The following is a 57671-nucleotide window of genomic DNA, read 5'->3' as shown; positions in this document are numbered from 1 at the left end:
ACGGTGTAGAACTCTTGCGCATAGCGACCTTGCTCACGCGAACCATAGGATGAGCCCTTACGGCCACCGAATGGAACGTGATAATCCACACCGGCGGTCGGCAGGTTGACCATCACCATCCCGGCCTGGGAGTGACGCTTGAAGTGGTTGGCGTATTTCAGCGACGTGGTGGCAATGCCCGCCGACAATCCGAACTCGGTGTCATTGGCCATGGCCAGTGCCGCTTCGTAGTCCGCCACGCGCACCACGTTGGCCACCGGGCCGAAGATCTCTTCGCGGCTGATGCGCATGGCGGCTTCGCTGTCGGCGAACAGCGTTGGCGCCAAGTAGTAACCTTCGGTGTCGCAGGTCACCAGGCCACCACCGCTCACCAGCCGCGCGCCTTCGCTTTGGCCAATGTCGATGTACTTCAAGTCCTGATCCAACTGGGCCTGGGAAACCACCGGGCCGATGTCGGTGCCGCTGTGCAACGCATGGCCGACCTTGATCGACTTCATGCGCTCAGCCATCGCCGCGACGAACTGGTCGTGAATCCCGGCGGTGACAATCAGGCGGCTGGAGGCGGTGCAACGCTGGCCGGTGGAGTAGAACGCGCTCTGCACCGACAGCTCGACGGCCTGCTTGAGGTCGGCGTCGTCGAGAATGATCTGCGGGTTCTTGCCGCCCATTTCCAACTGCACCTTGGCCTGGCGCGACACACAGCTGACGGCGATCTGACGGCCCACACCGACGGAACCGGTGAAGCTGATGCCATCGACTTTCGCGCTGTTGACCAGCACATCGCCGACCACGCGGCCGCTGCCCATCACCAGGTTGAACACGCCAGCCGGGAAGCCGGCGCGGGAGATAATCTCCGCCAGGGCCCAGGCGCAGCCCGGCACCAGTTCGGCCGGCTTGATCACCACGCAGTTGCCGTAGGCCAGGGCCGGGGCGATTTTCCACGCGGGGATGGCAATCGGGAAGTTCCACGGGGTGATCAGGCCGACCACGCCGAGGGCTTCGCGGGTCACTTCAACGTTGACGCCCGGGCGCACCGATGGCACGTAGTCGCCGGACAAGCGCAGGCATTCACCGGCGAAGAACTTGAAGATGTTGCCGGCACGGGTCACTTCGCCGATGGCTTCGGGCAGGGTCTTGCCCTCTTCCCGGGCCAGCAAGGTGCCGAGCTCTTCGCGGCGGGCGAGGATTTCGCTGCCGACTTTATCCAGGGCATCGTGGCGCGCCTGAATCCCGGAGGTGGACCAGGCCGGGAACGCGGCGCGTGCAGCCTCAATGGCAGAGTTGACTTGGCCGACATCGGCCTTGGCGTATTCGCCAATCACATCGGACAAGTCCGACGGGTTGAGGTTGACGCAATAGTCGGCACCGGCCACCCATTGGCCGTTGATGTAGTTTTCAAAACGCTGGGCTTGGGACACGAATCTTCTCCTGACGCAAAAGGCCGCTGATCTCTCAGCGGCCTTGTAGATAAGTTATTGCGCGCCTTGCTTGTCGATCAGCGCGGCCAGGGCTTCGTATTCTTCCGGCAACAGGTCGGTCAGCGGGGTGCGCACCGGGCCTGCGTCGTAGCCGACGATTTTGGCACCCGCCTTGACGATGCTCACGGCATAGCCAGCCTTGCGGTTGCGGATGTCCAAGTACGGCAGGAAGAAGTCGTCGATGATCTTGTCGACGGTGGCGTGATCTTCGCGGGCAATGGCGTGGTAGAAATCCATCGCGGTTTTCGGGATGAAGTTGAATACCGCCGAGGAGTACACCGGCACGCCCAGGGCCTTGTAGGCAGCGGCGTAAACCTCTGCAGTCGGCAGGCCGCCGAGGTAGCTGAAACGATCACCAAGGCGACGGCGGATCGAGACCATCAATTCAATGTCGCCCAGGCCGTCTTTGTAGCCGATCAGGTTCGGGCAACGCTCGGCCAAGCGTTCCAGCAGTGGCGCGGTGAGGCGGCAGACGTTGCGGTTGTATACCACCACACCAATCTTCACCGATTTGCACACCGCTTCAACGTGGGCGGCAACCCCGTCCTGGCTGGCTTCGGTGAGGTAGTGCGGCAGCAGCAACAAGCCTTTGGCACCCAGGCGCTCGGCCTCTTGGGCGTACTCGATGGCCTGGCGGGTCGAACCGCCGACACCGGCGAGGATTGGCACGCTGGTGGCGCAGGTATCAACGGCGGTTTTCACTACTTGGGAATATTCGCTGGCAGCGAGGGAGAAAAACTCACCGGTGCCGCCGGCAGCGAAAAGGGCCGTGGCGCCGTAGGGAGCCAGCCATTCCAGACGCTTGATGTAACCCGCCTGGTGGAAGTCACCCTGCGCATTGAAATCGGTCACCGGGAAAGACAGCAGACCGTGGGAGAGGATGGACTTCAGTTCTTGTGGATTCATTATTCGAACACCCTGGGCGAAGACTTTCTGTCGAAAGGTTGTTGTTGGTTTTGGTGATGTCGTACGTCATCGTACAACTATAAAAAGATTCGTCAACTGCAATTCGTCGAGGTCTGTCCAGGGCTCGATGTATGGCCTGCCTTCTTGACGTAGGAAATTATTCCTCTATGCTGGCAATAACTGTATATGCATACAGTTATTAAGGAAGATTCCTACGACATAGCAAGGAGCTAACATGTCAGGTCTTGAACTCGCAGCACCCGCAAAAAACCAACCGATCCTGCGCTTCGAAGGCGGCGAACACACCGCCATCGGCGACGACACCCTGTTGCATTTCGCCAAGGACGCTCCGGCAATCCCCGCCCGACAAGTCGAGCTGCACCTGCCCAATGGGCTGGCGCTGACCTACGGTCAGGTGATTGCCCTGGGCGGTGACTTCTACGGCATTCCCGGTCAGCCCATCAGCGATGGCGCCTCCCCTGCCGACCGCGTGCAACGCTTTACCGCCGCGTTCAACTCGCTGGCGGTTTTGCCGGCGTCGCGGGAAGAAGCCCGCAAGATCCTCGCGGTGATGCAAAAGGAGATTAACGCGGTCAACCAGGCGATCAGGGACGGCAAGCAAGCCCATGAAGCCTACGATGCGCTGGGTGATACGTTGTCCGAGGAGTGGAATCGCATCACGGGTGGCGGCAGTGCGGTTTCGGCGCTCGTTCCGCTGGGGCGTTATCTGAAACTGGCGGCAGACAATGCCGACCACTTTGGTGAATGGGCGTTGTCGGCGTACCTGGCCGGGCATATGGCGGCGCTGCAACAGGCCGTGGTGGCGCATCAAACCGGTACCGATCAGGCGCTGGAACTGGCCTATGCCATGAACAGTTTTGCTGATCACTTTTTGACCGACCTGTTTTCCGCCGGGCACTTGCGAGTGCCACGCAAGCAATTGGCAGCAGTGGTCACGCCGGGTGAACTGGGTTCGTTGATCAGCCGCTTCATGCACGATGAAGACAGCAAGTTCGGGCTCAAGGTGCGCAACGCCCTCGGGGAGCAATGGCATGCCTATGGCGACAAACGCTACTTCGATTCCATCGATGGGGACAATCGGGTGCAGGTCAAACGTGCGGTGCAGGCTTCGGCGGATGAAATCTTCGAAACCTTTATCAGCGGCGTGGCGCCCTCCCCGGCCGACTTCAAGGCGCCGTTGTATGTGCCGGACTTGAAGGCCGCGCAGAACCCGGCGAACAACTTTTCGCCGCTGTTCAAGATGGAAGGAGACAAGGTGCTGCGGCGCAAGGAAGTGAATGACTTGAACGACAAGCGCTGGACGGATGATTGGTGGGGGTGGAGTACGTATCTGCTGCTCAAGGACTACAAGCCCAACCAACCTGCCGCTTAAACGCAGATCAAATGTGGGAGCTGGCTTGCCTGCGATGGCGGTGTATCAGCCAAGCGCCCACCGACTGACCCAGCGCAATCGCGGGCAAGCCCGCTCCCACACTAGATAGGCATCAACCTCAGTTGCGCTGCGATTCTGCCTCTTCATGGGCATGGCGCAGCCGCTCACGGCTGTTGGTCAGGTGCAGGCGCATGGCCGCCCGCGCCGCATCCGAATCCTTACGGGCAATCGCCTCGTAGATCTCTTCATGCTCACGGCTCAAACGCCCCATGTAGTGTTGCTGGTCATCGTGGGCCAGACGCGCGGAATTCAAGCGCGTACGCGGAATGATGCTGGTGCCCAGGTGGGTCATGATGTCGGTGAAGTAGCGGTTGCCGGTGGACAGGGCGATTTCCAGGTGGAAGGCAAAGTCGGACGCCACCGCATCGCCGGCGTGTGCTGCGCTTTCATTCAGGGCATCGAGGGCGGCGCGCATGGTCGCCAGTTGTTCGTCGGTGCGGCGCAATGCAGCCAACCCTGCGGACTCGACTTCCAGGCTGATACGCAGCTCCAGGATCGCCAGCACATCACGCAACGTGACCACCGTGGCCGGGTCGATACGGAAGCCGCTCGGGCTTGGCGTATCCAGCACAAAGGTGCCGATGCCGTGACGGGTCTCCACCTGGCCTGCTGCCTGCAAGCGCGAGATGGCCTCACGCACCACGGTGCGGCTGACGCCATGGGCTTCCATGATCGCCGACTCGGTGGGCAGCTTGTCACCGCGCTTGAGTTCACCATCGCGGATCTGCTCGGACAACACCGTGACCAATTCCTGGGCAAGGCTGCGGCGCTTGCGGGGAAGACGAGGGGCGGTGTTGGTGTTTTCCATGATGAATCATCTTTCTCGGCGAACTTGAGCAGGCATCATAGCCCATGGCGGTTGTACGATCACCGTCCGGGCACGACTTTCATCCACATCAAGCACGCAAAAAAATGCCCCGGCACAGGCCGAGGCATTTTTCAGGCGTGCCCGAAGGCAACCACCGTTTACTTCACCACTTTCAGGCTCGGCCGGCCGCTTGGGCGCGGTGGCTCGGCATCCGGTGGCAGATCACCGTCGTCATCGCCTTCGATCGATTCATCACCGTCGAACGGCGACTCCAGATCAAACACCATGCCTTGGCCGTTCTCCCGGGCGTAGATCCCGAGAATGGCGCCAATCGGCACGAACAGCGTATGCGGCACACCGCCGAAACGCCCTTCGAAGCTCACCGCTTCGTTGTCCATGTGCAGGTGGCGCACGGCACTGGGCGATACGTTCAACACAATCTGCCCGTCACTGGCAAAACCTTGCGGTACCTGAACCGCAGGAAATTCGGAATTGACCAGCATGTGCGGGGTGCAATCGTTGTCCACAATCCACTCATAGAGCGCGCGGACCAGGTAAGGTCGACTGGAGTTCATCAGCGGCTCCTTAAGCCTTAGCGCATATCGCGTTCGACACCAGACAGACTCGCCTGGAAAGCCTCACGCGCAAACTGGCGCTCCATGTAATCAAGCAGCGGCTTGGCTGGCCGCGGCAGTTCAATGCCCAGGATCGGCAAGCGCCAGAGTATGGGTAATAGGCAGCAATCCACCAAGCTTTGTTCCTCACTGAGGAAAAAAGGCTTGTCGGCGAACAGCGGCGAAACGCCGGTCAGGCTCTCGCGCAATTCCTTGCGCGCCACAACACGGGCCGCCTCTTTGCTGCGCGAATCCAGAATCACGTCCACCAGCCCGCACCAGTCACGCTGGATCCGATGGATCAGCAGGCGGCTGTTGGCACGCGCCACCGGATACACCGGCAGCAAAGGTGGATGCGGGTAACGCTCATCCAGGTATTCCATCACCACGGTCGACTCCCACAACGCCAGGTCACGATCGACCAGGGTGGGCAAGCTGCCGTAGGGGTTCACTTCGATCAGTTTTGGCGGCTGACGGCCCGCCTCCACACTGATGATCTCGGCGCTGACACCCTTCTCTGCGAGCACGATACGTACTCGGTGGGAATAGTGGTCGGCGGGGTCGGAGTAACAGGCCAACCGATTGGTCACGCCCATGGCGGTCCTCCTCGCTTGTTGAAATTATCGAAAGCTCAAAAACGAGCGCGCCCAGGGAGCATCTCTGTAACGACCGGTTCAACCAGGTCGCTACGTATTCAGAGATGCCGCTGGGCGCGCAAGATTAACAGCAATTGCTTACGGTTGGATCAATGCACATCCTTCCAGTATTCGCGTTTGAGCAGATAGGCGAACACAAAGAAGAAAGCCAGGTACAGCAAGACGTAGGTACCGATGCGCTGGTGTTGCAGTTTGACCGGGTTGGCCGAGTAGGCCAGGAAGGTCACGAGATTTTTTACTTTCTCGTCGAACTGCTCTTCGTTCAGCGCGCCGGTCTTGGGCACGATGGTCAGTTGATCGCACGCTTCGTGAGTCAAAGGCGTACCGGTCAACGGGTCATATTGCTTCTTGCCGTCTTCAACGACCTGAACCTGCTTGCATCCTACCACTTGGCGACCCTGCAGGCCGACCAGAACGTTAGGCATACCGACGTTCGGGAAGACTTTGTTGTTCACGCCATACGGGCGCGAAGGGTCTTCGTAGAAGGATTTCAGGTAGTTGTAGAGCCAGTCGGTGCCACGTACGCGTGCCACCAGGGTCAGGTCGGGCGGTGCTGCACCGAACCAGGCCTTGGCGTCGGCGGGCTTCATGCCGATGTTCATGTGGTCGCCGATCTTGGCGCCGGTGAACACCAGTTTGTCCAGCATCACTTCGTGAGGGATACCGAGGTCATCGGCAACCCGCTCATAACGCTGGAACTTGGCGCTGTGGCAGCCCATGCAGTAGTTGGCGAATGTCCGCGCGCCGTCTTGCAGGGCGGCTTTGTCCGACACGTCGATATCGACTTTTTCCAGCTCCGGGCCGCCGTGCTCGGCAGCGAAGGACAGCAGCGGCAGGGCCGCAAGCATCAATGCAACGAATAATTTTTTCATCAGCCAGTCACCCTTTCCGGTACCGGTTTGGTCTTCTCGAGCCGGGTGTAGAACGGCATCAGAATGAAGTAGGCGAAATACAGGAAGGTGCAGACCTGCGACAGCAACGTACGCTCAGGGGTTGGCGCCAATACGCCCAACACACCCAGGATCACGAAGGCAATGCAGAACACCCACAGCCAGATTTTGCTCAGCCAGCCTTTGTAGCGCATGGACTTGACCGGGCTACGGTCGAGCCACGGCAACACGAACAGCACGGCGATGGCCGCACCCATGGCGATCACGCCCATGAGTTTGTCGGGGATCGCGCGCAAGATCGCGTAGAACGGCGTGAAGTACCAGACCGGGGCAATGTGCTCAGGGGTCTTGAAGGCGTTGGCCTGTTCGAAGTTAGGTTTCTCCAGGAAATACCCACCCATCTCCGGGAAAAAGAACACGATCGAGCAGAACACGAACAGGAACACGACCACGCCGACAATGTCCTTGACGGTGTAGTACGGGTGGAACGGAATGCCATCCAGCGGGATGCCGTTCTCGTCCTTGTGCTTCTTGATGTCCACGCCATCCGGGTTGTTCGAACCCACTTCGTGCAGCGCCAGGATGTGCAGCACCACCAGGCCGAGGATCACGATGGGCAAGGCCACCACGTGCAACGCAAAGAAGCGGTTCAGGGTGATACCGGAGATCAGGTAGTCACCACGAATCCACTGGGTCAGGTCGTTGCCGATCACTGGGATAGCACCGAACAGCGAGATGATCACCTGGGCGCCCCAGTACGACATCTGGCCCCACGGCAGCAGGTAACCCATGAAGGCTTCGGCCATCAGCGCCAGGTAGATCAGCATGCCGAACACCCACACCAGCTCACGAGGCTTCTGGTACGAGCCGTAGAGCAGGCCACGGAACATGTGCATGTAGACGACGATAAAGAACGCCGAGGCGCCGGTGGAGTGCAGCAGGCGCAGGATCGAGCCGTACTCGACGTCACGCATGATGTATTCGACGGAGGCGAACGCTTCTTCTGCCGACGGCGTGTAGCTCATGGTCAGCCAGACGCCGGTGACGATCTGGTTGACCAGCACCAGCAGTGCCAGCGAGCCGAAGAAGTAGAAGAAGTTGAAGTTTTTTGGTGCGTAATATTTGCTGAGATGGTCTTCCCACATTTTTGTGGCGGGGAAGCGCGCATCCACCCAATCCATGAACTTGCTCATCACGCGTTCTCCTTATCGAGGCCAATGACAATGAGGTCGTCAGTTTCGTAGGTATGCGGAGGCACGGGCAGGTTCAGGGGAGCAGGTTGGGACTTGTAGACGCGACCAGCGAGGTCGTAGTGCGAGCCGTGGCAAGGGCAGAAATAACCACCGACCCAATCCTTGCCCAGATCGACCGGAGCAACTTCCGGGCGGAAGGTAGGCGAGCAACCCAGGTGAGTACAAAGACCGACCAGCAGCAGAATTTCTGGCTTGATCGAACGCGCTTCGTTTTTGGCGTAGGCGGGTTGGTCGGACTTCTCGGATGTCGGGTCAGACAACTGGCCTTCGATCTTCTTGAGATTCCCCAGGATTTCCTCGGTACGACGAACAATGAAGACCGGCTGGCCGCGCCACTCAGCAATCATCTGCTGGCCTGGCTCGATCTTGCTGATATTCACCTTCACCGGTGCACCTGCGGCTTTCGCCTTGGCACTGGGAAACCATGACCCCACGAACGGGACCGCAGCCCCCACCGCTCCTGCAGCACCCACCACGGATGTGGCTGCTACCAAGAAGCGACGCCGGCCTGCATTCACGCCGTCATTGCTCATTCAGTCCTCTCCCATCAGCTTTTTGGCCTGTTAAATCAGGCGTCTACTAAGTGTTGAATCTTTACTTATAAAAATTTTGCCGAATGGTAATGAAAAGCCCCACGGTTGACAAGGTAATTGCCCAGGGCTCAGCCTCCAGGCCTTGTAGTATAGGGGGTCTACGGATGTGGCAAGTTGTCACGCACAAATTTGTGCATAAATCGCAGGCAATAAAAAACGCCCAGCTCCGTGAGGAGACTGGGCGTTTTTGTGGAACGTAAAGCGAATTAACGCTTCGAGTACTGCGGACGCTTACGCGCTTTACGCAGACCGACTTTCTTACGTTCAACTTCACGGGCATCGCGAGTCACGAAGCCAGCTTTGCGCAGAGCGCCACGCAGGGTTTCGTCGTACTGCATCAGAGCGCGAGTGATACCGTGGCGGATTGCGCCAGCTTGACCACTTACACCGCCACCGATAACGGTGACGTAGATGTCGAACTTCTCAACGGTCTCGGTCAGTTCCAGCGGCTGACGAACTACCATGCGGGCAGTTTCGCGGCCGAAGAAGTTTTCCAGAGTGCGGTTGTTGATCGAGATGTTACCAGTGCCCGGACGCAGGAAAACGCGTGCGGTTGCGGTTTTGCGACGGCCAGTGCCGTAATTTTGAGTCGCCGACATAATGAACTATTCCGTTAAAACTTCAGTTCTTGGGGCTGCTGAGCAGCATGAGGGTGTACAGCGCCCGCATAGACTTTCAGCTTGCGAAACATATCGCGACCCAGTGGGCCCTTAGGCAGCATACCTTTGACCGCGATTTCGATCGGGGCTTCAGGCTTCTTGGAGATCAGGCCTTCGAAGTTCGAAGACTTGATACCGCCTGGGAAACCGGAGTGACGGTAGTACATTTTGTCTTGCGCTTTGTTGCCGGTAACACGTACCTGCTCAGCGTTGATGATCACGATGTAGTCACCGGTGTCAACGTGAGGGGTGTACTCAGGCTTGTGCTTGCCACGCAGACGGCTGGCGACTTCAGTGGCCAGACGACCCAGGGTCTGACCAGCGGCGTCGACGACAAACCAGTCGCGCTGAACTGTTTCCGGTTTTGCAGTAAAAGTTGTCATTCTTTAATAGCCTCAGGGGCCGCCCTGTAAATTAGACGGCGGATCTTACTGAATAGTGCGTACTTTGACAAGTCAAAGGCAGCCGGATACAGACGCTATCGGGGGCTCGGGTCGGCGCGTCCGTTCAACGGCAAGATTCTTCGGCAGGCGGCGCATCACTTCCACTGCAGAAAGAGGTGGGCAATTATGCAGATTGCGAAAAAAAATTCAACCTGCTTTTATGATTGTTTTCCCTGAAGGAGTACCCGATGGATTATCGACAGCTGGGCCGTACGGATCTGAACGTGAGCGCGATAGCCTTGGGCACCATGACCTGGGGTGAGCAGAACAGCGAGGCAGAGGCCTTCGCCCAGATCGAACGGGCCAAGGCCGCGGGGATCAACTTCCTCGACACGGCGGAAATGTACCCGGTGCCGCCCAAGGCCGACACCTATGCCACCACCGAGCGTTATATCGGTAATTACTTCAAAAGCCGTGGCGATCGCGCCGACTGGGTCCTCGCCAGCAAGATCGCCGGCCCCGGCAACACCATCGACTACATCCGCGACGGCCACCTGCGCCACAACCGCAAGCACATCGTCGAAGCCCTGGATGCCAGCCTCAAGCGCCTGCAAACCGACTGGATCGACCTCTACCAGCTGCACTGGCCGGAGCGCAGCACCAACTTCTTCGGCCAACTGAGCTACAAGCACAAGGACGAAGACAACCTCACCCCGCTGGAGGAAACCCTCGAAGCCCTGGACGAGCAAGTGAAGGCCGGCAAGATCCGCCACATCGGCCTGTCCAACGAAACCCCGTGGGGCACCATGAAGTTCCTCGCCCTGGCCGAAGCCCGTGGCTGGCCTCGCGCGGTGTCGATCCAGAACCCCTACAACCTGCTCAACCGCAGCTTTGAAGTGGGCCTGGCGGAAATCGCCATTCGCGAGCAATGCGGCCTGCTGGCCTACTCGCCCCTGGCGTTCGGCATGCTCAGCGGCAAGTACGAAGGTGGCGCACGCCCGGCCAAGGCGCGCCTGACGGAGTACAGCCGGTTCAGCCGCTACTTCAACCCGCAGTCGGAAGCGGCGTGCAGCCGTTATGTGGCGCTGGCGCGCGAGCATGGCTTGGACCCGGCGCAGATGGCGTTGGCGTTTGTGACGCAGCAGCCGTTTGTGACCAGCAATATCATTGGCGCCACGTCGCTGGAGCAGTTGGACAGCAACATTGCCAGCGCTGACTTGAAGCTGTCGAAAGAGGTGTTGGAGGGGATTGAGGCGATTCAGAAGGATCATCCGAACCCTGCGCCTTGATTGATCGGTAGACCGCTATCGCAGGCAAGCCAGCTCCCACATTTTGATGTGTGAACACCGTCAAATGTGGGAGCTGGCTTGCCTGCGATGGGGCCCTCAACAACACCACAAGATCAAAGCGCCCGCGCAATAATCTCCTTCATGATCTCATTGGTCCCCGCATAAATCCGCTGCACCCGCGCATCCGCCCACGCCCGCGCAATTGGGTATTCCCACATGAAGCCGTAGCCGCCGTGCAGCTGCACGCACTCGTCGAGCACCTTGCATTGCAGGTCCGTGGCCCAGTACTTGGCCATCGCCGCCGTAGGCACATCCAGCTTGCCCTCCAGATGCAACGCCATGCACTTGTCGACAAATACGCGGCCGATCTGAATCTCGGTAGCCATCTCCGCCAGCTTGAACCGAGTGTTCTGGAAATCCGCAATCGCCTTGCCAAACGCCTTGCGCTCGCGGGTGTATTCCAGGGTCAATTCCAGTGCCGCCTCGGCCGATGACACCGCACCGATGGCCACGGTCAAACGCTCCTGCGGCAGCTCCTGCATCAAATACGCAAAGCCCGCACCGGCCTGGCCCAACAGGTTTTCCTTGGGCACACGCACGTCCTGGAAGAACAGTTCGGAAGTGTCCTGCGCCTTCATGCCGACCTTCTCCAGGCGCTTGCCCTTGGCGAAGCCCGGCGTGTCGGCTTCCACCAGAAACAGGCTGGTGCCCTTGGCGCCGGCCTTGGGATCGGTCTTGGCGACGACGATCACCAGCTCGGCCAAATAGCCGTTGGTGATAAAGGTCTTGGAGCCGTTGATCACGTACTCATCACCGTCCAGCACAGCAGTAGTCTTGACCCCTTGCAGGTCGGAACCGGCGCCCGGCTCGGTCATCGCAATGGCCGTGACCATCTCGCCGGAGATCAACTTGGGCAGGTACTTGTGCTTCAGCGCCTCACTGCCGTAATGCAGGATGTACGGCGCAACGATGTCCGAATGCAGGGAAAAGCCGATGCCGGTCAAGCCCAGGCGGCTGACCTCTTCGATCACCACCGCGCTGTAGAGAAAGTCCGCACCCAGGCCGCCGTACTCCTCCGGCAGATGGGAGCACAACATCCCCGCCTCCCCCGCCTTGCTCCACAAATCGCGATCGATATAGCCCTGTTTCTCCCATTGCCCATGGAACGGCGCGGCGTGTTTTTCGAGGAAGGTGCGCACGCTCTCGCGAAAGAGTTCGTGTTCCGGGCTGTACAAGGTTCTGGGGATCATGGCTCACCTGCGGGGATTGTCGGACAAAAACAAGCCCACAGAGACTATGCCGCGAAGGCATCACAGGACACTGGACACATGCGACAAAAAATAAGACGATCCAGCCGTCTGGTGACCACTTTCCCCTATAAGAATAAATGAAATTATGTCTAACCAAATCTCCACGCCCTTGCGGCGCGTCAGCATTTTGGCCATTGATCGGGTATTTGCTTCCACCCTCATGCAAGCCAAGGATTTCTTCCACCTCGCGAGCCTGCGGTACGGCAAGCAACAAGGCCTGGGCCTGACCCCGGCGTTCGAAACCCGCCTGGTCAGCCCCGACGGGCAATCGGTGCGCAGCTTCAGTGATGTGATCATGCCGGTGGACGGCGGCCTGGAAGACGCCGATATCATCGTGCTACCGGCCTTCTGGGACGACTTCGACGCCCTCTGCACCCGCTACCCGCAAGTGCTGCCGTGGCTGCGCGCACAACACGCACGCGGCGCCGTGCTCTGCGGCGAAGCCACCGGCGTGTTCTGGCTGGCCGAAGCCGGCTTGCTCGATGGCAAGGAGGCGACCACCTACTGGCGCTTCTTCAACGCCTTCAGCGATCGTTTCCCGCGGGTCCAGCTCAACCAGGACAAGCACCTCACCGACGCCGACAACCTGTACTGCGCCGGCGGCACCACCTCGGCGTGCGACCTCTACATCTACCTGATCGAACGCTTCTGCGGCGCCAACATCGCCCAGGCCGTAGCCCGCGACATCCTCTACGAAGTGCAGCGCAGCTACGCGCCAGGACGCATCGGTTTTGGTGGGCAGAAGCTGCACCAGGACGTAATCATCCTGCAGATCCAGCACTGGCTCGAAGAGCACTTCGCCGACAAATTCCGCTTCGAAGACGTCGCCCGCGAACATGGCATGAGCATCCGCAATTTCATGCGGCGCTTCCAGACGGCGACCGGCGACAAGCCGCTGCACTACCTGCAACGCCTGCGTATCGAGACAGCCAAGGGCCTGCTCTCGGGCAGCCGCAAGAGCATCAAGACCATCAGCTATGAGGTGGGGTATGACGATGCGAGTTTCTTTGCGCGGTTGTTCAGGCAGCACACCGAGCTGTCGCCGAACCAATACCGGCAGCAGTTCCAGCAGGCCGCCTGACCCGAGACACACACAAACCTAATGTGGGAGCTGGCTTGCCTGCGATAGCGGTCTGTCAGCCAACTTATCTGTTGGCTGGGACACCGCTATCGCAGGCAAGCCAGCTCCCACATTTTTGATCTCCATTGTGTCTGGAGATTGGTTTATGGCTTGTGCCCGCGTGCCAGGAACTCGTGGGACTGCATTTCCAGCAAGCGGCTCAAAGTACGCTGGAACTCGAAGGTCAATCGACCCCCGGTGTACAGATCCTTCAGCTCAACTTCCGCCGAGATGATCAGCTTCACGTTGCGGTCGTAAAACTCATCGACCATGTTGATAAACCGCCGCGCGATGTCGTCGGTGGTCACGCTCATCTGCTCTACGCCGCTCAAGATCACCGCATGGAAGATCTTGCCCAACTCGATGTAGTCGTTCTGGCTACGCGGGCCGTCGCACAGGGCGCGGAAGTCGAACCACGCCACGTCATCGCACGTACGCAGCGCGATGATTTCGCGGTTCTCGATCATCAGCTTGTCGTTTTCCACCGCCTGGGTGCATTCCGGCGTGAGGGCGCGGAAGCTCTTGCGCAGGCTTTCGTGCGCCGCTTCGTTGAGCGGGAAGTGGAACAGCTCCGCTTGCTCCAGGTGACGCAGGCGGTAGTCGACGCCGCTGTCGACGTTGACGATCTCGGTGTTCTGCTTGATCAGCGCGATGGCCGGCAGGAAGCGCGCGCGTTGCAGGCCGTCCTTGTACAGGCCGTCGGGCACGATGTTCGAGGTGGCGACCAGGGTCACGCCGTTCTTGAACAGCTCTTCCATCAAGGTGCCGAGGATCATGGCGTCGGTGATGTCGGAAACGAAGAATTCATCGAAGCAGATCACCCGCGCTTCGTCGGAGAAGCGCTTGGCGATGATGGTCAGCGGGTTTTTCTCGCCCGGCAGGGTCTTCATCTCTTCGTGCACGCGCTTCATGAAGCGGTGGAAGTGAGTGCGGACCTTTTCCTTGAAGGGCAGCGCTTCAAAGAAGGTGTCCACCAGGTAAGTCTTGCCCCGGCCGACGCCGCCCCAGAAGTACAGGCCTTTGACCGGCGTGTGGTCTTTCTTGCCAAACAGCTTGCTGAACATCCCCGGCTTGCTTTGCGAGGCGGCGACGAGGTCGTCGTACAGGCGCTGCAAGTGACGCACCGCGGTTTCCTGCGCAGCGTCATGGAAGAATTCAGGGCGTTTCAGATCAGCTTGATATCGTTCTAGGGGCGTCATAATTTCGTTAGCAAGGCAACAAAAACGGGCCGTCACTGTAACGACGGCCCTGATTAATGGCAATCAACCCTTGGTCGGGTCAATCTTCGATGGGGGTCAACGCAATGCGCAGGGCGGCGATGGCGGCGTCGCGAGAGGCCGAGTCGGCGAACTCGGCGCTGTCGGCCACAGCATTGCCGTCCAGCCAGACGCTGAAGCTCAGGGCGTCGCTGCGTACGTCCAGCGCGTCACCGTTCTGCAATTGCTTGGTCACAGCGCCAGCAGCTTTACCGTCAGCGAAGTTGCGCGACAGCAGCAGTTGCTCGCCATCGGCGGCCAGCAGACGGAAGCGGAAGCTGCCGTCGTCTTCGCGGAAGCTCACAAAACGTGCGGCTTTCGCGGCTTTCTTCTTGGCAGCCACCGGCGCAGCGGCTTGCTCGACGAACGAACGCAGGCCAACCGCCTCACGCAGCTCGGCGAGGAACGGTGCAGCCACGGCGCGGGCTTTCTTGGCGCCGATCAGCAGCAGGTCTTCCATGTCCGACGGGCGCGACATCAGTTGATGGTAACGCTCGCGGGCTTCGCCCAATTGACCGTCCAACAGTTGGAACAGACGGTTCTTCGCCTCGCCCCAGCCCAGGCCTTGCAGCAGTTCGGCGCGGAACTCTTCTTCCTGGGCCTTGCTGGCGAATGCCTGGAACAAGGTGAACAGGTGGGAGTTGTCCGGGTCCTTGGCTTCGCCCGGCGCGCGCGAATCCGTGACGATGCGCGAGATCGCGTCCTTCATGTCCTTGGCGCTGGTGAACAACGGGATGGTGTTGTCGTAGCTCTTGGACATCTTGCGGCCATCCAGGCCCGGCAAGGTGGCGACGCTTTCTTCGATCAACGCCTCGGGCATGGTGAAGAACTCTTTACCGTTGCCGAACAGATGGTTGAAACGCTGGCCGATGTCGCGGGCCATTTCCACATGCTGGATCTGGTCGCGGCCCACCGGCACCTTGTGCGCGTTGAACATCAGGATGTCCGCTGCCATCAGCACCGGGTAGCTGTACAGGCCCATGGTGATGCCCGCATCCGGGTCTTCGCCGGTTTCCACGTTCTTGTCCACCGAGGCCTTGTACGCATGGGCGCGGTTGAGCAGGCCCTTGGCGGCAACGCAGGTGAGCAGCCAGGTCAGCTCGGGGATTTCCGGGATGTCGGACTGGCGGTAGAAGGTCACCCGGTTCACATCCAGGCCACCGGCCAGCCAGGTCGCGGCGATTTCCATGCGCGAGCGCTGGATGCGCTGCGGGTCATCGCATTTGATCAGGGCGTGGTAGTCGGCCAGGAAGTAGAAGGAGTCGGCATTGGCGTCCTGGCTTGCGAGGATCGCCGGGCGGATCGCACCGGCGTAGTTGCCCAGGTGCGGCGTGCCGGTGGTGGTGATGCCGGTGAGGATACGGGTACGAGTCGTCATGGGTAATCGCTTATCAGACTGCTATCAATTCGAGAGGCGCGGCAGCACCAGATCCTTGAGATCGGTGAGCTTGCCATGAAAAAAGTGCCCGCATTCTGCCACTTTCAGCAGCTCATGGGGGCGATTCAGGGCGGCGGACCAGTCGTAGACGGTCTGCGGGTCGACCACTTCGTCGGTTTCCGGCTGGATCAGGGTCAGCGGGCAGCCTTGTGGTAACACATCGCTATCGCGCAGGCGCATCACCGCAGCGGCCACCATGAACAGGTGCGCGAGCTTCTCACCCTTGGCTTCCAGGCGGCCGCCGAGGCTGGCGGCCACGTAGCCACCAAAGGAAAAACCCAGCAGGGTCATCGGCAAATCGGGGTGTTTTTCCCGCAGCCAGGTGGCGGCCGCTTCGGCATCGTCCACTTCCCCGGTGCTCATGTCGTGGGTGCCGGCACTCGCGCCGACGCCACGGTAATTGAAACGCAACGTAATCAAACCAGCATCGCGGGCGGTGCGTTGCAGGGTCGATACGACTTTATTGAGCATGGTCCCACCCTGCACCGGGTTGGGGTGGCAGATCAGCGCCAGGCCCCGTGGTTCGGGGTGATCCAGGTACAGGGCTTCCAATTGGCCGACTGGGCCATCGATCAAAACGGGGGTTTCACGCATGAGCAAGAGATGAACTCCGTGACCTCTCAATGGGTCGACTCGTCTAGCTAAAAGTCTGTGCTTGGCATCATTGCGAGCTTAATCGCGGTATACAGCGCAGGTTTGAGCCGTTAACGTAAAGCAAAGCCGTTTATAGAGGAAGGACTCGTGGAACACTCGCTCTTAGTTTGGTTGTTGCCGACTCTTGCCCTGGTTGCCGGTGTCGCCATTGGATTCCTGGTTGCTCGCCTGCTGCCGAATGCCGCGCCTAACCGCACGCAGCGTCAGCTGGATGACATTCAGGAACGTTTTGACAGTTATCAGAACGAGGTTGTTACCCACTTCAACAGCACCGCGACCCTGGTCAAGAAGCTCACCCAGAGCTACCAGGAAGTACAAGACCACCTCGCCGATGGCGCCAACCGCCTGGCCCTCGACGACATTACCCGTCAGCGCCTGCTGGCCGCGCTGCATTCCGATGCACCGCAAGCACCACGTGAGCGCCTGACCCCACCCCGGGAAAACCAGGAGCCGCCACGGGACTACGCGCCAAAAACGCCGAACGCCCCAGGCATGCTGGATGAGCATTACGGTTTGAAGAAGTAAGTTTTCTTCAAGCACTAAAAAGCCCGGCTGATCGATGATCAGCCGGGCTTTTTGTTGGGTGCTCATTCTTCAGAACACTGGAGAACCCATGTGGGAGCTGGCTTGCCTGCGATGGCATCGCTGCGGTTTAACTGACAGACCGAGGCGCCTGCATCGCAGGCAAGCCAGCTCCCACATTGATTGAGTACAGCCTTAGGCGGGGTGTTGTTCCTGTAACAACCCACCCTCAATCCGCACATGCCGCCCATGGAACCGCTTGAGGCTGCTGCGATGCCCCACGCTGACGATACTCAGCCCCGGCAATTCATCAATCAACGCCTGGTACAACGTCGCCTCATCCTCTTCATCCATGGCCGACGTCGCTTCGTCCATGTACAGCCATTGCGGCGCAAACAACAACGCACGGGCGAACGCCAGGCGCTGCTGCTCACCCGGCGAGAGCATGCGTTGCCAGTGGTTCGCTTCATCCAGACGACCGACCAGGTGCGGCAAACGGCACGTCTCCAGCACCTGTGCATAACGTTCGGCCGGGTAGACGCTGTCGTCCTGTGGGTAACTCAACACCGCCTTCAACGTACCAATCGGCAGGTAAGGCTTCTGCGGCAGGAACAGATAACGCGCGGCCGGCAAGCGAATGCTGCCGTGCCCCGCCGGCCACAGATGGCCCATCGCACGAAGCAACGTACTTTTGCCGCTGCCGGAACGCCCGCTGAGCATCACGCGCTGGCCGGGCTCCACGATCATGTCCGCATCGGTGAGCAAGTGGCGACCATCGGCCAGGTCCATGCCCAGGTTTTTCACCACAAGGCGCTCGCCTTCAGGGCGTACATCAATCGCTGGAGGACGTTGCTCGTTATCAGTCATGGCCTGCTGAAAACTCAGCAGACGATCACTGGTGGCACGCCACGACGCCAGGTCCGAATACGCGCTGATAAACCAGCTGAAGTTCTCCTGCACGTTGCCGAACGCCGAGTTGATTTGCATCAGCTCGCCTAACTCGATCTTGCCGGTGAAGTAGCGCGGCGCCGCGACGATAAACGGGAAGATGATCGCGATCTGGCTGTAACCGGCGGTAAAGAAGGTCAGGCGCTTGGACACTTTCATGATGTCCCAGAAATTGTGCCAGACCTTGCCGAAGCGCGTGCTCAAGCGCTGTTGTTCATTCGGCTCGCCGTTGTACAGCGCGATGCTCTCGGCGTTCTCACGCACACGCACCATGGAAAAACGCAGGTCCGCTTCGAAGCGCTGTTGTTGGTTGCTCAGGCCGATCAAGCGACGGCCGATCAGGTGCGTCAGCCAACTACCCACGGCGGCATACAGCAGTGCGCACCAGAACATGTAGCCGGGAATGGTGATGCCAAACACTTCGATACTGCCCGACACACCCCACAGGATGATCGAGAACGACACCAGGCTGACCACATTGCGCAGCAAGCCAAGGCCGAGGCTCAAGGTGTTGGCGGTAAAGTTGTTGAGGTCTTCGGAAATCCGCTGGTCCGGGTTATCGGTGTAGCCGCCCTGTTCCAGCTGGTAGTAGTTCTTGTCGGCGAGCCAGCGGGCGAAGTGTTTCTCGGTGAGCCAGGCACGCCAGCGGATGGTCAGCATCTGGGTCAGGTACAGGCGGTACACCGCGCCGAGGATCGCCACGGCGGCGATCCCGCCGAAGTAGCCGATCAGTTGCCAGAACGCTGCCGTGTCCTTGTGTTCGAGGGCGTTGTAGAAGTCCTTGTACCAGTGGTTGATCCACACCGAGATCGCCACGCTGAACAGCGACAGGCCAATCACCGCCGCCAGCAACAACCAGGCCTTGCCCTTCTCTTCACTGCGCCAATACGGTGTGATCATCGCCCAGGTTCGGCGGAAGAATTGCCCACGCACCGCGTCGTTGACCGCGGAATACTCAGCGTTCTGATTCATCGTTCAGGCTCGGTAGGGAAAAGATCACAGGCGTTTGAACCGATCATAGACGATCGGTTCAGGGCGCCGTGCAGCCTGAAGCAGGTTGTTCAGACTTCGTTCAGCGGCGTACCGGACGCTTTTGCAGTTTGCGCTGCAAGGTGCGGCGGTGCATGCCCAGGGCGCGGGCGGTGGCGGAGATGTTGCCTTCGTGTTCGGTGAGCACGCGCTGGATGTGCTCCCATTGCAGGCGGTCCACCGACATCGGGTTTTCCGGCACCAGGGTGTCGAGGTCGGCGTGCTCGGACAGCAGCGCAGCCAGCACGTCATCCGCATCGGCCGGCTTGCACAGGTAGTTGCAGGCGCCGCGCTTGATCGCCTCGACGGCGGTGGCAATGCTGGAGTAACCGGTAAGGATCACCACGCGCATTTCCGGGTCGAGTTCCAGCAGCTTGGGCAGCAGCACCAGGCCGGAGTCGCCGTCCATTTTCAGGTCGAGCGCGGCGTAGTCCGGCAGGTCGGCCTGGGCGATGGTCAGGCCTTCTTCGGCGGAACCGGCGGTGCTTACGCGGAAACCGCGACGGCTCATGGCACGCGCCATCACGCGGGTAAAGGTAGCGTCGTCATCTACCAGCAACAGGTGCGGCAGTTCTTCGCCTTCGACTTGGATCTCGTCACTCATCGATATCTCCTCGTGCGACACGGGGCAGGCGCAGCTCGGTGAGCGTGCCACCTTCCTCATGACTATAGAGCTTCACTGAGCCGCCCGCGCGGGTCACGCTGGCCTTGCTCAAAAACAGGCCGAGGCCGAAGCCTTTGCCCTTGGTGGTAAAGAACGGTTTGCCGATCTGCTCGGCAATGGCCAGCGGCACGCCCGCGCCGTGGTCACGAATGCTGATGGTCACGTCTTCCGCATCCCAGTCCAACTGCACGCCCAGGCCTTCGGGGCAGGCGTCGGCGGCGTTGTTCAGCAGGTTGAGCAAGGCCTGGGTCAGGTCGGGCGGCGGTGCCATGCGCGGGACCGCGCCCTGGCCGAGCAGGTGGAAGCGGTAACTGGCTTCGGGGCGCATCAGGTGCCAGCGGTTCAGGGCTTCGTCGAGCCACTGGGTCACGTCCTGCATCTCGACCGCCAGGCGGCGATTGGCTTCGGCGGCGCGCACCAGTTGCTGCAAGGTCTGCTTGCACTGCTTGACCTGTTCCTGCAACACACTGAGGTCTTCCTGCAGGGCCGGGTCGTGGTGGTCCTGGATGATTTCCTTGAGCAGTACGCTCATGGTGGCCAGCGGCGTTCCCAACTCATGGGCGGCGCCGGCAGCCTGGGTGGCGACGGCCAATAGTTGCTGGTCGCGCAGGCCTTCTTCACGACGGATGGCGCGCAGCTCTTCCTGGCGGCGAAGTTCTTCGGCCATGCGTGCAGCGAAAAAGGTGATGACGGCGGCGGACAGCGCAAAGCTCAGCCACATCCCGTAGATCTGCAGGTTCTCCCGGGCGATGGGGAAGGTTTGCAGCGGATAGAAGCGCGCCAGCAACAAGGTGTAGAGGGTCAGGGCGATGCCCGACAACACCACCGAGTAGCGCCACGGCAAGGTCACGGCCGCAATGGTCAGTGGCACCAGGTAGTACGAAACGAACGGGTTGGTAGAACCACCGGAGAAGTACAACAGCACACTGTGGATAAACAGATCGCAGGCCAGTTGCAGTGCGTATTCCAACTCGGTGACCGGCCAGGTGGTGCGCAAGCGGATCGCAGTAAACACGCACAGCACGGTGGAGAAGCCCAGGGTCACGCCCAATTGCAGCCACGGCAACGGCAGCAGGTCGAACCAATAGGCGAGCCCGACGGAGCCGGCCTGTGCGGCCAGGACCAGGGTGCGAATGAACGTCAGGCGCCAGAGGTTCTGGCGGGTGGCGGAAGTCAGTTTTACGGCGGCGAGCATGAGCTCTCCCGTTGAGCGCTGCAGGCGGATCGGCAGGAGTATAAACGAAGCCGACCGGCTGGCACGGCGTGTGTGGCTCTTTGCCGCAGGCGCGACAAATGACCGTTCGTCGGCGCCCACCTAACTTGTAGCGAATGTGTAAACCCGAAGAACCCAACACCACCGTCTACAGTCATACCGAACACGACTATCTCAAGGAGCTCTCATGTCCCGTTTCACTCGCAGCGCAGCCGTTATCACCCTCGGTGTTGCCACCCTCGCCAGCTTCCCTGCCCTGGCCGCCGAAGGCCTGAACTACAACCAGATTTCCCTGCGCGCCGAAGCCAGCCAGGAGGTTGCCCGCGACAAGATGATCGTGACCCTCTACACCGAATCCCAGAACAGCGACCCGGCCAAGCTCGCCGCTGAAATCACCACCGCCGTGAACAAAGCCCTGGGCCAGGCCCGCGAAGTCAAGGGCGTGACCTTGCGCCAAGGCAGCCGCAACAGCTACCCGATCTACGACAACAAGAACCAGAAAATCACCGGCTGGCGCGAACGCGCTGAACTGCGCCTGGAAAGCGCAGACTTCCCGGCACTGTCCAAGCTCACCGGCGAGCTGCTCAACACCCTGAAAATGGACAGCATGGACTTCGCCATCGCCGACGCCACCCGCAAGGCCAGCGAAGATGCGTTACTCAAGGACGCGGTTGCCGCGTTCAAGGCACGTGCGCAATTGGCTACCGATGCCCTGGGCGGCAAGGGCTATAAGATCGTCAACCTGAACTTCAACACCAACGGTTATCCACAGCCGTATGCCCGTGGTGGAATGATGATGAAAGCGGCAGCGATGGATTCAGCGCCGACGCCAGAAGTGGAAGCCGGCACCAGCCAAGTCACCATGAGCGCCGACGGCGTGATTGAAGTACTGCAATAAGTACCCGCAGCGGGTCTCAAAACGGCGCAGCCTCAGGGCTTGCGCCGTTTTTTTTGCCTGAGCGACCTTAGCGTTAACACCTGGCGACACACTTACCGAAACCAAATGTGCGGTTCTCACGACACAAGGATGACTCCGGCCCACTGGGAACGTTTTGCCGGATGCATTCCCTATGAGAACCTCAGAATGACACTATCTGTGCGCAGCCAGTATTCCGCCCTCCCCCTTCAGGGCAGCCAAAACCTCTCCAGCCATGTCGAAACACCCACGACACAAACAGCCGTAAACCCATCCTCGACCGAGCCCTCTCCAACCTCCGCCGGGGATAAAAAACTGGTCGGCGCTTACATTGCGGCGGTGCAAAAAAAGATCCTGCACCAAGACGCCGGCCTGATCAAAGTCCCGGCCGACAGCCAATTGGGACAATGGCTTGAACTGTATCGCTCGCACTTGCAAAACCCGGTCGTCGTGAAGTGGATGCGCGACCAAGGCGTTCAGATAGACGTTGCGTCGATCATCCCTTCCACAGGCGTCCTGACATTCGGCGAGGGTGAGAGCAAAAAAACCTTCACTCTGACCGACAACTCAGGCTGGGGCCAGATTGCTGGGCCGATTCTGGACGCGGCCAAAATCATCTCCCCCGTGCAGGGCCAACGCCTGCGGGTAGACATAAACGGTGATGAAGTTGTCGTGTATCCAAAACTGGTTGCGGACTTTTACGGCGAAACGCTTCCGACCTCGAAATCCAAGGCCAGCACCCAAATCAGGCAACTGGAGAAAAATGGCAACGCGTTCCAACCCATCCCTGCCAGCCATCGCTCGTCAGAAGCGCTGCAAACACAGAAGTTGAATGCGGCGCGATTTTACCAGTCGGCGCCGCAGGCACTGGCTTACAAGCAGCTAGCGGTCGATGTGGCCAACAACCTGCCCAACACTAGGGCAGAAGCCAAGAAGTGGGCAGAGGCGCTGATCCTTGAATTGACCGGCAAACAGGTCGATGCCGATACGATTTACCTCAATCGCTTCAAGGGCGGAGGGCATACACCCTACAGCACAGAGACATCGACCATTACCGGCTGGGAATACACCAATCAGGAGCCATACTCCTCACTTCGGCTCCCGGACGCGTTGCTGAAAAACTTTTCTGAAAACGACTGGGACCCAGGCGTCCTTGATTCAATGTCAGGTTTATATACCGACGGCCCAGGCCAAAGCCAAAAAAAGGGTTATGGCGCCCACAACCAATTCCCCCTTTTGCCATCCGCCGTCATGCACGAAAGCTGGAAGACCGACTTCCAGGGAGAAATGACCAAAAAATTCGACAGCTTCTGGGGCACCCACACCGATGAATACCGAACCGCCATCAAAGGCGAGTTCACCTACCGGGCCCGTAAACAGCTAAAAGCCGTGCAGGCCATGCCGCCCGCCGAACGAGCGCTACAAGCCCCGGAGCACCGGTTCACCCGAGAGGATTACCGCCTGGTGATGGGCGCGGTCCCCAACCTTCCACTGGATGAAAATACGCCGCTGAACGTCGAGCAACTCAAGGCTCAGGCCAGGCTGGAAGGCGAGGTGCATGCACTGAATATCGCAGGCATTGCGTCCACCGACATTCTGCGTTTCAGCGCCGCTGACGATGGTCGCCAGGTGCTCTACATCCCCGGCGCTGAGCCGGCGTTTCTGAGGTTCGATTCCCTTGAGAAACTGGAGCGGTGGGTTGTCGACCAAACCAAGGATGATAAAAAATGTGCAGCACTGGCATCCCACTTCCCGCTGATCCTGCGCCAGAACCACGAGGCGGGGACCCTGGGCAAAATCGGCAAAGTGCTCATGCCAATATTGTGGTTCACGGACCTGGGCACACATAAAGACGGCCTGGACACAACGCTAAAAAAGCTGGCCTCGGGCGAGCTCCACCCTGCCATCCATGCCAATCACCCCCCCATAGAGGGCGATGTATTCTCAGCCATGAGCACCGCAACCCAGCACCGCATGACGAGTGACGCGGATGTGGTGATCAAGTCCAACAGTGAAGTCACCCGCGACACCTGGCTCAACGACATTACTGTCGCAGCTGGCCTGCTGGCGAAACTGGCGCCTATCGCTGCGCCCGTGGCAGGGGCAGCCGCAATAGCAGGATTGACCGAACTGGTACTGGGGACGGAAAAGCAAGCCTCCGGCGATACCGAAGCGGAACGCCAAGACGGTGCATCAAAGGCCTTCGATGGCTTACTGAACACGTTGTTCTCGATCGGGGCCAGCGCAGTCCCCGAAGACCCCTTTGCCATTCCTCCCGAGAAAGAGATACCCGTCGTAGAGCCACGTCCTCAACCAGAAGTCACTGTAAATGAAGAACCCCAGCCTGGACCGTCCACAGGCCCGGCGCCTACCAAGCCGCCCGTGCCAGCACCCTTGCCACGCGCCCCATCCCTGCTTCCCATCGCGCAATATACCGTCCGCGACGCAGAAGAATTGATCAAGAGCGCCACCCGGGATGCAATGGGGGTTTATCGAATGACCGACAGCACGGGAGCCTACCGTCAGTTCGTGCGCATTACCGATGAGACAAACACGAGCAGGGTGTTTGAAATACATTTCCAGCACAGATCGGGTAGCGAATTTGCCGGGGTCATTAATCCAAAAACCGGCAGGGTGATATCGGTGGTAACACCGGGAAACAACGGCGAGTGGGCCCGAGTAGCGGGCGATGGTGGTCTCAAGTGGCCTTGGCAACGTGGGTCTTCGCCAGCGCCCTCTGACAGTCTCAACTCTCAATTTTCAGACTTGTTCGCTGATGTCGATGAGCAGGCCGTCACACAGGCGAAAAAGTTCGACGAGTACTTGAACGTTGATGAGACAACCCCCTACTCGGTATCCACACGTGGATTCGAGGACAATGGCGTTCTTAAAAGAAAGCTCAACCTTTCATGGCAGGGTACTGCCGATGAGAGAGTTGAGATTTATGCTTCGGAAAAGGCCGGCCCTACGGAACTCAGCACCAGCAATTATTCACCCAACTTCCTGCTTGACCTTAACCGCAATGACTATACGGTCATCAAGGCATCAAGAGACGGGGACCTTGTGCTACCACTGAGTGCTAAAGGCGGCTCTGCCGAAGCGATCAGACAGAACAGGCTCAAACAGTTCGAGGACGCGATTCCCGACGCAGACCTGCGCGCCCGCATTTCGGAGGTCGCTCATCAAGGGTCGGTCTACCCTGCCAATGCTGAACTGCTGAAGACGTTGAAAGAAGGCTACGGCGCCAAAGTAAGTGACACGTCCTACTTTGTAGACTACGACCCACTCGAAAATGAAACCAAAGTCAGAATTGTCGCCAAGTGGTATATCAATGACCTGACGGGCGACAACCCCAGGGTTATCCCGGACATCGAAGCAACGACTACCCGAACCTTCACAATCCGCAAGAGCAATGAAGTATCGGGTGACCCCTACCTCATCGACGATGTCGCCCCCACTCATCTGGAGGTATCGGTGCCAGCCGACCTTCCCGCGTAATTCAAACACTGTCATTCCAGTGTTTGTCTCTACCTGAGCAACCAAAACGGCGGTAACCTCGGTGACCGCCGTTTTCGTTTGGGCAGGCCATATATGCCTGCCACCTCAGGGGACTCCATGGAAAGAATCACCGTCAAACCGCTGCTCCTCGCTATCGGCCTGCTGGCTTTTATGCCAATGGCACAGGCCGCCACGACTCTGGTCTACTGCTCCGAAGCGAGCCCCGCCGGTTTCGACCCCAGCCAGTACACCAGCGGCACCGATTTCGATGCCTCGGCCGAAACCGTGTTCAACCGCCTGACCCAGTTCAAACGCGGCGGTACCGAAGTAGAGCCCGGTCTGGCGACACGCTGGGAGGTGTCCAAGGACGGCCTGGCGTATACCTTCCATCTGCGGGATGGCGTCAAGTTCCACACCACCGACTTCTTCACCCCGACCCGCGACTTCAACGCGGACGATGTGCTGTTCACCTTCAACCGCCTATTGGATGCCGACAGCCCGTTTCGCAAGGCCTACCCTTCCGAGTCGCCGTACTTCACCGACATGGGCCTGAACACCACGATCAAGAGCGTCGACAAACTCGACGACCACACCGTGCGCTTCAACCTCAATAACGTCGATGCGTCATTTGTGCAGAACCTGGCCATGAGCTTTGCCTCGGTGCAGTCCGCCGAGTACGCCGCACAACTGTTGAAACAGGGTAAGGCCGAAGAGATCAACCAGAAACCGGTCGGCACCGGACCGTTCGTGTTCAAGCGCTACCAGAAGGATTCGCAGATTCGCTACGTGGCCAATAAACAGTATTGGAAACCCGAGGACGTGAAGCTCGACAACCTGGTGTTCGCCATCACCCCGGACGCCGCCTCGCGCCTGCAAAAACTCAAGGCCGGCGAATGCCAGGTCAGCGGCTACCCGCGCCCGTCCGACATCGAGGTGATGAAACAGGACCCCAACCTGCGGGTGCTGCAACAGGCCGGATTCAACCTGGGCTTTCTGGCCTACAACGTGACCCATCCGCCGCTGGATCAGCTCAAGGTGCGCCAGGCGCTGGACATGGCCATCGACAAGCCGGCGATCATCAAGGCCGTGTACCAGAGCGCCGGGCAATTGGCGCAGAACGCGTTGCCGCCGGCGCAGTGGTCTTATGACCCGAACATCAAGGACGCGCCCTACGATCCCACCAGGGCCAAGGCGCTACTAAAAGAAGCAGGCGTCGCCCCTGGCACCACCATCAACCTGTGGGCAATGACGGTCCAGCGTGCATCCAATCCCAATGCGCGAATGTCGGCACAAATGATCCAGCAGGATTGGGAAAAAGTCGGCATCAAGGCCAACATCGTCAGCTATGAGTGGGGCGAATACATCAAGCGCGCCAAAAATGGCGAGCACGACGCAATGATTTACGGCTGGACTGGCGACAATGGCGACCCGGATAACTGGCTCGGCGTGCTCTACAGTTGTGCTGCGGTGAAGGGCAGCAACTACGCCAAATGGTGTAACCCCGAGTACGACAAACTGGTGCAGCAAGCCAAGCTCAGCAGCGACCGCGAGCAACGTATCAAGTGGTATCAACAGGCACAAAAAATCCTTAAGGAACAAGTACCTATAACGCCTATTGCGAACTCGACGGTTTTCCAGCCACTGCGCAAAGAAGTGCACGACTTCAAAATCAGCCCGTTCGGGCTCACACCGTTCTACGGCGTCAGTCTAGATAAGTAACAGCCACGCCCCAACCGAGTGCGCTAGACGCCTCGGACGGGCGTTTTTGGTGCGCCTTATGCACCGAAAAAACCCTCAAAATGTACGCAATTATGTATAAACTTTCATAATTGCGACATTCCTGTACGTTCGTACCACTCTTTCCGCCTCCTAACGGTTCTGCATCTTGCAATGGGTATGGCCCCTGCATAAGTATCCGCAGGCCGGCTCACGAGGTCGCCCTCACCACCAAAAATGACAACAAATCATGAGGCCAACATGCTTAAACACGCAGTCATTCCGTTAATTGTTAGCGCTGGCCTTATGGCCGCAGCCCCTTTCGCCCAAGCGGCGACTAACCTGGTGTTCTGCTCCGAAGGGAGCCCGGCCGGTTTCGACCCAGGCCAGTACACCACCGGAACAGACTTCGATGCCTCGGCCGAAACCATGTTCAACCGTCTGACCCAGTTCGAGCGCGGCGGCACCGCTGTGATTCCTGGGCTGGCCACCAAATGGGACGTCTCCGCAGACGGCCTGACGTACACCTTCAACCTGCGCGACGGCGTCAAGTTCCACACCACGCCGTACTTCAAACCGACCCGTACCTTCAATGCCGATGACGTGCTGTTCACGTTCAACCGCATGATCAACAAGGACGATCCGTTCCGCAAAGCCTACCCCACCGAGTTCCCGTACTTCACGGACATGGGGATGGACACCAACATCAAGAACATCGAGAAAGTCGATGACCACACCGTCAAGTTCACCCTTGGCACCGTGGACGCGGCTTTCATCCAGAACCTGGCCATGAGCTTCGCCTCGATCCAGTCGGCCGAATACGCTGCCCAACTGTTGAAGGAAGGCAAGGCCCAGGACATCAACCAGAAGCCGGTCGGCACTGGCCCGTTCGTGTTCAAGAGCTACCAGAAAGACTCGAACATTCGCTACACCGGCAACAAGGACTACTGGAAACCGGAAGACGTGAAGATCGACAACCTGATCTTCGCCATCACCACCGACCCGTCGGTGCGTATCCAGAAGCTGAAGAAAAACGAATGCCAGGTGACCCTGTTCCCACGTCCGGCCGACCTCAAGGCGCTGGGTGAAGACAAGGACCTGAAACTGCCGCACCAGGCTGGTTTCAACCTGGGCTACATCGCCTACAACGTGATGCCAGTGCTCAAGGGCCAGACCGCGCCGAACCCGCTGGCAGACCTGCGTGTACGTGAAGCACTGGACATCTCGGTGAACAAACAGCAGATCATCGATTCCGTGTATCAAGGCGCCGGTCAACTGGCGGTCAACGCCATGCCGCCGACCCAGTGGTCCTACGACACCACCATCAAGGATGCCCCGCATGACGTGACCAAAGCCAAGGCTTTGCTCAAGGAAGCAGGCATCAAGGACGGCACCGAGATCACCCTGTGGGCGATGCCGGTCCAGCGTCCGTACAACCCCAACGCCAAGCTGATGGCCGAGATGCTGCAGAACGACTGGAAACAGATCGGCCTGAAGGTCAACATCGTCAGCTACGAGTGGGGCGAGTACATCAAGCGTTCCAAAGGCGGCGAGAACCAAGCCATGATCATTGGCTGGAGCGGCGACAATGGTGACCCGGACAACTGGCTGAACGTGCTGTTCGGCTGCGACTCGCTGGCCGGCAACAACTTCTCCAAATGGTGTGACAAGAAATTCGACGACACGGTGAAAGAAGCCAAGGCTACTTCGGATGTCGCCAAACGCACCGAGCTGTACAAGCAGGCGCAACATATCCTCAAAGATGCTGTCCCGATGACACCTATCGCGCACTCGACGGTGTATCAACCCATGCGCAACACCGTGCAGGACTTCAAGATCAGCCCGTTTGGCTTGAACTCCTTCTACGGCGTGAGCGTCAGCGGCAAGTAAGGGTCATTGGCGGCGACGTGTCATAACGTCGCCGTTATTGCATCCACCCAAGACGTAGGAAACAGACCACAGCCGAACCCGTTGCCGTCCTACAGCAACAAACTTCGACCTGCGTCTCCGTTACCTACAACAACAGTCAGATTTTGTGCATTTACTGCGAAGTCCCCGACCCATAACGTCGTAGGGCCGCAGAAGCTTCAATCTGATAGGGCACTTGCCGTGTGGGGTCAGCGATGCATCCCGGTCCTCAAGGGCCGGGTGATTGCTCGCTGACGACAACTACAAACAAGGATCGGGATCGTCATGCGCCATACCACCGTTCTATCCGCACTGTTTGCCACCAGCCTGCTGGCTGTGGCCACGATGGGCCAAGCCGCCGACAAGAAGAGCCTGGTGTTCTGCTCTGAAGGCAGCCCGGCTGGTTTTGACACCGCGCAATACACCACCGCCACCGACAACGATGCAGCCGAGCCGCTGTACAACCGCCTGGTCGAGTTTGAAAAAGGCGAGACCAACGTAATACCTGCTCTGGCGACCAAGTGGGATATTTCGCCAGACGGTCTGACTTACACCTTTCACCTGCGTGAAGGGGTTAAGTTCCACAGCAACAAGGAATTCAAGCCGACGCGCGACTTCAACGCCGACGATGTGCTGTTCACCTTCAACCGCATGCTTGACCCTGATCACCCGTTCCGCAAGGCCTACCCCACCGAGTTTCCGTACTTCAACGGGATGAGCCTGAACAAGAACATTGCCAAGGTCGAGAAAACCGACCCGCACACCGTGGTGATGACCTTGAACACGGTGGACGCCGCATTCGTGCAAAACATCGCCATGAGCTTCGCCGCGATCCTGTCGGCCGAGTACGCCGAGCAATTGCTCAAGAGCGGCAAGCCCAGCGACATCAACCAGAAGCCGATCGGCACTGGCCCGTTCGTGTTCCAGCGTTACCAGAAAGACTCGCAGATCCGCTACGCACCCAATAAACAGTATTGGGACCCGAGCAAAGTCCAGCTGGACCAGTTGATCTTCGCCATCAACACCGACGCTTCGGTGCGCGTGCAAAAGCTCAAGGCCGGCGAATGCCAAGTGACCCTGCACCCACGCCCTGCCGACGTTGACGCCCTCAAGGCTGACCCGAACCTGCAACTGCTGACCAAGCCGGGCTTCAACCTCGGTTACATCGCCTATAACGTGCGCCACAAGCCCTTCGACCAGCTCGAAGTACGCCAGGCGCTGGACATGGCGGTGAACAAGCAAAGCATCCTGAACGCGGTGTACCAGGGTGCCGGGCAACTGGCGGTCAACGCCATGCCGCCGACGCAGTGGTCCTACGACGACACCATCAAGGACGCCGCCTACAACCCGGAAAAAGCCAAGGAACTGCTCAAGGCTGCCGGCGTGAAAGAAGGCACCGAGATCACCCTGTGGGCGATGCCCGTGCAGCGCCCCTACAACCCCAACGCCAAGCTGATGGCAGAAATGCTGCAAAGCGATTGGGCCAAGATTGGCCTGAAAGTGAAGATCGTCAGCTACGAGTGGGGCGAATACATCAAGCGCACCAAGAACGGTGAGCACGATGTGAGCTTGATCGGCTGGACCGGCGACAACGGTGACCCGGACAACTGGCTGGGCACCCTCTATAGCTGCGACGCCATCGGCGGGAACAACTACTCCATGTGGTGTGACCCGGCGTACGACAAGCTGATCAAGCAAGCCAAGGTCGTCACCGACCGCGAACAACGGACTGTTCTGTACAAACAGGCGCAGCAACTGCTCAAGCAGCAGGTGCCGATCACGCCGGTCGCCCACTCGACGGTCAACCAGCCGTTAAGCGCCAAAGTCGAAGGTTTCAAAGTGAGTCCCTTCGGCCGCAACGTGTTCTCGGGCGTCAGTATCACCCCATAAAAAAAGATAACCGGATGGCGCAGAGCGAAGTTGGCTCTGCGGCAAACGTGCAGCCTTATTTCGGGAACTCCCTTAAGGCAAACGTTTGCAAAGGCTTGAACGAGTTACAAACCCAATAGCCGGATCACCTCATAAGACCGGCATAAAAAAGAGAACCAAAGGAGCTTCACCCATGAAACTGAGCAGCAAAGCGCTTCTGGCCCTGGCCATCAGCACCATCACGGCAACCGCCTACGCTGAAACCCAAAGCCAGGACTTCGTTCCTACCACCCTGGCCGGCACCAGCGCCCAAAGCGAGGCCAAAGGCTTTATCGACGGTCAAAGCCTGGGCGGCAGCACGCGTAACTGGTACTCCAACGAAATGAAATTTCGCGGTCAGAAATTCGAGTACTACAAAAACGCGGCCGACAAGGCCAATAAAGTAAAAACCGGTGTTTCCCGTCGCTACAACTGGGCACAGGGCACCATCGTCAACTACAGCTCCGGGTTTACCCAAGGCACCGTTGGCGTCGCGACTGAAGTGGCGGCTTACAACGCTATCGCGCTGATCCGTGACCAAAAGGACATCGCCGGCGGCTCCAACCGCACCCTGGCCCACACCTATGGCGACGCCGTAGACCAGTGGAGCAAACTGGGCCTGGCCAACGTCAAGTTCCGTGTTTCGAACACCACCTTGACCGCCGGTCGCCAGAACTTCAGCAGCGGCATCATGGACACCATCGGCAACCGTGCCCTGCCGTCGAGCTTCGAAGGTGTGAGCTTCAACAGCGAAGAGTTCAGCAACCTGTCGTTCCAGGGTGGCGTGTTTGACCGCGTTTCGCCACGTACCGAACAGAGCCTGTCGAAATTCCGTAGCGAATACAGCAGCAGCGGCGTAGAAACCGACAAGGTCTACACACTGGGTGCGAACTACCAGCCGTTCAAGAGCCTGAAAACCAGCTTCTTCGGCGCTAACGTCAAGGACTTCTGGAACCAGTACTACTTCGGCGCTACCCATGAACTGGGCGACAGCCAAGTACTGAGCCTGACCACCGGCCTGAACTACTACAAGACCGTCGACGAAGGCAAAAAGTTGATGGGCGAGATCGACAACGATACCTACTCGCTGTCGCTGGGCCTGACCCACCAGGCTCACAGCCTGACCTTCTCGTACCAGGAAGTGAACGGTAACGAGTACTTCGACTACCTGCACGAAACCAACGGTATCTACCTGGCCAACTCCCTGACTTCGGACTTCAACGGCCCGAACGAGAAGTCCTTCCAGGTTGCCTACGGCATCAACATGGCCGAATACGGCGTGCCGGGTCTGAAGTTCAACATCTACTCGGCTCGCGGCTGGGGCATCGACGGTACTCACTACCGTGGCGACGGCGGCAAAGAAGACTTCGCTTACAACGGTATCCAGAAGCAGAACGGCGAGCACCACCAGGAATACGGCATCGGTTCTTCCTACGCCATCCAGAGTGGTCCTCTGAAAGCCACCACCGTGCGTGCCACCTACGTAACGCACCGTGCCAGCGAAAACCAGTCTGACGGCAACCTGCGCGAGTTCCGTCTGGTGACCACCATCCCGTTCAACATTCTTTAATCAGCGCCAGGTAGACGGCGGGCTCAGGACGAGCCCGCCGTCTACGCTTGTCTGGCCCCATCGATTGTTCGAGGTCTGCGAATGAAAATGCTCCCGCTACAAGCCGCCATTGCCGCTGCGCTGTTGAGCGTGGCCGTCGGCATTTCGGCCAAACCGCTGGTGGTCTGCACCGAAGCCAGCCCGGAAGGCTTCGATCCGGTCCTGTACACCACGGCCGTCACCGCTGACGCCGCTGCGGAAACCCTGTTCAACCGCCTGGTGGATTTCAAGCCCGGCACCACCGAAGTGGTTCCGGCACTGGCCAAGGCCCTGCCTGAAATCAGCGAAGATGGCCTGACCTACACCTTCCACCTGCGTGATGACATCAAGTTCCACACCACCGACTACTTCAAACCCACGCGCAACCTGAATGCCGACGACGTGCTTTGGAGCTTCCAGCGCCAGCTGGACCCGAACCATCCGTGGCATAAAAAGTCCCTCGTGGGCTACCCGTATTTCGAAAGCATGGGCTTCAAGGAACTGCTCAAGAGCGTAGAGAAGACCGACGATCACACCGTCGTCTTTACCCTGACCCGTCCTGAGGCACCGTTTTTGGCCGACCTGGGCATGGCGTTTTCCTCGATCCACTCCGCCGAATACGCCGACCAGTTGCTCAAGTCCGGCAAGACCGATGACCTGAACGCCAAGCCGATCGGCACCGGGCCGTTTGTGTTCACGCGCTACGCCAAGGACGCCCAGGTGCGTTACAAGGCCAACCCGGAATACTTCCGTGGCAAGCCGCCGGCCGATCCGCTGATCCTGGCGATTACCACCGACAACAACGTGCGCCTGCAAAAGCTCAAGGCCAACGAGTGCCAGATCGCGCTGTATCCAAAACCGGATGACGTGGCGAGCATGCAAGCCGACCCGAACCTGAAGGTCGACGGGTTGGCGGCAATGACCACCAGCTACATCGCCATGAATACCACCCACAAGTACATGAGCGACGCGCGGGTACGCCACGCCATCAACATCGCGTTCGACAAAGCCGGTTATACCGAAGCGCTGTTCGGCAAAGGCAACGCAGTGGTGGGCACCGGCCCGTATCCACCGACCTTGCTGGGCTTCAACGACAAGTTGAAAAACCCGCCACGGGACCTGGACAAAGCCCGCGCCCTGCTCAAGGAAGCCGGCGTACCGGAAGGAACCGAATTCACCCTGTTCACCCGCAACGGTGGCGGCCCGACCAACCCCAACCCAATGTTGGGCGCCCAGCGCATGCAGGCCGACTTGGCGCAGGTTGGCCTGAAGATCAATATCAAAGTCATGGAATGGGGCGAAATGCTCAAGCGCGCCAAAGGTGGCGAGCACGACATGGTATCGGCCGGCTGGGTGGGCGATAACGGCGACCCGGATAACTTCCTCACGCCGAACCTGAGTTGCGATGCAGCGAAAAACGGCGAAAACTACGCGCGCTGGTGTAACAAGGAGTTTCAGGACTTGATCGACAAGGCCCGTGCCGCCAAGGAACCCGCAACACGCGCGGCGCTCTATGAACAAGCACAGGACGTTTTCGAAAAAGACCAACCATGGCTTCCCATGGCGTACCCGAAACTGTTCACCGCCATGCGCAAAAACGTAGAGGGCTACACCCTTAGCCCTCTCGGCACCAATAACTTCGCCACTACCCAGGCGAAGTAAATAAGAAAAACGCTCGGCACCGCCCACCTGGGTGGTGCCGGACCTGCCTAACCGGCTGATTGAGGTACACCACACGATGTTTAGTTTTATTGCCCGCCGACTGGGGTTATTGATCCCCACGTTCTTCGGCATCACGTTGCTCACGTTTGCGTTGATTCGCATGATCCCTGGCGACCCCGTCGAAGTGATGATGGGTGAAAGGCGCGTCGACCCCGAGATGCACGCACAGGCAATGGAACGCCTTGGCCTTAACAAGCCGTTGTATGCGCAATACCTGGACTACGTCGGCAAGCTCGCCCAGGGTGACCTTGGCGAATCCCTGCGCACCCGCACCAGCGTGTGGACCGAGTTCACCGCCCTCTTCCCTGCGACCCTGGAACTGTCCATGGCCGCCCTGTTGTTCGCCGGTATCCTGGGCCTGCTGGCCGGGGTGATCGCGGCCTTGAAGCGAGGATCGCTGTTCGACCACGGGGTGATGGGCATCTCCCTCGCGGGTTATTCGATGCCGATCTTCTGGTGGGGCCTGATCCTGATCATGTTCTTCTCCGTGAGCCTGGGCTGGACGCCGGTGTCCGGGCGGATCGACCTGCTCTACGACATCGAGCCGCGCACCGGCTTCATGCTGATCGACACCCTGCTGGCTGACGAGCCAGACGCCTTCTTCGACGCCCTGCACCACCTGATCCTGCCGGCCATCGTGCTCGGCACCATTCCGCTGGCGGTGATCGCGCGGATGACCCGTTCGTCGATGCTCGAAGTGCTGCGCGAAGACTACATCCGTACCGCCAAGGCCAAGGGCCTGTCGCCGGCGCGCGTGGTATTCGTCCACGGCCTGCGCAACGCGCTGATCCCGGTACTCACCGTGGTCGGCCTGCAAGTCGGCACGTTGCTGGCCGGTGCGGTCCTGACCGAAACCATCTTCTCGTGGCCCGGCATCGGCAAATGGCTGATCGAAGCCATTGGCGCACGGGACTACCCGGTGGTGCAAAACGGCATCCTGTTGATCGCCTGCCTGGTGATCCTGGTGAACTTCGTGGTGGATATCCTCTACGGCTTCGCCAACCCACGCATCCGTCACCAGCGCTGAGATCATGACCATGACCACACCTACTCCCGTGTCAGCAGTCGATCAAAGCCTGCTGTATCCGTCCCCGTACAAAGAATTCTGGCAAGCCTTCTCCAAGAACAAAGGCGCGGTGGCCGGCCTGGCCTTCATGCTGCTGATCGTGTTCTGCGCGCTGTTCGCCCCTTGGGTGGCGCCGCATAACCCGAGCGAGCAATACCGCGACTTCCTGCTCACCCCGCCAGCCTGGCTGGAAGGTGGGCAGATCCAGTTCCTGCTGGGCACCGACGAACTGGGCCGTGACCTGCTCTCGCGCCTGATCCAGGGCTCGCGCCTGTCGTTGCTGATCGGTTTGTCATCGGTGGTGATGTCGCTGATCCCGGGCATCCTGCTGGGCCTGTTCGCCGGGTTCTTCCCGCGTTTGCTCGGCCCGACCATCATGCGCCTGATGGACATCATGCTGGCCCTGCCGTCGCTGCTGCTGGCCGTCGCCATTGTCGCGATCCTCGGCCCTGGCCTGATCAACACCGTGATCGCCATCGCCATCGTGTCGCTGCCGTCCTATGTGCGCCTGACCCGCGCCGCCGTGATGGGCGAACTGAACCGTGACTACGTGACCGCCGCCCGCCTCGCCGGCGCCGGCCTGCCACGCCTGATGTTCATCACCGTGCTGCCCAACTGCATGGCACCGCTGATCGTGCAGGCCACCCTGAGCTTCTCGTCGGCGATCCTCGACGCGGCGGCCCTGGGTTTCCTCGGCCTGGGCGTACAACCGCCGACGCCTGAGTGGGGCACCATGCTGGCTTCGGCCCGTGACTACATCGAACGCGCCTGGTGGGTGGTGAGCTTGCCTGGTTTGACCATTTTGCTCAGCGTGCTGGCAATCAACTTGATGGGTGACGGCCTGCGCGATGCGCTGGACCCGAAACTCAAGAACGCCGCCTGAGGAGATTCCCATGTCACTGTTAGAAATCAAGAATCTCAACGTACGCTTCGGCGACAAGACCGCCGTACCGGTGGTCGATGGCCTCGACATCAGCGTCGACAAAGGCGAAGTACTGGCGATCGTTGGCGAGTCGGGCTCGGGTAAATCCGTGACCATGATGGCGCTGATGGGCCTGATCGAGCACCCCGGCATCGTCACCGCCGACGCCCTGAACTTCGACGGCAAGGACATGCTCAAGCTGAGCAACCGCCAGCGCCGCCAGATCGTCGGCAAAGACCTGGCGATGGTGTTCCAGGACCCGATGACCGCGCTGAACCCCAGCTACACCGTGGGTTTCCAGATTGAAGAAGTGCTGCGCCTGCACCTGAAAATGTCCGGCAAGCAAGCGCGCAAGCGTGCTATCGAACTGTTGGAAAAAGTGGAAATCCCCGGAGCTGCCAGCCGCATGGATGCCTACCCGCACCAACTGTCCGGCGGTATGAGCCAGCGTGTGGCCATCGCCATGGCGATTGCCGGCGAGCCGAAACTGCTGATCGCCGATGAACCGACCACGGCACTGGACGTAACGATTCAGGCGCAGATCATGGAGCTGCTGCTGGCCCTGCAGAAAGAACAGAACATGGGCCTGGTGCTGATCACCCACGACCTCGCAGTCGTAGCTGAAACCGCCCAGCGCGTGTGCGTGATGTACGCCGGCCAAGCCGTTGAAGTCGGCCAGGTGCCGCAACTGTTCGACATCCCGGCGCATCCGTACAGCGAAGCGCTGCTCAAGGCGATCCCCGAGCACAGCCTGGGCGCCACGCGCCTGGCCACGCTGCCGGGTATCGTTCCGGGCCGTTATGACCGCCCGCAAGGTTGCCTGCTGTCGCCGCGCTGCCCGTACGTGCAGGAATCCTGCCGTGCCCAACGCCCGGGCCTTGATCCAAAAACCAACAGCCTCGCGCGCTGCTTCTACCCCTTGAACCAGGAGGTGGCGTAATGGCCGTCGTTCTTACCGCCCGCGACCTGACCCGTCACTACGAAGTGTCCCGTGGCCTGTTCAAGGGCCATGCGTTGGTACGCGCACTCAATGGCGTGTCCTTCGAGCTGGAAGCCGGCAAGACCCTCGCCGTTGTAGGCGAGTCGGGCTGCGGCAAATCCACCCTGGCCCGCGCACTCACGCTGATTGAAGAGCCGTCTTCGGGTTCGCTGAAAATCGCCGGCCAGGAAGTCGCCGGCGCCGACAAGGCCCAGCGCAAGCAATTGCGCAAAGACGTGCAGATGGTGTTCCAGAGCCCGTACGCGTCGTTGAACCCACGGCAGAAAGTTGGTGATCAACTCGGCGAGCCGCTGTTGATCAACACCAACCTGTCCGCCGCCGAACGCCGCGAGAAAGTGCAGGCGATGATGAAGCAAGTGGGCCTGCGCCCCGAGCATTATCAGCGCTACCCGCACATGTTCTCCGGTGGCCAGCGCCAGCGTATCGCCCTGGCCCGCGCCATGATGTTGCAACCGAAAGTGCTGGTGGCGGATGAACCGACCTCGGCACTCGACGTATCGATCCAGGCCCAGGTGCTCAACCTGTTCATGGATTTGCAGCAGGAATTCAACACGGCCTACGTGTTCATCTCCCACAACCTCGCGGTGGTGCAACACGTTGCCGACGACGTGATGGTGATGTACCTCGGCCGCCCGGTGGAAGTCGGTCCCAAGGAAGACATCTACGCGCGCCCGCTGCACCCGTATACCCAGGCGCTGCTGTCGGCCACCCCGACCATTCACCCGGACCCGAACAAGCCGAAGATCAAGATCGTCGGCGAGCTGCCCAACCCGCTGAACCCGCCGCCTGGCTGCGCGTTCCACAAGCGCTGCCCGTATGCGACGGCGCGGTGCAGCAGCGAGGAGCCGCAGTTGCGCGCCCTGGATAACCGTCAGGTGGCTTGCCATTACGCGGAGCAATTCGTGGCGTAATCGCGCAACAAAAATGCCCTGGGCGATCAAGCCCAGGGCATTACAGGAGTTCTACCGCCCCACCCGTCGGATTGCGCATCAGTCCGGCAGGTGGGGCTTTTTTTCGTCTCGACTCAGGTATCGCTGTCGCCTTCGCTGTCATCGTCTTCTGGTGGCGTTTGTTGGTCGTCGTCATCCTCGGAGCCACCTTGGCCTTTGTCACCGGCTTCCGATTCGCTCTTGGCCAGTTGCAGGTTTTTCGCCGCCACAAACCCAGGCGCCTGGCTTTGCACGGCGCTATTGGCCCATGCGGTGGTGGTCCCCAGCGTTAACAGCACCAGCACCTTCAGCAACAGCACTAAACGTTGAAAGATAGTCATGGTCGGTTTCCGTCCAGTCAGTGAACTACGCGCCCCGGCGTTCGACCGGAGCTCACAATCAAGCTAGTTCCGATCCGGGGTTTGCGCCACTCGGCCGTCAGGTATCGCCGTCATCATAGGTTTCACTGTCTTCCCCTTCGTTGTAGGGGTTTTCCGCATCTTCCTTGGGCGCGGGTTGGGCCTGGGGCTGCCAGCTGCCGGAGTTGACCTCCTGCTGCTTGCGCTTGGTGACGGGGCCGGTGTCTTTCCACTGCGGTGTGCCGGCGCCGGCCAGGGCGGGGGCGGCGGGTAGCGCCAGGCCGGCGAGTAGAACCAGATGGATAACGCGTTGAATACTAAACACAGCGGTCTCCTTTACGGTCAGTGGGTAAAAACTAGACCCGATATACGGTTCTCGCCAATGCCTCGCCGTGTGGAGATCAAAAAGTGTGGGAGCTGGCTTGCCTGCGATGGCGGTGGGTCAGCTTGCATATTGGCGACTGATATACCGCTATCGCAGGCAAGCCAGCTCCCACAGTTTTGATTTGTGTTGGGCATGAAAAAGGGTGAAGCCATCACAGCTTCACCCTTTTTTTTACCGCTCAGCCCTTAATGGTGTTCGCGGGTCGCGCGGAATTTCACGTCCGGCCAGCGCTCTTCCATCAGCGCCAGGTTAACCCTGGTCGGCGCCAGGTAGGTCAGGTGACCACCGCCGTCCACCGCGAGGTTTTCCACGGCCTTGTTGGAGAACTCTTCCAACTTCTTCTTATCGCTGCAATCGATCCAGCGCGCGGAGTACACGGTGATGGGCTCGTAGGAGCACTCGACCTTGTATTCCTCTTTCAAGCGGCTGGCCACCACATCGAACTGCAGCACACCGACGGCGCCGAGGATGATGTCGTTGCTGCGCTCGGGGAAGAACACCTGGGTGGCGCCCTCTTCCGCGAGTTGCTGCAGGCCCTGGCGCAGTTGCTTGGATTTCAGCGGGTCACGCAGGCGTACGCGGCGGAACAGTTCCGGGGCGAAGTGCGGGATACCGGTGAAGCCCAGCGCTTCACCTTCGGTGAAGGTGTCACCGATCTGGATGGTGCCATGGTTGTGCAGGCCGATGATGTCGCCAGCGTAGGCCTCTTCCAGCTGTTCACGCTCGGAGGAGAAGAACGTCAGGGCGTCGCCGATGCGCACGTCCTTGCCGGTGCGCACGTGGCGCATCTTCATGCCTTTTTCGTATTTGCCGGAGCAGATGCGCATAAAGGCGATGCGGTCGCGATGTTTCGGGTCCATGTTCGCCTGGATCTTGAACACGAAACCGGTGAATTTCTCTTCCACAGGCTCCACGGTGCGCTCGTTGGCCACCCGGGCCAACGGCTTCGGCGCCCAATCCACAACGGCATCGAGTACGTGATCGACACCGAAGTTGCCCAACGCCGTACCGAAGAACACCGGAGTCAGCTGGCCGTCGAGGAATTCCTGCTGGTTGAACTCATGGCAGGCGCCCTGCACCAGCTCCAGCTGATCGACAAAGCGGTCGTACTCGTCGCCCAGGTGGGCGCGGGCTTCGTCCGAGTCGAGCTTCTCGATGATCTTGGTTTCGGTGCGCTCGTGACCATGACCGGCGGTGTAGACAATGATGTAGTCGTCGGCCAGGTGGTACACGCCCTTGAAGTCGCGGTAGCAACCAATCGGCCAGGTGATCGGCGCGGCCTTGATCTTCAGGACGGCTTCGATTTCATCCAACAGCTCGATCGGGTCGCGGATGTCGCGGTCGAGTTTGTTGATGAAGCTGACGATCGGCGTGTCACGCAGACGGCACACGTCCATCAGCGCGATGGTGCGTGGCTCGACGCCTTTACCGCCGTCGAGGACCATCAGCGCCGAGTCCACCGCGGTCAGGGTGCGGTAGGTATCTTCGGAGAAGTCTTCGTGGCCCGGGGTGTCGAGCAGGTTGACCATGTGGTCGCGATACGGGAACTGCATGACCGACGTGGTAATGGAAATACCCCGTTGTTTTTCCATTTCCATCCAGTCGGAGGTGGCATGGCGGTCGGATTTGCGGGATTTCACCGTGCCGGCCACAGCGATTGCCTTGCCCATCAGCAAGAGTTTCTCGGTGATGGTGGTTTTACCGGCATCGGGGTGGGAAATAATGGCGAAAGTGCGGCGTTTCGCGACTTCGGCGGCCTGGTGGGTCATGGGAAATCGCCTGGCAGGTGAGTCAAAAAAGGGCGGCGAGTATAGCGCAAACCCCGGGCGCCGGACCACCGTTCACCCGATTGGGGGTGGCTAAATGCTGCCAAGTATGGAACCTTTTAAAAGGTCGAGACGTCCACTCCCCTGCTACCGCACTCGGAACAGGGGCTGATAAATCAGCAAGTTAGCCTGACGAGGCTGCGCTCATGGCTCGGATTGATACCGCGTTGCCGGTATGGACGAGCTGCTTTTCGCGACCACATTCGCCGACAGCCAGGAATGGCATGCCACGAAGGAATGTGCTCGCCGACAGAAGAAAAAAGGAGTCCGCCTGTGGCTATTCGCTATGGCAAAGGGCTGATAGGAGGAGCGGTTGTCGTCGCCCTCCTGGCCCTGCTGGTCCACTGGATCGGCATCAACACGATCGAACTGTACCGCGACGATTTGTTGTTTTACCTGCAAGCACACCTGATCCTCGTTCTAGTCTCCATGCTGGCCGCCCTTGTTGTGGGCATCCCCGCCGGTATCCTGCTCAGCCGACCGCACATGGTCGGGCGCGCAGAACGCTTCATGCAGATATTCAACATCGGCAACACCGTCCCTCCCCTGGCCGTACTGGCCATCGCCCTCGGCGTCCTCGGTATCGGCAGCGGCCCGGCGATCTTCGCGCTGTTCCTCGCCTCCCTCCTGCCCATCGTGCGCAACACCTACGAAGGCCTGAAAAACGTCCAGGGTTCCCTGAAAGAAGCCGCCACCGGCATCGGCATGACGCCGCGCCAGGTCCTGCTGCGCGTGGAGTTGCCCAACGCCGTGCCAATCATCATCGGTGGCGTGCGCGTGGCCCTGGCGATCAACGTCGGCACCGCGCCACTGGCGTTCCTGATTGGCGCCAACAGCCTGGGCAGCCTGATCTTCCCCGGCATCGCCCTGAACAACCAGCCGCAATTGCTGCTCGGCGCCGCGTGCACCGCGTTGCTGGCCTTGCTGCTCGACGGCCTGGTGACCCTGGCCAGCCGCCTCTGGCTGGAACGCGGGTTGCGTGCGTCTTAAGGAACCGACATGAAAAAGCTGACATTGATATTGAGCTGCGTCCTGCTGTGTGCAGGTTTTGCGCAAGCCGCTGAAAAACCGGTCATCCGCATCGGCGCCCGAGTGTTCACCGAACAGACCCTGCTGGCCGAAATCACCTCCCAATACCTGCGCACCAAGGGCTATGACACCCGCGTGACCGGCGGCCTGGGCAGCAACCTGGCGCGCAGTGCCCAGGAAAGCGGGCAACTGGATCTGATCTGGGAATACACCGGCGTGTCGCTGGTGGCCTACAACCATGTGGACGAGAAACTCGACAGCGAACAGTCCTACGCCCGAGTCAAAGAACTCGACGCGAAAAAAGGCCTGGTCTGGCTCGCCCCATCGCGCTTCAGCAACACCTACGCCCTGGCGTTGCCGGAAAAAGTGGCTGCCGAGCATCCCGAGATCAACAGCATCAGCGACCTGACCCAAGCCGTGGCGGACGATGCCCAAGCCCATCGCCTGGTGGCCCTGGACACCGAGTTCGCCAACCGCTCCGACGGCCTGGCCGGTATGGTCAAGCTGTACGACATGAACCTGACCCGCAAGAACACCCGGCAGATGGACGCTGGCCTGGTCTACACCGCGCTGCGTAACGGCCAGGTGTTTGCCGGCTTGGTCTACACCACCGACGGTCGCCTCAACGCCTTCAAGTTGAAGCTGCTGGAAGACGACAAGCACTACTTCCCGGACTACACCGCCGCGCCCGTGGTGCGTCAGGTTTATCTCGACGCTCACCCGCAATTGGCCGCCGAGCTCAAGCCGCTGGCCGCGCTGTTCGACGATGAAACCATGCGCCAGCTGAATGCGCGGGTCGATGTCGATCACGAAAGCCCTTCCGCTGTTGCCGCCGATTTCCTGCGCCAACATCCGATCAATCAATAAGAGGAGAAGACATGGAATTCCTGAACGCCTTTTCCCATCTTGATTGGGCCCAAGTCCTGCACCTGACCTGGCAGCACATCACCCTGGTGGGTATCGCCGTGATCCTCGCGATCTTCATCGGCGTGCCCCTGGGCATCCTGATGACGCGCTTCCCGAGCCTGGCCGGCCCGCTGCAAGCCAGCGCCACGGTGCTGCTGACCGTGCCGTCCATCGCCCTGTTCGGCCTGCTGCTGCCGTTCTACTCCAAATTCGGCCAGGGCCTGGGGCCGATGCCGGCGATCACCGCCGTGTTCCTCTACTCCCTGCTGCCGATCATGCGTAACACCTACCTGGCCCTGACCGGCGTGGAGCCGGGCATCCGCGAGGCCGCGCGCGGCATCGGCATGACCTTCGGCCAGCGCCTGCGCATGGTCGAGTTGCCCATCGCCGTGCCGGTGATCCTCGCCGGTGTGCGCACCGCCGTGGTGATGAATATCGGTGTGATGACCATTGCCGCCACCATCGGCGCCGGTGGCCTGGGTGTACTTATTCTGGCTTCCATCAGCCGCAGCGACATGTCGATGCTGATCGTTGGCGCCGTGCTGGTCAGTCTCCTGGCCATCTTCGCCGACCTGCTTCTGCAATGGCTGCAACGCTCGCTGACTCCAAAAGGATTGCTCAAATGATCGAACTTCAAAACCTGTCCAAGACCTTCCAAAGCAACGGCAAGACTGTCACCGCCGTGAACGATGTAAGCCTGACCGTCAATGAAGGCGAAATTTGCGTGTTCCTCGGCCCCTCGGGCTGCGGCAAAAGCACCACGCTGAAGATGATCAACCGCCTGATCAAACCGACCTCGGGCAAGATTTTGATCAATGGCGAAGACACCACAGACCTCGACGCCGTGACCCTGCGCCGCAATATCGGGTATGTGATCCAGCAGATCGGCCTGTTCCCCAACATGACCATCGAGGAAAACATCGTCGTCGTGCCCAAGCTGCTGGGCTGGGACAAGCAGAAATGCCACGACCGCGCCCGCGAATTGATGAGCATGATCAAGCTGGAACCCAAGCAATATCTGCATCGCTACCCGCGTGAATTGTCCGGCGGCCAGCAACAGCGGATCGGCGTGATCCGCGCACTGGCGGCCGATGCGCCGCTGCTGCTAATGGACGAGCCGTTCGGCGCGGTCGACCCGATCAACCGCGAGATGATCCAGAACGAGTTCTTCGAGATGCAACGCGCGCTGAACAAGACCGTGATCATGGTCAGCCACGACATCGACGAAGCGATCAAGCTGGGTGACAAGATCGCCATCTTCCGCGCCGGCAAGCTGTTGCAGATCGACCACCCGGACACGCTGCTGGCGCATCCGGCCGACGAGTTCGTCAGCAACTTCGTGGGCCAGGACAGCACCCTCAAGCGCCTGCTGCTGGTGAAGGCCGAGGACGCGGCGGACAACGCGCCATCCGTCAGCCCGGAAACCCCGGTGGCCGACGCGCTGGAACTGATGGACGAACATGACCGCCGCTATGTGGTGGTGACCTGTGCCGAGAACAAGGCGCTGGGTTATGTACGACGTCGCGACCTGCACCGTCAGACCGGTACCTGCGGCCAGTACCTGCGCGAGTTCAACGCCACGGCGGCGTACGACGAGCATTTGCGCATCCTGTTGTCGCGCATGTACGAGTTCAACCGATCGTGGTTGCCGGTGATGGATGCGGAGCGGGTGTTCCTTGGGGAAGTGACCCAGGAGTCGATTGCCGAGTACCTGAGTTCCGGTAAGTCCCGGGGTGGCAAGACCAGTATTGTTTCGCCTGCCGAAACTGCGTTGGCCTGATCCACCGCTATCGCAGGCAAGCCAGCTCCCACATTTGGACTGCATTCATCTTTAGGAATGCAATCACCTGTGGGAGCTGGCTTGCCTGCGATGAAGGCACCACAAATCCCCCTGATTTGCCCCATCCGGGGAACATCATTCCGTCACACCGGTCGGTTACATAAGTAGCTGCACGGGTCCTCGCGACGAACGCGTGCAAAAACGCGACATTTTTAGTTGATCTCAAGCCCCTCACGCCCTAAAGTTCGCGCCGAACGTCCATGCTGGAAACGATCCATCCGGCTCAAGTACTGACGACGAGACAGCAAGGCCAAGGGAAGCGTTTATTCCCATGGCCTTTTTGCTTTCGGCGACATGCCTTGGGAAGTAGGCGAACCAAAGTGGGGATACGGAGGACGTTCATTTGCACCCATTGACTAAACCAGTTTGCCCTTAGGAGTTCCCAGCATGTCGATCAACGTCGAAGACTATTTCGCGCGCGCCACTTTTGACAAAATGAAGGCGTTCGCCGACAAGCAAGAAACCCCGTTCGTGGTGATCGACACCGCGATGATCAGCCAGGCCTACGACGACCTGCGCGCCGGTTTCGAATTCGCCAAGGTGTACTACGCCGTCAAGGCCAACCCGGCCGTCGAGATCATCGACCTGCTCAAAGAGAAAGGTTCGAGCTTCGACATCGCCTCGATCTACGAGCTGGACAAGGTCATGGACCGCGGCGTCAGCGCCGACCGTATCAGCTACGGCAACACCATCAAGAAATCCAAGGACATCCGCTACTTCTACGAGAAGGGCGTGCGCCTGTTCTCCACCGACTCCGAAGCCGACCTGCGCAACATCGCCAAGGCCGCACCGGGCTCGAAAGTGTATGTGCGTATCCTCACCGAAGGCTCGACCACGGCTGACTGGCCTTTGTCGCGCAAATTTGGCTGCCAGACCGACATGGCCATGGACCTGCTGATCCTCGCCCGTGACCTGGGCCTGGTGCCTTACGGCATCTCGTTCCACGTCGGCTCGCAACAGCGCGACATCAGCGTGTGGGACGCGGCCATCGCCAAGGTCAAAGTGATCTTCGAACGCCTGAAAGAAGAAGACGGCATCCACCTCAAGCTGATCAACATGGGCGGCGGCTTCCCGGCCAACTACATCACCCGCACCAACAGCCTGGAAACCTACGCGGAAGAAATCATCCGTTTCCTCAAGGAAGACTTCGGCGACGACCTGCCGGAAATCATCCTGGAGCCGGGCCGTTCGCTGATCGCCAACGCCGGTATCCTGGTCAGCGAAGTGGTATTGGTTGCACGTAAATCCCGCACCGCCGTCGAGCGTTGGGTGTACACGGATGTGGGCAAATTCTCCGGCCTGATCGAAACCATGGACGAAGCCATCAAGTTCCCGATCTGGACCGAGAAGAAAGGCGAGATGGAAGAAGTGGTCATCGCCGGTCCTACCTGCGACAGCGCCGATATCATGTACGAAAACTACAAGTATGGCCTGCCGCTGAACCTGGCGATTGGTGATCGTTTGTACTGGTTGTCGACGGGTGCGTACACCACCAGCTATAGCGCGGTTGAGTTCAATGGCTTTCCGCCACTGAAATCCTTCTACGTTTAAGAGCAGCGGTTAGTTTTTAGCCACAAGCTGCAAGAAAAAGCCCATGACCTGTCATGGGCTTTTTTGTTTCTGCTAAGCCGATAACTCACGCAATGCCGCCGTCGCCAAAAAGCCTGACCGCGAGGCGTAGCGATGGTCCTTTTGCACGCGCTCATCGATGCGCTGTAGCAGGTGTTCCGGTAACGACGCGTTGAAACGCACGGACTTGCCCAAGTAGGGCGTGAGATCAAAATCGACTATCGCCCAAACCCCACCAGCAAAGTCCGGGTTATCCAAATGGGCATCTACCTCCTGCGCCTGGGGCAACGGTTCCTCATCTGCGACCAGCCCTTCAAGATGCAACGCCAGTGCCTCACGGACATTGTCGAGCGCTTCGGAAAAGGTCCCGCCGGCCGAGAAACACCCCGGCACATCAGGGACGGTCACGCTGTAATCCGAGTCGGCATCTTTATGTACCACCACTGGAAACTTCATTGTTCCTCCTTTGGACGAGCCCCTGGGACTCCATCCAACTCATCAAACGAGGCCATCACTGGCGTGATCGTTCTACGTCTGACCCGGTAGAAACCGGCTCCCTCGCCACAGCCGGTGTTTACAAATCCAGCTGTGTCGCACGCGCCTGGTACGCCTCAGCCATCGCGCGGATCTGCGGATCATTCGCCGCTGCCAACGCCTTTTGCGCCGTTCTCAAGAACTTCAAATTGCCCCCCGCCAACGCCTTGCGCAGCCAATCCAACGCCGCATCGTCCTGGCCTCTGTCCGCCAGCACCGCCGCATAGCTGAACTGCCCGCGAAAATCGCCACCTTCTGCCGAGCGACGATAACAGTCCACCGCAGCCTCCAGATCCTGTGGGCAAAACCGGCCGTCTTCCAGATAACGCCCCAGCAGGTTCATCGACTTGGCGTGGCCCTGCTCGGCTGCCTGGCGATACAGGCTCAGCGCTTGTTGCTGGTCTTCAGCAACACCACGCCCGGTCGCCAGCAGATTCGCGTAGTTGTACTGCGCCCAATCCAAACCCGCTTCAGCCGCCAAACGGTATGCCTTCGCCGCCGCAGCTTCATCCGCCGCACACCCCCAACCATGCTCCAGACACCGCCCGGCCATATTGCGCGCCATCAGGTGCCCGCCCTGGGCCGCGATCTGGAACCAGCGCAACGCCAGCGCTTCATCCCGCGCAATGCCACGGCCTTCCAGGAGGATTTGCCCGAGCAGCGCCTGGGCATCCACCACGCCTTCTTTCGCCGCCATCAGGATCGCCTGGGCGGCGCGCACCGGGGAGTCGTCGAGCATGGCTTGCAGTTGCTCGACGTTGAGCACTTCTTCGCGGCGCAACAGGAAGCCCATGTCAGACCTCGACCCAGCGGCGCAACAGGTTGTGGTAGGTGCCGGTGAGCTGGATCAGGGCCGGATGGTCGGGCACATCGGCGGTCAGTTGCTGGATCGCACCGTCCATTTCGAACAGCAGGGTGCGCTGACTGTCTTCGCGCACCAGGCTTTGGGTCCAGAAGAACGAGGCGTAGCGCGCGCCACGGGTCACGGCGTTGACTTTGTGCAGGCTGGAGCCGGGGTACAGCACCATGTCGCCAGCCGGCAGTTTTACCCGTTGCAGGCCGAAGGTGTCCTGGATCTCCAACTCGCCGCCGTCGTATTCCTCCGGGTCGCTGAAGAACAAGGTCGACGACAAGTCCGTGCGCACCCGCTCAATGCTGCCCCGGGCCTGGCGCACGGCGTTGTCGATATGGAAGTCGAAACTGCCGCCACTGGTGTAGCAGTTGAACAGCGGCGGGAAGACCTTGTGCGGTAACGCCGCAGACATAAACAGCGGATTTTTCCACAGCCGCTCCAGCATCGCCGCGCCGATTTCCTTGGCCAGCGGGTGGCCTTCGGGCAGTTGCAGGTTGTGCTTGGCTTTGGCGGACTGGTGCCCGGCTGTGATTTTGCCGTCGGCCCAATCGGTGCTTTCCAGGGCTTGGCGGATGCGCTGCACTTCCTCACGAGAGAACAGGCCGGGAATGTGCAGCAACATGGGCGATACCTGAATGCAGAGAGGCGCCAATGGTATTGATTCTTATCAAGCCTGTAAAACGCCGTGGACGGATGACATCGTAAAAACCGTAAGCAAAAAGTGTAAAGAATGTAAATTCGCTGCAATTAGCAATGTATCGCAATTGATAGAAAGTCGTGTTCGCCCTATATTCCGCCGCCTCACATCCTTGGGGAAAGGACACGTCATGTCGCGCACTTCAATAAAAACACCTGCCAGTTCACCTCGTCTGTTGGCTTCGGCCATCGGCGTCGCCCTGACCGCCAGCTCTGCTGCCCATATGGCGCAAGCGGCCGAAGAAACTGAACAAAAAGGCGAGCGCAACAGCATCTCCCTGGGCGCCACCAGCATCACCGGCCAGGAACAGGACCAAACCTCCTACCAGGTAGAAAAAGCCTCCTCGCAGAAGTACACCGCACCGCTGGTGGACACCCCGCGTTCGGTCACCGTGGTGCCGCAACAAGTCCTCAAGGACACCGCCGCCACCTCGCTGCAAGATGCCTTGCGCACCGTGCCGGGGATCACCTTCGGCGCCGGCGAAGGCGGCAACCCACAGGGCGACCGCCCGTTCATCCGCGGTTTTGACGCCCAGGGCGACACCTACCTCGATGGCGTGCGCGACACCGGTGGCCAGAGCCGCGAGATCTTCGACATCGAATCCATCGAAGTCAGCAAAGGCCCGAACTCGTCCTTCGGCGGTCGCGGCTCGGCCGGTGGCAGCCTCAACCTGGTGAGCAAAACCCCACAAGCGCGGGACTTCACCAACGGCGGCTTCACCTACGGTTCCGACCAGACACGCCGCTACGTGCTCGACGTGAACCGCCAGTTCCTCGACGACAGCGCCGCGTTCCGCCTGAACCTGATGAGCCACGAACAAAACGTCGCCGGCCGTGACGCGGTGAATTACGACCGTTGGGGCGTGGCCCCGTCGCTGACCTTTGGCCTGGGCACCCCGACCCGCGTCAACCTCAGCTACTACCACATGGAAAGCAACGACCTGCCGGATTCGGGCATTCCGTACGGCTACGGCTCGGCCACGACCACCACCCACGTCCACGACAAACCCACCGACGGCGGCGACAGCAGCAACTTCTACGGTCTCAAGGACCGCGACTTCCGCAAGACCCGCGCCGACATCAGCACGATCTCCGTCGAGCACGACCTGAACGACAACATGACGCTGAAAAACACCCTGCGTCATGGCAGCACCGGCCAGGACTACGTCCTCACCCAGCCGGACGACAGCAAAGGCAACGTCAACAAGTACGGTACCGTGTGGCGTCGCGCCAACGCCCGCGTCTCCACCACCACCACGACCACCAACCAGACCGATCTGTTTGGCAGTTTCCAGGCGCTGGGCTTCAAGCACAGCTACTCCACCGGCCTGGAATTCACCGGTGAAGAAACCCGCGTCAGCGGCTACACCATCACGCCCAATGCCAACCCAACGCCCAACGGCTGCTTGCCGGGCATGGTCGGCAACAGCGGCGGCAGCTGCACCTCCCTGGGCAACCCGAACCCGGACGACGCCTGGACCGGCAGCGTCGCACGCAACTACATGGGCACCAACACCAAGGCCACCAGCCGCGCTGCCTATGTGTTCGACACCATCGAGCTGGACCCGAAATGGCTGCTGAACGTGGGTGTGCGCTACGACACCTTCGACACCGAAGCCAACACCAATGCCACCACCGGCCGCACCAAGGTCAAGGACGACAGCCAATTCTTCAACTGGCAGGCCGGCCTGGTCTGGAAGCCGATGGAAAACGGCAGCATCTACACCTCCTACGCCACCTCGGCATCGCCAGCCGGCGGCCTGGTGGGTGAAGGTGTGGACAACAACGCCATCCCGACCGGCATCAACACCAGCGACCTGAAACCGGAAGAAACCGTCAACTACGAGCTGGGCACCAAGTGGGACCTGTTCCACAACCGCCTGTCGCTGTCGGCTGCGGTGTTCCGCACCGAGAAGAAAAACACCCGCATCCTGGTGGATTCCAACACCTACGAAACCGCCGGTGAGTCCCGCGTCGACGGCCTGGAATTGTCCGCCAGCGGCAAGATCACCGAGCAATGGCAAGTGTTCGCCGGCTACAGCTACCTGAAAAGCGAGCTGGTTGATCCAGGCAGAAACGGCACCCGCCTGGGCATCGTCACGACCGGTTCGAACAAAGGCAACCAGATGCCGAACACCCCGGAAAACTCGTTCAGCCTGTGGACCACCTACAACGTGACGCCGAAGCTGACCATCGGTGGCGGCGCGTTCTATGTCGACCAGGTTTACGGCGATGCGGCCAACACCGTGTACGTACCGTCCTACACCCGCTACGACGCCATGGCCAGCTACAAGCTGACCAAGAACGTCGACCTGCAATTGAACGTGCAGAACCTGACCGACAAGACCTACTACGACAAAGCCTACGCCTCGCACTTCGCCAACCAGGCGGCGGGTCGTACCGCACTGCTGTCCACCAGCTTCCACTTCTAAAAGCGGGCAGCCAACGGCAAAAGCCCCACGCATCGGATGCGTGGGGCTTTTGCGTGTAAAACAGAATATTTCTCGATAACCCACGGCATAATGCGCGCCGTGCATTTACAACCAGATAGACGAGGCGGTCAGACGTGTTGAAGAAAACCCTGTTCCAGTTGCACTGGTTCTTCGGCATTACGGCCGGGCTGGTGCTGGCCTTGATGGGGATCACCGGGGCAGCGGTTTCGTTTCAGGATGAAATCCTGCGGGCGCTCAACCCCAGCGTACTGACGGTGGAAAAACGCGACGCCGGCGTGCTGCCGCCCGCCGAACTGGTGCGCAAGCTGGAGGCCACCGAAGGCCAGACCGTGGCCATGCTCTTCGTCGAAAGCGACAACGGCAATGCCGCGCGCGTGTTCTTCACCCCGCCACCCGGCGAGCGCCGTGGCCAGTTGCGCTTTTTCGATCCGTACACCGGCGACTACATGGGCGACGTGGTCGGCCAGGACGTGTTCGGCTTCCTCCTGCAATTCCACCGCTTCCTCGTGATGGGCGACACCGGGCGCAACATCACCGGCGCGTGCACGCTGATCCTGGTGTTCTTCTGCCTGTCCGGCCTGTACCTGCGCTGGCCGCGCCAGGTCGCCAGCTGGCGCGTGTGGCTGACCCTGGACTGGCGCAAGAAAGGTCGCAGCTTCAACTGGGACCTGCACTCGGTGTTCGGCACCTGGTGCCTGCTGGCCTATCTGTTGGCGGCGTTGACCGGGTTGTATTGGTCCTACGACTGGTACAACCAGGGCGTGACCAAACTGCTCTCCGACGCGCCGCAAAACGAGCGCATGCGCAAGCGCGGCCCGCCACCGCAAGGCCCGGCGCCCGTGGCCAACTATGACGCGATGTGGAGCAGCATTTACAGCAGCGCAGGCCCGGGCTTGAGCAGCTACAACATCCGCATGCCCGCCGTTGCCGGGCAACCGGCCACGGTCTACTACCTGCTGAAAGACTCGCCCCACGACCGCGCGCTGAACCAGCTCAACCTCGACACCGCCACTGGCGAGGTCAAATCCCACGACCGCTACGCCAGCAAGACCCTCGGTTCCCAATTGCTGACCAGCGTCTACGCGCTGCACACCGGCAGCTATTTCGGCCTGGCGGGGCGCATTATCCTCACCGTCAGTTCGCTGCTGATGCCGTTGTTTTTCATCACCGGCTGGCTGCTATACCTCGACCGCCGCCGCAAAAAGCGCCAAGTGCGCGATGCTCGCAAGGGCCTCGGCGCCAACCACAGCGATGCCCCGGCGTGGCTGATCGGCTTTGCCAGCCAGAGCGGTTTCGCCGAACAACTGGCCTGGCAAACCGCCGGGCAATTGCAGGCGGCCGGCCTGCCGGTGAAGGTGCAACCCCTGGGCAGCATCAGCCAGGATGACCTGCGCCAGTCCGAAAACGCCCTGTTCGTGGTCAGCACCTTTGGCGACGGCGAAGCGCCCGACAGCGCCCGTGGTTTTGAACGCAGCGTACTTGGCCAGGACCTGTCCCTCAAAGGCCTGAACTACTCGGTATTGGCCCTGGGTGATCGGCAGTACGAACACTTCTGCGGTTTCGCCCGGCGCCTGCATTTCTGGCTGACCAACCAGGGCGGCAACCCGCTGTTCGCTCCCGTGGAAGTGGACAGCGGCGACACCACTGCCCTGCTGCACTGGCAACAACAGCTTGGCCAACTGACCGGTCAGGCCCCCGCTGCGGCATGGCCGACCGCCCGGTACGAAAACTGGACGCTGGCCCAGCGCACCCTGCTCAACCGCGACAGCAGTGGCTCCGACGTCTACCTGCTGGGCCTGACCCCGCCTTCTCCGCAGACCTGGCAAGCCGGTGACCTGGTGGAAATTCTCCCGCGCAATTGCCCCTGGGCCATCGAGCACTTCCTCGAAGGCCTCGGGCTGGCCGGCAGCGACGGCGTGTTGATCGACGACCTGGCGCACACCCTCGACCAGGCCCTGGCCACCCGCCAACTGCCGACGCATCGCGCCCACCTGGTGGGCCTGCACGCCCAGGCGCTGGTGAATGCGCTGGTGCCGCTGGGCATGCGCGAATACTCCATCGCCTCGATTGCCAGCGACGGCGTGCTGGAGCTGATCGTGCGCCAGGAACGCCACCCCGATGGCAGCCTGGGCCTGGGTTCCGGTTGGCTCACCGAATACGCTGCCCTCGGCTCGGCCATCAGCCTGCGCCTGCGTCGCAACAGTGGCTTCCACCTGCCCGACGCGCCGGTGCCGATGATCCTGCTGGGCAACGGCACCGGGCTGGCCGGCCTGCGCAGCTTGCTCAAGGCGCGCATTGCCGATGGCCAGCAGCGCAACTGGCTGCTGTTTGGCGAACGCAATATCGCCCACGACTTCCTCTGCCAGGACGAGCTGCAAGGCTGGCTGGCCAGCGGCGACCTGGCGTTGTTGGACCTGGCGTTTTCCCGCGACCAAGAGGAAAAAATCTACGTGCAGGACCGCCTGCGTGAATCAGCGGATGTGCTGCGTAAATGGCTGGCCGAGGGTGCGGCGATTTATGTGTGCGGCAGTTTGCAGGGGATGGCGGCTGGGGTGGATCAGGCGTTGGTGGATATTCTGGGCAGTGAAGCGGTAGAGCGCCTTATTGAACAGGGCCGCTATCGCAGGGATGTCTACTGATCCCTCAAAGCCAATGGAGATCAAAATGTGGGAGCTGGCTTGCCTGCTCCCACAGTTTTAATTGCATTCCAAGTCAGACAGGTTGGAGTTTTTGCTGGAACACCGACACCCCATCCAGATCCCGCAAAATCACCGTCAACTCCGCCGTCTGCCCATCAATCTGCACCTCACCAAAAAACTGAAACCCGGCAAACGGCGAAGTGTTCTGTACCGGCGGCGCTTTCTCAAACACCACCTCAGGCCCAAAGGTCTTATCCAACGGATTCGGCCCAAAACTCCCCGCATTCAGCGGCCCCGCAACAAACTCCCAAAACGGTTCGAAATCCTGGAACGCCGCCCGATCCGGGTGATAGTGATGCGCCGCACAGTAATGCACATCAGCGGTCAGCCACACATGGTTACGCACCTTTTGCGCCCGTAAAAAACCCAGCAGCTCGGCAATCTCCAGCTCACGCCCCTGAGGCGCGCCCGGGTCATTGTTGGCGATCGCCTCCCAGCGCGGCACGCCGGGGCTTATCTCGCCATCCGGCACGCCAAGACCGATGGGCATGTCGGCGGCAATCACCTTCCACTGCGCCTGCGAGCCCTTGAGCTCACGCTTGAGCCAGTCCAGTTGCTCACGGCCGAGGAAGGCTTTTTCGCCGCCCAGGTTGTCATCGTTGGGCCCGCGATAACTGCGCATATCCAACACAAAGACATCCAGCAACGGCCCATAGCTGAGCTTGCGATAGATCCGCCCGCCACCGTCGGCGGCCTGGCGGCGCATCGGTGAATATTCCAGCCAGGCCTGGCGCGCGCGACCGACCAGGGTGTTGATGTCCTTGGTCTGGTAACGCTCATCGAGCTGCTTGCTCGGCGACCAGTTGTTGACCACTTCGTGATCGTCCCACTGCCAGATCTGCGGCACTTCGGCATTGAAGCGGCGCACGTTTTCATCCAGCAGGTTGTAGCGATAGTTGCCGCGATATTCGTCGAGGGTTTGCGCGACTTTGCTCTTGGCTTCGGTGGTGATATTGCGCCACACGCGCCCGCCTTCGGTGACCAGTTGCGCGGGCACCGGGCCGTCGGCGTAGATGGTGTCGCCGCTGTGGATAAAGAAGTCCGGCAGGCGCAGGCGCATGGCTTCGTAGATGCGCATGCCGCCGATGTCCGGGTTGATGCCGAAGCCCTGGCCGACGGTGTCGCCGCTCCACACAAAACGAATGTCGCGACGCTGTTGCGGCACGCTGCGCAAGTGGCCAAACCAGGGCTCGCTGGCAACGCCGGTCTGGGCGTCTTCGAAGTGCACGCGGTAGAAAATCGCCTGGTCGGCGGGCAGCCCGGTGAGTTCGACGCGGGCGGTAAAGTCGCTGCGGTTGTCGGCCAGGGGCGAGATGAACCTGCGCGGGTTGCTGAACGTGCTGCGGGTGTCCCACTCCACCACCATGCGGGCGGGGCGGTCGCTGCGGCTCCAGATCATCGCGCGGTCGCCGAGCAAATCCCCGGACTGCACGCCATCGGTGAGTTGCGGGCGGTCCTTGACCGAAGCAATCACCGCCGGCGCGAGGCCCGGCAGCAACAAGCCGGCGCCGACGGCTTGCATCACACGGCGACGGCCGAGATCGAAGTGGCTCATGCGAGGTGCCCTCTTGAGGATCAAAAGGACAACTTAAACACGGGCAGATGACACTAATCTTGCGACCAATGAAGATCAAAATGTGGGAGCTGGCTTGCCTGCGATAGCGGTGTATCAGTAGCAAATGTGCAAGCTGACCCACCGCTATCGCAGGCAAGCCAGCTTCCACAGTTTTTTTACTGCATTCCAAGTCAGGCCTTGGCGGGGGCGACCGACAGTTCGACCACTTCCGGGCGCTTGATCACTGCGTACACCAACCCCGTCAGCAAACTACCGGCGACAATCGCCAGCAAATACAGCAGCGCATGGTTCATCGCATTCGGGATGATCAACACAAACAACCCACCATGAGGCGCCGCCAGCACGCAGCCGAAATACATCGACAACGCCCCCGTCAACGCACCACCGGCAATACTCGCCGGGATCACCCGCAGCGGGTCCTTGGCAGCAAACGGGATCGCGCCTTCGGAGATAAAGCACATCCCCAGGATCATCGCCGCCTTGCCCGCTTCGCGTTCGGTCTGGGCAAACTTGCGCCGTGCCAGGAACGTGGCGATGCCCATGCCAATCGGCGGCACCATGCCGGCAGCCATGGTCGCGGCCATCGGCGCGCCGCTGTGGGCGGCCAGCAGGCCGACGGAAAACGCATACGCTGCCTTGTTGATCGGCCCCCCCAGGTCGACACACATCATGCCGCCGAGCAGGATGCCCAGTAGCACCGCGTTGGTGGTGCCCATGGTGCTGAGGAAGTCGGTCAAGCCCACCAGCATGCGCGCCACCGGCGGGCCGACCAGATAGATCATCGCCAGGCCGGTGAACAGGCTCGCCAGCAACGGGATGATCAGGATTGGTTTGAGCGCCTCCAGGCTCTGGGGCAATTTCACCGCGCGGGTGATCAGCTTGACGCAGTAACCGGCGAGGAAACCGGCGAAGATCCCGCCGATAAAACCCGCGCCCAGGGTGCCTGCCAGCAGGCCGCCGATCATGCCGGGGGCGATGCCCGGACGGTCGGCAATCGAGTAGGCGATATAACCGGCCAACAGCGGCACCATCAGCATAAAGGCGCGGTCGCCGACGGTTTTCAGCGCGGCGGCCAGCGTGCCCTCCTGTTCGAACGCATGAATGCCGAACACAAACGACAACGCAATCAACAACCCGCCCGCCACCACCATCGGCAACATGAACGACACACCCGTGAGCAGGTGTTTGTACACGCCGGTTTTTTCCGACTTGGCCACCGCAGAGCTGCCGCTGCTTTCTACCACACCTTCGGCCAAGGCCTTGTTGAGGGTCGCCTCGGATTGCTTGAGGGCAATGCCAGTGCCGCAGCGGTAGATCTTCTTGCCGGCGAAGCGCTCGGTGGCGACTTCGATATCCGCCGCCAACAACACCACGTCGGCATCGGCGATGGCTTGCGGGCTCAGCGGCGTACGCGCGCCGACCGAGCCCTGGGTCTCGACCTGCAAGTCGTAGCCCAGGCGCTTGGCGGTCTGCTGCAAAGCTTCGGCGGCCATAAAGGTATGGGCCACGCCGGTCGGGCAAGCGGTGACGGCCACGATACGCGGCGCGTGCTTGGCGGCGCCTTCAGGGGCGACATACACCGCCGCCTCTTCGGCACCACGACGCAACACCGCTTCGACATCCGCCAGCGCCTGGGCCGGCGTGCTCTGGAACACGCGCTTGCCGACAAACCGGTGCATGTCCACCGTCGTGCTGCTGACCAGCAACACCCACTCGGCATCGTCGATGATCCCTTGGGACAACTGACGCTCCGGGCGCTGCACGTCGACCACTTCGACGCTGGTGCTCCAGCCCTGGCGTTGCGCGGCGGCGTCCAAAAGACGGGCGCACAGCACACTGGTGACCATGCCGTTCGGGCAGGCAGTAACAATGGCTAACTTCATCACAAACCCTCTTATTGTTCGGTCAGCGTGCGTACATCGACGCCGCTTTCGAGGCGCGCCAACTGCGCGTCATCGCTGATGCCAAAACCGATCTGCGTCACCGCCATCGCGGCAATCGCCGTGGCGCGGCGCAGGGTCTGCTCGGGGGTGTCGCCACTGAGCAAGCCGTGGAGCATGCCGGCAAGCAGCGAGTCGCCCGCGCCCACCGTGCTGGCGACCGTGACCTTGGGCGGCGTGGCATGCAGCGCCGAGTCGGGGCGGTACCAATTCACGCCGGCGGCGCCATCGGACACCACCACATGTTCCACGCCCAACCGGTGCAATTGGCTGATGGCATCGGGGGCATTGCCCAGGGCCTCGGCCAGTTCCTCGGTGTTGGGTTTGACCAACCACGGGCCCGCCTGCAAACCGGCGCGTAATGCTTCGCCGCTGGTGTCGAGGGCGACTTTCAAACCGAGGTTTTTCAGTGTCTCCAACAAACCTTGAAACCACTGCGGGCTGACACCGCGCGGCAAACTGCCGGCGACGACCACCGCATCGAATTCAGGGCCGATGATCTCGACCATCTTGAGCAGGTCTTTTTGCGCCCGCTCATCGACAAACGGCCCCGGTGCGTTGATGTCGGTGATCCGGCCGTCCTGTTCGGCGATCTTGATATTGCTGCGGGTTTCACCCGCCACGCGGATGAATGCGTCGCCAAAACCACGGCGGGCGATCAGGGCTTTGAACGCCTGGGGATTTGCCTCGCCGAGGA

At 60.3% G+C, this 57671-nt stretch carries 48 protein-coding genes (2 of these 48 running past the window's edge); 22 read left to right on the top strand and 26 right to left on the bottom strand.

Going from position 1 to position 57671, the window contains the following annotated elements; translation table 11 throughout:
• A protein-coding gene (locus tag ACU688_RS06770; RefSeq protein ID WP_448184148.1) for an aldehyde dehydrogenase family protein crosses the window boundary here: on the bottom strand, positions 1–1418 show its 5' portion. It extends 28 nt beyond the left edge of the window; the window shows 1418 of its 1446 coding nt (coding positions 1–1418); it begins with the start codon at positions 1416–1418; its stop codon lies off the left edge, out of view.
• Between the two features lie 54 nt (positions 1419–1472).
• Positions 1473–2384 (bottom strand): 5-dehydro-4-deoxyglucarate dehydratase, encoded by a 912-nt coding sequence (kdgD, locus tag ACU688_RS06765; protein ID WP_124527484.1) that lies wholly within the window; start codon positions 2382–2384, stop codon positions 1473–1475.
• A 235-nt stretch (positions 2385–2619) separates the two neighbouring features.
• Between kdgD and ACU688_RS06760 the strand changes: the two genes are divergently transcribed.
• Positions 2620–3777 carry a phospholipase gene (locus tag ACU688_RS06760; RefSeq protein WP_448184147.1) on the top strand — a complete coding sequence of 386 codons (1158 nt, stop codon included), beginning with the start codon at positions 2620–2622 and terminating at the stop codon, positions 3775–3777.
• Between the two features lie 118 nt (positions 3778–3895).
• On the opposite strand, the gene ACU688_RS06755 is transcribed toward ACU688_RS06760, so the two are convergent.
• From ACU688_RS06755 to rplM, 8 genes are all read right to left on the bottom strand, one after another.
• Complete coding sequence (locus ACU688_RS06755) at positions 3896–4645, bottom strand: FadR/GntR family transcriptional regulator (protein ID WP_017734515.1); 750 nt, start codon at positions 4643–4645, stop codon at positions 3896–3898.
• 158 nt (positions 4646–4803) lie between these two features.
• Positions 4804–5220 carry a ClpXP protease specificity-enhancing factor gene (locus ACU688_RS06750; RefSeq protein WP_124527486.1) on the bottom strand — a complete coding sequence of 139 codons (417 nt, stop codon included), beginning with the start codon at positions 5218–5220 and terminating at the stop codon, positions 4804–4806.
• Positions 5221–5237: 17 nt separating this feature from the next.
• A complete protein-coding gene (locus ACU688_RS06745; RefSeq protein ID WP_017734513.1) occupies positions 5238–5855 on the bottom strand; it encodes a glutathione S-transferase N-terminal domain-containing protein in 618 nt (205 codons plus the stop codon).
• A 149-nt stretch (positions 5856–6004) separates the two neighbouring features.
• Positions 6005–6787 carry a cytochrome c1 gene (locus ACU688_RS06740; protein WP_448184146.1) on the bottom strand — a complete coding sequence of 261 codons (783 nt, stop codon included), beginning with the start codon at positions 6785–6787 and terminating at the stop codon, positions 6005–6007.
• On the bottom strand, positions 6787–7998 hold the full coding sequence (locus ACU688_RS06735) for a cytochrome b (RefSeq protein WP_017734511.1): 1212 nt from the start codon (positions 7996–7998) through the stop codon (positions 6787–6789). Before ACU688_RS06735 ends, ACU688_RS06740 begins: the two co-directional genes overlap by 1 nt.
• The gene (petA, locus tag ACU688_RS06730) at positions 7998–8591 is read right to left on the bottom strand and encodes a ubiquinol-cytochrome c reductase iron-sulfur subunit (protein WP_124527487.1); all 594 of its coding nucleotides are present in this window, start codon (positions 8589–8591) and stop codon (positions 7998–8000) included. The genes ACU688_RS06735 and petA overlap by 1 nt, the downstream gene beginning before the upstream one ends.
• A 266-nt stretch (positions 8592–8857) precedes the next feature.
• On the bottom strand, positions 8858–9250 hold the full coding sequence (gene rpsI, locus ACU688_RS06725; protein ID WP_003216038.1) for a 30S ribosomal protein S9: 393 nt from the start codon (positions 9248–9250) through the stop codon (positions 8858–8860).
• 14 nt (positions 9251–9264) lie between these two features.
• The gene (gene rplM / locus ACU688_RS06720) at positions 9265–9693 is read right to left on the bottom strand and encodes a 50S ribosomal protein L13 (RefSeq protein WP_003171742.1); all 429 of its coding nucleotides are present in this window, start codon (positions 9691–9693) and stop codon (positions 9265–9267) included.
• Between the two features lie 248 nt (positions 9694–9941).
• On the opposite strand from rplM, the gene ACU688_RS06715 reads away from it, so the two are divergent.
• Complete coding sequence (locus tag ACU688_RS06715; protein WP_257780626.1) at positions 9942–10982, top strand: NADP(H)-dependent aldo-keto reductase; 1041 nt, start codon at positions 9942–9944, stop codon at positions 10980–10982.
• Between the two features lie 113 nt (positions 10983–11095).
• On the opposite strand, the gene ACU688_RS06710 is transcribed toward ACU688_RS06715, so the two are convergent.
• Complete coding sequence (locus tag ACU688_RS06710) at positions 11096–12232, bottom strand: acyl-CoA dehydrogenase family protein (RefSeq protein ID WP_448184145.1); 1137 nt, start codon at positions 12230–12232, stop codon at positions 11096–11098.
• Positions 12233–12452: 220 nt separating this feature from the next.
• Here ACU688_RS06710 and ACU688_RS06705 point away from each other — a divergent pair, with 220 nt between their 5' ends.
• Positions 12453–13373 (top strand): GlxA family transcriptional regulator, encoded by a 921-nt coding sequence (locus tag ACU688_RS06705; RefSeq protein WP_448184844.1) that lies wholly within the window; start codon positions 12453–12455, stop codon positions 13371–13373.
• Positions 13374–13516: 143 nt separating this feature from the next.
• Here the strand turns inward: ACU688_RS06705 and zapE are convergent, their stop codons facing one another.
• The 3 genes from zapE to ACU688_RS06690 all read right to left on the bottom strand — a co-directional run bounded on the left by zapE (position 13517) and on the right by ACU688_RS06690 (position 16700).
• Positions 13517–14611, bottom strand: coding sequence for a cell division protein ZapE (gene zapE / locus ACU688_RS06700; RefSeq protein ID WP_026136490.1), 1095 nt, complete (start codon positions 14609–14611; stop codon positions 13517–13519).
• A gap of 79 nt (positions 14612–14690) precedes the next feature.
• Complete coding sequence (locus ACU688_RS06695) at positions 14691–16046, bottom strand: tryptophan--tRNA ligase (protein WP_448184144.1); 1356 nt, start codon at positions 16044–16046, stop codon at positions 14691–14693.
• 24 nt (positions 16047–16070) lie between these two features.
• Positions 16071–16700 (bottom strand): alpha/beta hydrolase, encoded by a 630-nt coding sequence (locus ACU688_RS06690; RefSeq protein ID WP_448184143.1) that lies wholly within the window; start codon positions 16698–16700, stop codon positions 16071–16073.
• Positions 16701–16847: 147 nt separating this feature from the next.
• On the opposite strand from ACU688_RS06690, the gene ACU688_RS06685 reads away from it, so the two are divergent.
• On the top strand, positions 16848–17285 hold the full coding sequence (locus ACU688_RS06685; protein WP_017138275.1) for a Z-ring associated ZapG family protein: 438 nt from the start codon (positions 16848–16850) through the stop codon (positions 17283–17285).
• A gap of 192 nt (positions 17286–17477) precedes the next feature.
• On the opposite strand, the gene ACU688_RS06680 is transcribed toward ACU688_RS06685, so the two are convergent.
• The 3 genes from ACU688_RS06680 to ACU688_RS06670 all read right to left on the bottom strand — a co-directional run bounded on the left by ACU688_RS06680 (position 17478) and on the right by ACU688_RS06670 (position 21118).
• Positions 17478–19202, bottom strand: coding sequence for an ABC transporter ATP-binding protein/permease (locus ACU688_RS06680; RefSeq protein ID WP_448184142.1), 1725 nt, complete (start codon positions 19200–19202; stop codon positions 17478–17480).
• A 100-nt stretch (positions 19203–19302) separates the two neighbouring features.
• Positions 19303–19863: a response regulator transcription factor gene (locus tag ACU688_RS06675; RefSeq protein WP_003171731.1), complete on the bottom strand. Its 561-nt coding sequence runs from the start codon at positions 19861–19863 to the stop codon at positions 19303–19305.
• On the bottom strand, positions 19856–21118 hold the full coding sequence (locus tag ACU688_RS06670; protein ID WP_124527493.1) for an ATP-binding protein: 1263 nt from the start codon (positions 21116–21118) through the stop codon (positions 19856–19858). The genes ACU688_RS06675 and ACU688_RS06670 overlap by 8 nt, the downstream gene beginning before the upstream one ends.
• Positions 21119–21323: 205 nt before the next feature.
• On the opposite strand from ACU688_RS06670, the gene ACU688_RS06665 reads away from it, so the two are divergent.
• The 11 genes from ACU688_RS06665 to ACU688_RS06615 all read left to right on the top strand — a co-directional run bounded on the left by ACU688_RS06665 (position 21324) and on the right by ACU688_RS06615 (position 38291).
• Positions 21324–22034, top strand: a complete 711-nt coding sequence (locus ACU688_RS06665; protein ID WP_448184141.1) for an SIMPL domain-containing protein — start codon at positions 21324–21326, stop codon at positions 22032–22034.
• Between the two features lie 129 nt (positions 22035–22163).
• Positions 22164–25550 (top strand): dermonecrotic toxin domain-containing protein, encoded by a 3387-nt coding sequence (locus ACU688_RS06660; protein WP_448184140.1) that lies wholly within the window; start codon positions 22164–22166, stop codon positions 25548–25550.
• Between the two features lie 117 nt (positions 25551–25667).
• Entirely contained in the window at positions 25668–27269 is a 1602-nt protein-coding gene (locus tag ACU688_RS06655) for an ABC transporter substrate-binding protein (protein ID WP_448184139.1), read from the top strand.
• A gap of 258 nt (positions 27270–27527) precedes the next feature.
• Entirely contained in the window at positions 27528–29156 is a 1629-nt protein-coding gene (locus tag ACU688_RS06650) for an ABC transporter substrate-binding protein (RefSeq protein ID WP_448184138.1), read from the top strand.
• 363 nt (positions 29157–29519) lie between these two features.
• The gene (locus tag ACU688_RS06645; protein WP_448184843.1) at positions 29520–31064 is read left to right on the top strand and encodes an ABC transporter substrate-binding protein; all 1545 of its coding nucleotides are present in this window, start codon (positions 29520–29522) and stop codon (positions 31062–31064) included.
• A gap of 172 nt (positions 31065–31236) precedes the next feature.
• Positions 31237–32652: an OprD family porin gene (locus ACU688_RS06640; RefSeq protein ID WP_448184137.1), complete on the top strand. Its 1416-nt coding sequence runs from the start codon at positions 31237–31239 to the stop codon at positions 32650–32652.
• 81 nt (positions 32653–32733) lie between these two features.
• A complete protein-coding gene (locus tag ACU688_RS06635; RefSeq protein ID WP_448184136.1) occupies positions 32734–34332 on the top strand; it encodes an ABC transporter substrate-binding protein in 1599 nt (532 codons plus the stop codon).
• Between the two features lie 76 nt (positions 34333–34408).
• Entirely contained in the window at positions 34409–35419 is a 1011-nt protein-coding gene (locus ACU688_RS06630) for an ABC transporter permease subunit (protein ID WP_017739471.1), read from the top strand.
• Positions 35420–35429: 10 nt separating this feature from the next.
• Positions 35430–36341 carry an ABC transporter permease subunit gene (locus ACU688_RS06625; protein WP_026137147.1) on the top strand — a complete coding sequence of 304 codons (912 nt, stop codon included), beginning with the start codon at positions 35430–35432 and terminating at the stop codon, positions 36339–36341.
• A 10-nt stretch (positions 36342–36351) separates the two neighbouring features.
• The gene (locus ACU688_RS06620; RefSeq protein WP_017739469.1) at positions 36352–37320 is read left to right on the top strand and encodes an ABC transporter ATP-binding protein; all 969 of its coding nucleotides are present in this window, start codon (positions 36352–36354) and stop codon (positions 37318–37320) included.
• On the top strand, positions 37320–38291 hold the full coding sequence (locus ACU688_RS06615) for a peptide ABC transporter ATP-binding protein (protein ID WP_017138288.1): 972 nt from the start codon (positions 37320–37322) through the stop codon (positions 38289–38291). Before ACU688_RS06620 ends, ACU688_RS06615 begins: the two co-directional genes overlap by 1 nt.
• 113 nt (positions 38292–38404) lie before the next feature.
• Here the strand turns inward: ACU688_RS06615 and ACU688_RS06610 are convergent, their stop codons facing one another.
• The 3 genes from ACU688_RS06610 to ACU688_RS06600 all read right to left on the bottom strand — a co-directional run bounded on the left by ACU688_RS06610 (position 38405) and on the right by ACU688_RS06600 (position 40822).
• Positions 38405–38650 (bottom strand): hypothetical protein, encoded by a 246-nt coding sequence (locus tag ACU688_RS06610; protein ID WP_448184135.1) that lies wholly within the window; start codon positions 38648–38650, stop codon positions 38405–38407.
• Between the two features lie 97 nt (positions 38651–38747).
• Positions 38748–38993 (bottom strand): hypothetical protein, encoded by a 246-nt coding sequence (locus ACU688_RS06605; RefSeq protein ID WP_448184134.1) that lies wholly within the window; start codon positions 38991–38993, stop codon positions 38748–38750.
• 245 nt (positions 38994–39238) lie between these two features.
• Positions 39239–40822 carry a peptide chain release factor 3 gene (locus ACU688_RS06600; protein ID WP_032886221.1) on the bottom strand — a complete coding sequence of 528 codons (1584 nt, stop codon included), beginning with the start codon at positions 40820–40822 and terminating at the stop codon, positions 39239–39241.
• A gap of 294 nt (positions 40823–41116) precedes the next feature.
• Between ACU688_RS06600 and ACU688_RS06595 the strand changes: the two genes are divergently transcribed.
• From ACU688_RS06595 to ACU688_RS06575, 5 genes are all read left to right on the top strand, one after another.
• A complete protein-coding gene (locus tag ACU688_RS06595; protein WP_448184133.1) occupies positions 41117–41869 on the top strand; it encodes an ABC transporter permease in 753 nt (250 codons plus the stop codon).
• Positions 41870–41878: 9 nt separating this feature from the next.
• The gene (locus ACU688_RS06590; protein WP_448184132.1) at positions 41879–42775 is read left to right on the top strand and encodes a glycine betaine ABC transporter substrate-binding protein; all 897 of its coding nucleotides are present in this window, start codon (positions 41879–41881) and stop codon (positions 42773–42775) included.
• A gap of 11 nt (positions 42776–42786) precedes the next feature.
• The gene (locus ACU688_RS06585; protein WP_124527505.1) at positions 42787–43440 is read left to right on the top strand and encodes an ABC transporter permease; all 654 of its coding nucleotides are present in this window, start codon (positions 42787–42789) and stop codon (positions 43438–43440) included.
• Positions 43437–44594, top strand: coding sequence for an osmoprotectant ABC transporter ATP-binding protein OsmV (locus ACU688_RS06580; protein WP_124527506.1), 1158 nt, complete (start codon positions 43437–43439; stop codon positions 44592–44594). The genes ACU688_RS06585 and ACU688_RS06580 overlap by 4 nt, the downstream gene beginning before the upstream one ends.
• 447 nt (positions 44595–45041) lie before the next feature.
• Positions 45042–46205, top strand: a complete 1164-nt coding sequence (locus ACU688_RS06575) for a type III PLP-dependent enzyme (RefSeq protein WP_010213203.1) — start codon at positions 45042–45044, stop codon at positions 46203–46205.
• A gap of 72 nt (positions 46206–46277) precedes the next feature.
• On the opposite strand, the gene ACU688_RS06570 is transcribed toward ACU688_RS06575, so the two are convergent.
• The 3 genes from ACU688_RS06570 to ACU688_RS06560 form a co-directional block, all read right to left on the bottom strand.
• A complete protein-coding gene (locus tag ACU688_RS06570; protein WP_448184131.1) occupies positions 46278–46679 on the bottom strand; it encodes a type II toxin-antitoxin system HicB family antitoxin in 402 nt (133 codons plus the stop codon).
• Between the two features lie 118 nt (positions 46680–46797).
• Positions 46798–47550: a tetratricopeptide repeat protein gene (locus ACU688_RS06565; RefSeq protein ID WP_448184130.1), complete on the bottom strand. Its 753-nt coding sequence runs from the start codon at positions 47548–47550 to the stop codon at positions 46798–46800.
• Position 47551: 1 nt separating this feature from the next.
• Positions 47552–48232, bottom strand: coding sequence for a Fe2+-dependent dioxygenase (locus ACU688_RS06560; RefSeq protein WP_017737742.1), 681 nt, complete (start codon positions 48230–48232; stop codon positions 47552–47554).
• A gap of 205 nt (positions 48233–48437) precedes the next feature.
• Here ACU688_RS06560 and ACU688_RS06555 point away from each other — a divergent pair, with 205 nt between their 5' ends.
• Together ACU688_RS06555 and ACU688_RS06550 are read left to right on the top strand one after the other, a co-directional pair.
• The gene (locus tag ACU688_RS06555; protein WP_448184129.1) at positions 48438–50738 is read left to right on the top strand and encodes a TonB-dependent receptor; all 2301 of its coding nucleotides are present in this window, start codon (positions 48438–48440) and stop codon (positions 50736–50738) included.
• A gap of 134 nt (positions 50739–50872) precedes the next feature.
• Positions 50873–53398, top strand: a complete 2526-nt coding sequence (locus tag ACU688_RS06550; RefSeq protein ID WP_448184128.1) for a PepSY domain-containing protein — start codon at positions 50873–50875, stop codon at positions 53396–53398.
• Between the two features lie 73 nt (positions 53399–53471).
• On the opposite strand, the gene ACU688_RS06545 is transcribed toward ACU688_RS06550, so the two are convergent.
• From ACU688_RS06545 to pfkB, 3 genes are all read right to left on the bottom strand, one after another.
• A complete protein-coding gene (locus tag ACU688_RS06545; RefSeq protein ID WP_448184127.1) occupies positions 53472–55013 on the bottom strand; it encodes an alkaline phosphatase D family protein in 1542 nt (513 codons plus the stop codon).
• Positions 55014–55204: 191 nt separating this feature from the next.
• Entirely contained in the window at positions 55205–56917 is a 1713-nt protein-coding gene (locus tag ACU688_RS06540) for a PTS fructose-like transporter subunit IIB (RefSeq protein ID WP_448184126.1), read from the bottom strand.
• Between the two features lie 11 nt (positions 56918–56928).
• Positions 56929–57671, bottom strand: partial view of a 1-phosphofructokinase gene (gene pfkB / locus ACU688_RS06535; RefSeq protein ID WP_448184125.1) — the 3' portion only. 178 nt of this gene lie beyond the right edge of the window; 743 of the gene's 921 nt are visible here — the last part of the coding sequence; its start codon lies beyond the right edge, outside the window; the stop codon is at positions 56929–56931.

This window comes from Pseudomonas acericola (SeqCode) (assembly GCF_053456465.1).
This window is presented reverse-complemented; position numbering and strand designations above follow the sequence as displayed.

Coding starts and splice junctions, on each gene's coding strand:
- ACU688_RS06660 (WP_448184140.1), top strand. CDS start 22,164: ATGACTCCGGCCCACTGGGAACGTTTTGCCGGATGCATTCCCTATGAG.
- ACU688_RS06755 (WP_017734515.1), bottom strand. CDS start 4,645: ATGGAAAACACCAACACCGCCCCTCGTCTTCCCCGCAAGCGCCGCAGC.
- ACU688_RS06750 (WP_124527486.1), bottom strand. CDS start 5,220: ATGAACTCCAGTCGACCTTACCTGGTCCGCGCGCTCTATGAGTGGATT.
- ACU688_RS06690 (WP_448184143.1), bottom strand. CDS start 16,700: ATGCGTGAAACCCCCGTTTTGATCGATGGCCCAGTCGGCCAATTGGAA.
- ACU688_RS06665 (WP_448184141.1), top strand. CDS start 21,324: ATGTCCCGTTTCACTCGCAGCGCAGCCGTTATCACCCTCGGTGTTGCC.
- ACU688_RS06630 (WP_017739471.1), top strand. CDS start 34,409: ATGTTTAGTTTTATTGCCCGCCGACTGGGGTTATTGATCCCCACGTTC.
- ACU688_RS06545 (WP_448184127.1), bottom strand. CDS start 55,013: ATGAGCCACTTCGATCTCGGCCGTCGCCGTGTGATGCAAGCCGTCGGC.
- kdgD (WP_124527484.1), bottom strand. CDS start 2,384: ATGAATCCACAAGAACTGAAGTCCATCCTCTCCCACGGTCTGCTGTCT.
- ACU688_RS06600 (WP_032886221.1), bottom strand. CDS start 40,822: ATGACCCACCAGGCCGCCGAAGTCGCGAAACGCCGCACTTTCGCCATT.
- ACU688_RS06595 (WP_448184133.1), top strand. CDS start 41,117: ATGTGCTCGCCGACAGAAGAAAAAAGGAGTCCGCCTGTGGCTATTCGC.
- ACU688_RS06705 (WP_448184844.1), top strand. CDS start 12,453: ATGCAAGCCAAGGATTTCTTCCACCTCGCGAGCCTGCGGTACGGCAAG.
- ACU688_RS06570 (WP_448184131.1), bottom strand. CDS start 46,679: ATGAAGTTTCCAGTGGTGGTACATAAAGATGCCGACTCGGATTACAGC.
- ACU688_RS06575 (WP_010213203.1), top strand. CDS start 45,042: ATGTCGATCAACGTCGAAGACTATTTCGCGCGCGCCACTTTTGACAAA.
- ACU688_RS06695 (WP_448184144.1), bottom strand. CDS start 16,046: ATGACGACTCGTACCCGTATCCTCACCGGCATCACCACCACCGGCACG.
- petA (WP_124527487.1), bottom strand. CDS start 8,591: ATGAGCAATGACGGCGTGAATGCAGGCCGGCGTCGCTTCTTGGTAGCA.
- ACU688_RS06615 (WP_017138288.1), top strand. CDS start 37,320: ATGGCCGTCGTTCTTACCGCCCGCGACCTGACCCGTCACTACGAAGTG.
- ACU688_RS06590 (WP_448184132.1), top strand. CDS start 41,879: ATGAAAAAGCTGACATTGATATTGAGCTGCGTCCTGCTGTGTGCAGGT.
- ACU688_RS06670 (WP_124527493.1), bottom strand. CDS start 21,118: ATGCTCGCCGCCGTAAAACTGACTTCCGCCACCCGCCAGAACCTCTGG.
- ACU688_RS06555 (WP_448184129.1), top strand. CDS start 48,438: ATGTCGCGCACTTCAATAAAAACACCTGCCAGTTCACCTCGTCTGTTG.
- ACU688_RS06710 (WP_448184145.1), bottom strand. CDS start 12,232: ATGATCCCCAGAACCTTGTACAGCCCGGAACACGAACTCTTTCGCGAG.
- ACU688_RS06585 (WP_124527505.1), top strand. CDS start 42,787: ATGGAATTCCTGAACGCCTTTTCCCATCTTGATTGGGCCCAAGTCCTG.
- ACU688_RS06740 (WP_448184146.1), bottom strand. CDS start 6,787: ATGAAAAAATTATTCGTTGCATTGATGCTTGCGGCCCTGCCGCTGCTG.
- ACU688_RS06655 (WP_448184139.1), top strand. CDS start 25,668: ATGGAAAGAATCACCGTCAAACCGCTGCTCCTCGCTATCGGCCTGCTG.
- ACU688_RS06565 (WP_448184130.1), bottom strand. CDS start 47,550: ATGGGCTTCCTGTTGCGCCGCGAAGAAGTGCTCAACGTCGAGCAACTG.
- ACU688_RS06745 (WP_017734513.1), bottom strand. CDS start 5,855: ATGGGCGTGACCAATCGGTTGGCCTGTTACTCCGACCCCGCCGACCAC.
- ACU688_RS06560 (WP_017737742.1), bottom strand. CDS start 48,232: ATGTTGCTGCACATTCCCGGCCTGTTCTCTCGTGAGGAAGTGCAGCGC.
- ACU688_RS06735 (WP_017734511.1), bottom strand. CDS start 7,998: ATGAGCAAGTTCATGGATTGGGTGGATGCGCGCTTCCCCGCCACAAAA.
- ACU688_RS06640 (WP_448184137.1), top strand. CDS start 31,237: ATGAAACTGAGCAGCAAAGCGCTTCTGGCCCTGGCCATCAGCACCATC.
- ACU688_RS06675 (WP_003171731.1), bottom strand. CDS start 19,863: ATGAGTGACGAGATCCAAGTCGAAGGCGAAGAACTGCCGCACCTGTTG.
- ACU688_RS06680 (WP_448184142.1), bottom strand. CDS start 19,202: ATGAATCAGAACGCTGAGTATTCCGCGGTCAACGACGCGGTGCGTGGG.
- rpsI (WP_003216038.1), bottom strand. CDS start 9,250: ATGTCGGCGACTCAAAATTACGGCACTGGCCGTCGCAAAACCGCAACC.
- ACU688_RS06645 (WP_448184843.1), top strand. CDS start 29,520: ATGGGCCAAGCCGCCGACAAGAAGAGCCTGGTGTTCTGCTCTGAAGGC.
- ACU688_RS06650 (WP_448184138.1), top strand. CDS start 27,528: ATGCTTAAACACGCAGTCATTCCGTTAATTGTTAGCGCTGGCCTTATG.
- ACU688_RS06760 (WP_448184147.1), top strand. CDS start 2,620: ATGTCAGGTCTTGAACTCGCAGCACCCGCAAAAAACCAACCGATCCTG.
- ACU688_RS06635 (WP_448184136.1), top strand. CDS start 32,734: ATGAAAATGCTCCCGCTACAAGCCGCCATTGCCGCTGCGCTGTTGAGC.
- zapE (WP_026136490.1), bottom strand. CDS start 14,611: ATGACGCCCCTAGAACGATATCAAGCTGATCTGAAACGCCCTGAATTC.
- ACU688_RS06625 (WP_026137147.1), top strand. CDS start 35,430: ATGACCACACCTACTCCCGTGTCAGCAGTCGATCAAAGCCTGCTGTAT.
- ACU688_RS06620 (WP_017739469.1), top strand. CDS start 36,352: ATGTCACTGTTAGAAATCAAGAATCTCAACGTACGCTTCGGCGACAAG.
- ACU688_RS06610 (WP_448184135.1), bottom strand. CDS start 38,650: ATGACTATCTTTCAACGTTTAGTGCTGTTGCTGAAGGTGCTGGTGCTG.
- ACU688_RS06715 (WP_257780626.1), top strand. CDS start 9,942: ATGGATTATCGACAGCTGGGCCGTACGGATCTGAACGTGAGCGCGATA.
- ACU688_RS06580 (WP_124527506.1), top strand. CDS start 43,437: ATGATCGAACTTCAAAACCTGTCCAAGACCTTCCAAAGCAACGGCAAG.
- ACU688_RS06540 (WP_448184126.1), bottom strand. CDS start 56,917: ATGAAGTTAGCCATTGTTACTGCCTGCCCGAACGGCATGGTCACCAGT.
- rplM (WP_003171742.1), bottom strand. CDS start 9,693: ATGACAACTTTTACTGCAAAACCGGAAACAGTTCAGCGCGACTGGTTT.